This is a genomic window from Kitasatospora sp. NPDC048239 (genome assembly GCF_043202015.1).
GTDB lineage: Bacteria > Actinomycetota > Actinomycetes > Streptomycetales > Streptomycetaceae > Kitasatospora.
Window position 1 is genome coordinate 1 of record NZ_JBICZP010000025.1, and the last position, 55,048, is coordinate 55,048.

Consider the following 55,048-nt stretch of genomic DNA (forward strand, 5'->3'; position numbering starts at 1 on the left):
CTGGTCGTCCTGGACTCCGACACCCACGACCTGGTCGCCGTGATGCGCCGCGGCCGCTGGATCACCGGCCGCGACACGTTCACCGCGGTGAAGCCCGCCTGAGCCGCCCACCCGCCCAGGCCACCACCCGCCCGAGCCGCTGACGGCCGGGCCCTGGACCGCCCGGCCGGCGGCCCCGACCATCCGGTCGTCCGGGCAACGCACACGGCCGCCCGCCCCCGACAGGGGAACGGGCGGCCGCGGTGTGTGCGGAGCGGGTCAGGAGGCCTCCAGGACCACCTGGTCGATCAGGACCGTCCCGCCCGAGGGGCCCGAGATGGTGATCGTGTTCGGACCGGCCTGGAGCTGCGGAAGTATGAAGGTCGTGTACCAGGACGCGGCGGCGTCCTTGCCCGGCGAGTAGTTCTTGAAGGTCAGACCGCTCGGCCAGTCCTTGCCGTTCACCGTCGCCGCGGCCTTCACGTCGGTCGCCGGGTTGTTGAAGTGCACCGTGAGCTTGTAGGTGCCGGCCGCCGCCACCTCGCCCGCCCAGGTGACCGAGCCACCCGGCTGGAGCGTCAGGTAGCCGCCGTCCGCCGACTTGGCGCCCTTCACGGTGTTCCCGGACGGCGCGTTCTGGCCCTGCAGCTGCGTGGCGTCGTAGGTGCCCGGCCCGGCCGCGGTGGCGCTCGCCGAGGAGGAGGCGGAGGCCGAGGCCGACGGGCTGCCCGCCCCGGTGCTCGGGACGACCGGCGCGCTGCTGGAGGTGCCGCCCTTGGCCTTCTTGTCGTCCGGGTCCCCGGTGGACAGCGCTATGCCGGCGCCGATCGCGATGGCCGCGACCACCGCCACCGCGCCGATCACCGCGCCCTTGCCCCGGCCGCCGCTCGGCCGCTCCTCGCCCGGCTGCGGGCGGGAGTGCTCGGCGTAGCGGGTCTGCTGGGTGGGCATCGCACCGCCGTGCTCGGGCTGCTGCCCGTACGGCTGGCCGCCCTGCCCGCCCTGCGGGTAGGACGGCTGCTGCTGCGGCGGGTACGGCTGCTGCGGGCGCGCCTGCTGCCCGTACTGGGCGCGGCCGACCTCCATCGGGCGGTTGTACGACGTACGCGGAACACCCTGCTGGGGCTCGGCCGGCTGCGCGGAGGCGCCTTCGGCCGGACGGTAGAGGTAGCCGAAGGGATCGTCGTCCTGCGGGGCACCGCCCTCCGGGCTCTCGGGCACTCCGTTGTTGCCGGCGGTCGTCACGGTGGTCAACTCCCCCGTCGCGTTCGCGCCGCCCGGCTGCCGTGCCGCCGGCGCAAGTGGTGGTCGCTCGTACCCGGGAACCCTACCTGTCGGGCGCGACCCTCGGAAAAGACCCCTTGACAACCCGCGAGTAGCTTTGCGCGCCGAACGCGTGCGGCACGGCTGGAGCGCTCAGCCCGCCCGGCGGTGCGAGCGCTCGCCCCGGGCCCCGCGCATGGCGCCGCCGCGGGCCCGCTTCTCGTCGTACATCCGCTCGTCCGCGGTGTGCAGGACCTCCTCGGTGCTCATCCCGCAGCCCGCCCAGCCGACGCCGAGGCTGACCCCGACCCGCATCGCCCGGCCGTCGATCCGCATCGGCGGGATGATCGCGTTGCGCAGCCGGTGGGCGAGGTCCTTGGCCTCCTCCCGGCCGATGCCGTCGGCCAGCACCACGAACTCGTCGCCGCCGAGCCGGGCCACCGTGTCGCCGTCCCGGACGGCCTGGCTGAGCCGGCGGGCGACCTCGACCAGCACCGCGTCGCCCGCGTTGTGCCCGAACCGGTCGTTGATCGACTTGAAACCGTCGAGGTCGCAGAAGAGCACCGCGAGCCCCTTCTCCGCCGTGGCCGCGCCGCCCGAGCGGAACGGTCCCGCCCAGGCGTCGCCGCCCGAGCCGTGGTCGGCGGGCACCACCGCGTGCACGTGCTCGCCGTAGCCGCCCGGCCGGTCCGCCCCGGCCAGGCCGGCCCCGGGGTGCCCCTCGGGGGCGCCGTAGCCGTGCACCTGCCCCAGGCCCGGGCCGGCCCCCTCCAGTCCGTCGTACGCCGTGTGCGCGCTGTAGGAGTCGGCGGGGTAGCCCGCGTACTGCGGCGGGTACGGGCTCTCCGCGTGCGCGGCGACGGCGGTCTGCGGCTCGCCGCACAGCCGCCGCCCCAGCCGGGCCCTGAGCTCGGCGCTGTTGGGCAGGCCGGTGAGCGCGTCGTGGCTGGCCCGGTGGGCGAGCTGCAGCTCGTGGCGCTTGCGGTCCTCGATGTCCTCGACGTGGGTGAGCAGGAAGCTCGGGCCCTCGGCGGCGTCGGCGACGATCGAGTTGCGCAGGCACACCCACTGGTAGCCGCCGTCCCGCCGGGACAGGCGCAGTTCCGCCCGGCCGCTCTCGGCGCTGGTGCGCTCCAGCAGCGCGCGGTCCTCGGGGTGGACGAGGTCGGCGAAGCTCTGCTGGCGCAGCACCGCGCGAGGGCGGCCGAGCAGGCGACAGAGCGCGTCGTTGACTCTGGTCAGCTGGCCGCGCCCGGCGCCGTGCAGCTCGGTGATGGCCATCCCGCTGGGCGCGTACTCGAAGGCCTGGCGGAAGCTCTCCTCGCTGGCCCGCAGCGCCTGCTGCTCCTTCTCCAGCCGCGCCAGCGCGCGCTGCATCTCGGCGCGCAGCCGGGCGTTGCCGATCGCGATGGAGGCCTGGAGGGAGAACATCTCCAGGGCCTCGCGGGTCCAGGCGCCGGGCCGCTTGCCGCTGCGCGGGCGGTCCACCGAGAGCACGCCGAGCAGGTCGCCGCCGGCGCTGTACATCGGGGCGAGCAGGCCGTCGGCGGGGTGCCAGTCGTTGGCGTAGACGGGCAGCGATCCGTCGCCGATCCAGCGCGGGATGTCGCTCGCGACGGCCCAGCCCCGGTCGTAGGGCAGGAAGCGGAGGGTGCCCCAGTGGTCGCTGACGCCGAGCAGCCGGTCCCAGGACTCGCGGGAGCCGACCTGGCCGAGCAGGACGGAGGGGCCGCCCATGGCGCTCTCCTCCAGCTCCCAGACGGCCGCCACCACGAGGTCGCCGTCCGGCCGGACCAGGCTGACCGCGGCGGCGTCGAATCCGAGCCCGTGCACCGCGCCCTCGACCACGGCCTGCAGCGTGCCCGCCAGGCTGCGGGCAGCGTTGAGGTCCGCCACGACCCGGTGCAAGGTGCGGAGGGTCGCGAGGCGGACGTACGGCTCCGACTCGGCTTCCATGCGGGGGCTCCCCGGCTGCTTCGGATAGTTCTTGAATGGTTATCGTCCGATTGCCAGAAGAACTGAATCACAGGGAGCACAGCGTTCGGCACGCTCGGTCAGCAATAGGCAGTCACTTGTGACTTAAATCACACGACACTTATGCGCCCTTAATCAGCTCATCCGCCCCATAACAGGACATATGGCTTCATCGGAACATTTTTCGTGGTCGGCCGCATTGGCCGCACACTGAAGCCGACTGACGCCCGCCAGGCCCTCACCTTCACTCCCAGGGGTGAGCGTCGCCGCCGGCCGTAACCTTCTGCAGCCCTGGTCCTACGACCACGGCCCGATGCCGTTCCCCCCGGCCGCCGACTACCGTGCGGTACGTGTACTCGTCCCCGCAGCCCGAGGCTGCCTCCCAAGCGACGCCCGACGAGTTCCGGGCTGCGCTCTCCCAGCTCGCCTCCGGAGTGAGCCTGGTGACCGTCCACGACCCGGAGGACGGCGAGGACGTCGGCATGACCGCCACGTCCTTCCTCTCCGTCTCGCTGGAGCCGCCGCTGGTGCTGATCTCCGTCCGCGAGGACTCCCGGATGGACGAGGTGCTCTCCCGGGCCGAGACCTGGGCGGTCTCGCTGCTCGCCGAGGGGCAGAAGGCGCTCGGCTCGCGGTTCGCCATGAAGGGCCGGCTCAGCGACCGGCTGCTCTTCGCCGACACCCCGCACCACCGCGGCCCGGCCAGCGGCGCACCGCTGATCGACGGCGCGCTGGCCACCGTGGAGTGCCGCACCGAACAGCGGATACCCGCCGGCGACCACACCCTGCTGCTCGGCCGCGTCCTGGAGGCCGTGGTGCCGAACCCGGGCGGCCGCCCGCTGCTCTACTTCCACGGCGGCTACCGGCAGCTCGGCTGAGCTACTCGCCGCCCTTGGCGCGCCGGCCCTGCTTCAGCTCGGAGCGGTGGCGCTTGTTGGACAGCCGCCGCTCGATCATGCCCCGGCTCGGCTTGGTCGCCCGCCGGGCCTTCGGCGGCGGCGCGGTGGCCTCGCCCAGCAGCGATGCCAGCCGGGCCGCGGCGACCTCGCGGTTGCGCCACTGCGAGCGGTGCTCGGAGGCGCGCACCACCAGGACCCGACCGTCCACCAGCCGGCCGGCCAGCCGCTCCAGGGCGCGCTGCTTCCACACCTCGGGCAGCGCCGCGGAGGCGGCCAGGTCGTAGCGCAGCTCGACCTGGGTGTCGGAGGTGTTGACGTGCTGGCCACCGGGGCCGGAGGAACGGGAGAAGCGCCAGACGAGCTCGGCGTCAGGGACGACCACCGATCCCCGGACGCGGATGGGCTCAGGCATGGGTTCATCATCCCGCGCCCGGGGCCCGCCGGTCACCCGGTTATCCAGCACCGCCCGCAGCCCCGACAATGGCCTACGTGATCGAGCTCGGCTACTCCCTCTCCAACCGTTTCCCCGACCCCCCGCAGACCGACTACCGCAGCGCCTCGGTGCACGCCCTGCGGTACGACCTGTTCTGCGGCGACGTCTACCTCGAAGCCGACGGGGCGGAGCTGTCCACAGCCTGGGGATGGGTTCCGGTGCTCGACTTCGCCTGGGCACTGTGCGACATCGCCGAGGAGCTGGACCGCGACCCGGACGGCGGCCGCGCCGCCCGGGTGCAGAGCGCCGACCTCGACTTCACCCAGAACACCGAGCTGCTGCGCTTCGCCCGCCGCTTCAACTGGGTCGAGGTCAGCGCCACCTGGCTGCCGGACGAGCCGCCCGCCGTGCTGCGCCACGGCGACCTGCGGCGCGAGGCCCGGGACTTCCTCCAGGACACGCTCGCCGATCTCTTCGACATGCACCCCGACCTGGCCGACAATCCGAACATCTGGTCACTTCAGGGCCGCTTCCGCCGAATCTGACCGGGTATTGATCCAGCCATTGCCGCGCCCTGATTCGCCCCGAAGAATTTGCGACAGGGCGCGGAACCAAGCCCGTGGTCTCTCGCGTTATCCCGGGCAAAAGCAACGAAGGGACAGCAAACACCATGCCAGTGAGCCTCTCCAAGGGTGGCAACGTCTCGCTGACCAAGGAGGCCCCCGGCCTGACCGCGGTCACCATCGGCCTCGGCTGGGACGTCCGGACCACGACCGGCGCCGAGTTCGACCTCGACGCCAGCGCGATCGTGCTGAACGCGGACGGGAAGGTGCTGTCCAACAGCCACTTCGTGTTCTTCAACAACACCAGCACCCCGGACAGCACCGTCGTCCACACCGGTGACAACCGCACCGGCGAGGGCGCGGGCGACGACGAGGCGATCAACGTCAACCTGGCCGGCCTTCCGGCCGAGGCCGTCAAGATCACCTTCCCGGTCTCGATCTACGACGCGGTGGCCCGCTCGCAGAACTTCGGCCAGGTCCGCAACGCCTACATCCGCGTGATCAACGCGGCCGGCGGTGCCGAGATCGCCCGCTACGACCTCTCCGAGGACGCCGCCACCGAGACCGCCATGATCTTCGGCGAGCTCTACCGCAACGGCGCCGAGTGGAAGTTCCGTGCCGTCGGCCAGGGCTACGCCTCCGGCCTGGCGGGCATCGCCCAGGACTTCGGCGTCCAGATCTGACGCCCGACCGCGAAGCGCCCGGCCCCCCTCCGTCAGGGGCCGGGCGCTTCGGCGTTCCCGGCCGGTGACGGGCTGCTCGGCCGTGCCCGTGCCCGTAGCAACGACGCGGCGCAGGAGACCGGCCGGGCCGGTCTCCTGCGCCGCGTCGGGGCGGTACCACGGGTTCAGCGCGAGGCGCGCAGCTCCGGGAGCTGGAGCAGCTCGGTCTCGTCGTGCGGGGTCAGGTCGACCACCTCCGGCGCGGCCTGCTCCTCCTCGGGCTGCTCGACCCCGGCCCGGTGCACCCCGGCCTGGTCGACCGCGGGCTGCTCGACCGGCGCCGCCACCGGCTGCGCCTTGGCCGCGGCGACCGCCTCGTCGCCCACCACGTCCGCCAGGTCCGTGCGCTCGCCCAGCTCGGCGATGCTCCCCACGGCCGGAGCCGGAGCCGCCGCCCGGACGGCCGCACCCGAAGTACGGCCGAAGAAACTGAAGCCCTGCCCCCGGGCCTGCCCGGACTGCGGACGCGGCCGCTGCCGCTCCGCCGGCACCACGGGCGCGGCGGGCGTCCCGCCCAGCTGTCCGACCGTCGCCGTCAGCACCGGCCGCACCGGCGTCGCCCCGACCGCGGGCCGCTCGGCCACCCCGGCGGCGGGCGCCGGCGTCGGCACCGTGGGCGCCACCGGAGCCGGCACCGCGGCGGCGGGCACCGGAGCGGCCGCCGGGACGGCCACGGGGGCCGCCGCGGGCGCCGTACGCGCCGCCCGCAGGGCGACCTGCGCACCGGCCGCGCGCTCGCGCTGCGCCTCCTGCTGCGCCGCGCGCCGCTCCAGGTGCCGCAGCACGGCCGCGGCACGGACGAAGGCCGCCGGGCTCGCGGGGTACTTGGGCCTACTCGCGGCCAGGGCCTTCTGGGTCGCCTCGGCCTCCTTGAGGGCCTGCTCGGCGACCGCCACGGCGCGCTCGCGCAGCAGCCGGGCGATCTCGGTCTCGGCCTTCGCCAGCCGCGACTTCTCCGCGGTCAGCCGTCGGCCGAACCGGGTGGCCCGCTCCTCGGCGACCTCCGCCGCGTATTCGGCCTCGGCGAGCTGCTCCTCGAAGCGCTCCTCGGCCCGCAGCCGCTGGGCGACGGACAGCTCGGCGGCGGCCCGGGCGGCGCGGTCGCGCTGCCGCAGCAGCACCCCGATCCCGAGCGTGGCGAGCACCGCCGCGACGCCCACCGAGCGGACCAGGACGGCGTCCTGACTGAAAAGCAGCGCGGCCACCGCGGCGACGATGAGCACGCCGGCGGCGGTGGGGGGAAAGACCCGGCCGAGGACGGAGGAATGACGATGGCGTCCGCGAGACATGCCAAGAAACTAGCGTGCGAATTGGGGCCGTGTCAGCCCAGGGTGCCCTTTAACCCTTGACACTCCACGAGCTTTACCGCACGTGCCCGGGCCTTCACCCAAGATCACAGAAAAGTGCCTGCTCAGCGGTGCGAGGCCGCGGGGCCCGTCGGGTCGTCGTGATCCTCCGGCAGCTTGCAGACGTGCTGCAGCCAGAGCGCCGCCGCGATCACCGCCGCGCCGGCCAGCACCGCGAAGCCCGCCGTGATGGCCTGGTCCTGGCGCGCCGGGACGTCCAGTTCGCCGAGCAGGTAGATGCCGGCGCCCGCGTAGACGCCGGTGACCACCGCCGAGACCAGCGCGCTCGCCTGGCCCAGCACCACCGCCCGGGCCGCGCCGATCGGGTCGACCCCCTTCGCCCCGGGCTGCCGCTCCCGCGCCGCCTTCAGCCGCGACCGCAGCGAGAGCGCGGTGGCCAGCAGGATCACCGCCACCGCGGCCAGCACCACCGGCGCCGCGGCCGGGACCGCGGGCAGGGTGTCCAGGGAGGCCCACAGCTTGGAGCCGGCCCAGGACAGCGCCGTCGTAGCGGCGGTGATGCCGACCAGCAGACGGAGGCGAAGCAGCTTCACTCGGACAGGGTCCTTCCCGGGTACCGGAGACGGGCGCCGCCCCCCGGACCGGGGTGCGGCGACGTCAGGCCACCGTACCGGGCCGGGCCGGACGGGCACCCGCGCGTACGGCGGACACCTACTCGTACGGCCGGGCCGCCGCCCGAGTTCCCCGGCCCGCCCGACCGGCCCGGTGGGCGGGCCGGTCGACACCGGTCGGCTACTCCGGCAGCGTCAGCCGGATGTCCTCGCGACGGCGGACGCCCTGGGCGACCGCCCCGCCGAGCGCCTGCAGCAGCTCGGCGACCTGGCCGCGGCCGGGCACCTCGGCCTCCGGCTGGGCGTCCAGCCAGGGGGCGAGGACGAAGGCCCGCTCGTGCGAGCGCGGGTGCGGCAGCAGCAGCTGCGGGTCGTCACTGGTGACGCCCTCGTAGGCCAGGATGTCGACGTCCAGGGTGCGCGGACCCCAGCGGACGGTGCGGACCCGGCCGAAGGCGTCCTCGATCGCGTTGCCCCGCTCCAGCAGGTCGCGCGGCGGCAGGCTGGTGCGCAGCACGACCACCGCGTTGTAGTAGTTGGGCTGCTCGTCGGGGCCGCCGACGGCCTCCGTCTCGTACACGGCGGAGACGGCCTTGATCCTCAGCCCGGGAGTGTCGGCGAGCGCGTCCACCGCGCCCTGCAGCGTCTCCAGGCGGTTGCCCAGGTTGCTGCCGAGCGCGATCACGGCGCAGCGCTGGCTGTGCAGTGTGGTGTCGACCGAGTCCACCCGGCGCTCCAGGTCGAACGTGGTCGGCGAGGCCGTCGGGTCGCTGGTGCTCATCGGACTTCCCCTGCAACTGGAGTGGGCTCTGCGGCTGGCACGGTGCGCACGGAGGTCATCCGCGGCCCCGGTGGATGGTCACGGTCACGTCGTCGAACGGCACGGTGATCGGGGCGTCCGGCTTGTGCACGGTGACCTCGACCTCCTGCACCGCGTCGTGCTTGAGGCACTGGTCGGCGATCCGCTGGGCGAGGGTCTCGATCAGGTCGACGGGCTCACCGGCGATGATCGCGGTGACCTCCTCGGCCACCACGCCGTAGTGCGCCGTGCGGGTGAGGTCGTCGCCGGACGCGGCGGGGCGGGTGTCCAGGTACAGCACGAGGTCCACCACGAAGGTCTGGCCCTCGACGCGCTCGCGCTCGAAGACGCCGTGGTGGCCCCGGGCACGCAGGCCCCGCAGGGTGACGCGGTCCAGCAAACGAATCACTGCTCCCAGTCGGACGGACCCTGCACGGCAACGGTCACAGGCAGGGCGAAGGCGGGCGTCGCGCCCGCCACTCCGTTGTGAATCTACCCGCGAGCGCGGACAACGCCTGACCGTCCTACCCGGCACGAACCGTCGCCACGCCCGCCGGAATGGCGATTGACGTGAACGTTCGGTGACCGCTCGGGAATTCCCGGGCCAAATCGGGGCACGGTCGGCCGACCGGCCCGGGGCTCAGTCCTCGTCCTCGTCGTCACCGCTGGTCAGGACGGGTGAACCGTGGTGCGACCAGAGCTTCCACCCGGCCGGCGTACGACGGAAGAGATTGGTCGAAACGACCTTTCCCCCGACCAGCGGGCCGAGCTCCCCCTCCTCCTCCGCCTCACCGCCGGAGAGGATGTTCTCGGTGCACGTGACAAGGGCCACATCACCGTGCACCTCGGCCTCGACATCGGTCAGGAAGAACTGGATGTACTCCGTGTTCATCATGATCAGCATGTACGAGCGGGTCACCTGGGCCCGGCCGCGCAGCATCGGCCAGCCGGGGTGCACACACACCACGCCGCCCTTGTCGTCGGCGTCCGCGGCCCCCAGCCAGGCCTCCTCGACCGCCTCCAGATCGCCGTTCTCCAGCGCCTCGTAGAACGCCTGGTTGGCCGCCAGGACGGCCTCCCGGTCCGCCTCCCGCGCCCGCTGACCCGCGGTCTCTCCGCTCACCCTGCCGTCACCTGCCACAGAACCTCCCCTCTCAGCCGCCCTCCGTGCCCGCCGACGGGCCGGAGGCGTCCAGCCCGGCCGCGCGCTGCCAGGCGGCGACCACCCGGACCGCGTCCGCCGTTCCGGACACGTCGTGCACCCGCACCGCCCAGGCACCGGCCCGGGCCGACAGCACCGACACCGCGGCGGTCGCGTCGTCGCGCTCCCTGGCCGGGCGCAGCTCCCCGGTTTCCGGGTCGGCGAGCAGCGTACCCAGGAACCGCTTGCGCGATGCGGCCACGAGGACGGGACGGCCGAGCGCGGTGAGCGCGTCGAGCCGGCCGAGCAGGGCCCAGTTGTGCGCGGCGGTCTTGGCGAAGCCCAGGCCGGGGTCGAGGATCAGCTGCTCCTCCTTAACGCCGGCCGCCTGCAGCGCCTCCACCCGGGCGGTCAGCTCGCCGAGCACGTCGGCGACCACGTCCCGGTAGACCGCCAGGCGGTCCATGTCGGCGGACTGCCCGCGCCAGTGCATCACCACGAAGGGCACCCCGGTCTCGGCCACCACCCGGGCCATCGCCGGGTCGGCGAGGCCGCCGGAGACGTCGTTGACGATCCGGGCGCCGGCCGCCACGGCCTGCTCGGCGACCGAGGCGCGCATGGTGTCGATGGAGACCACCACCCCGGCCTCGGCCAGCTCGCGCACCACCGGGACCACCCGGCGCAGCTCCTCCTCCTCGGGCACCCGCTCCGAGCCGGGCCGGGTGGACTCGCCCCCGACGTCGACCAGGTCCGCGCCCCTGGCCCGGAGCGCCAGTCCATGGGCGATCGCGCGCGCGGGGTCGTGCCACAGCCCGCCGTCCGAGAAGGAGTCGGGGGTCACGTTGACCACGCCCATCACGGCGCAGCGGTCGAGCCGCGGCAGCCCGGCCGGCAGGGTGAACGACAGCGGAGTGCTCATACGCCCATTATCTGACGACTCACCCGCGCACCGCCGGGGCGGCCCGGCCCGGGACGGCCGCGGGGCCCCGCCGAGGATGCTCGACGGGGCCCCGCGGGACGGCGGCGGGTCAGGCCGCCTCGGTGACCTCCGGGCGCGCCGGGGCGGGCATCAGGCCCTCCCGCTGGCGCTTGCGGCCGAAGCGCGGCATGCCGAGGGTGATGAAGGCCTCGGCCTGCATCGCGGCGAAACCGATCCGGGGCAGGTCCCGGTTGTTCGGGAAGACCAGGAAACGCGGCTCCCACTCCGGCTGGAACTTCGCGTTGAACTTGTACAGCGACTCGATCTGGAACCAGCGCGAGGAGAACACCAGCAGCCCGCGCCAGGCGCGCAGCACCGGGCCCGCGCCGATCCGCTCACCGCGCGCCAGCGCCGAGCGGAACATCGCGAAGTTGAGCGACACCCGGCGGACCCCCAGCGCGGGGACGGCCTGCAGGGCCGCGACGATCAGCAGCTCGTTCAGACCCGGGTCGGCGGCCCGGTCGCGGCGCATCAGCTCCAGCGAGATGCCGTCCGGTCCCCACGGCACGAAGTGCAGCACGGCCTTCAGGTCGTCGCCGCCCTCGCCCTCCTCCGGGGCCTTGTGGGCGGTGACCACCACGCACTCGTCGTCGCCCGGGTCGCCGAAGCGGCCCAGCGCCATCGAGAAGCCCCGCTCGGTGTCGGTGCCGCGCCAGCGGGCGGCCGCCTCGGCGATCCGGTACTTCTCGTCCGGGGTGAGCTCGGAGACCCGGCGCACCTGGCAGGAGTAGCCGTTGCGCTCGATCCGCTTCACCATCTGGCGGACGTTGCGCATGGCCCGCCCGGCGAGCGAGAAGGTGGTGGCGTCGACGATCGCCTCGTCGCCCAGCTCCAGCGCGTCCAGGCCCGCCTCGCGGGTCCAGACCTCGCCGCCGACCTCGCTGCAGCCCATCACGGCCGGCACCCAGGCGTGCTCGCGGGCCTCGGCCATGAACACCTTGATCGCGCCCGGCCAGGCCTCCACGTCGCCGACCGGGTCACCGGAGGCGAGCATCACGCCGGAGACCACGCGGTAGGAGATCGCGGCCTTGCCGGTCGGCGAGAACAGCACGCTCTTGTCGCGGCGCAGCGCGAAGTAGCCCAGCGAGTCCCGCTCGCCGTGCCGGGCGAGCAGCGCGCGGACCTTCTCCTCGTCCTCGGCGGTCAGCTCCGGCTTGGGCTTCTCCGGGCGCAGCGCCAGGTAGGCGGTGGTGAAGGCGGTGATCAGGCCCATCGCACCGAGCAGGTAGCCGACCAGGTCGGCCATCCGGTCCGAGGTGTAGTGCACCGGCCCCTCGAAGCCGAACAGCCCGTACCCGACGTGCTCCAGCCGCTTCAGCAGGCCCGGGTGGCCGATCTCGTACCCGGTCCTGGTGCTGACCACCAGCAGGCCGAGCAGCACGCTGACGGCGCCGGTCACCACCAGGTTGACGGCCGCCCGCCAGCGGGTGCGCGGGTCGGCCTTGGCGTAGAACTCGCGGCGGTGCACCAGCATCACCACGAACAGCACCAGCGAGACCACCGCCGGGCCGACCTGGTGCCAGCGCAGGATGTGCAGCGCGGCGCCGACCGGCAGCAGCACGCAGACCGCCCGCCAGGCGCGCACCTTGCGGCGGCGCAGCGCGTGGGCGAGCAGCACCAGCAGCAGGCCGACCATCAGCGTGCCGGCCGCGGCCAGCGTCGTCGTCCCGCCGGGCAGCTGCCCGGCGAAGGTGTGCATCCTGGTGTGCCGGAGCTTGGGGAACACCGCGCTCGCGATGTCCACCAGCCCGATCAGCAGGCAGGCGTAACCGACCGCACCGGGGAGCCAGGCCCTCGGTACGGCGGCCGCTTGGGTACGAAGCGCCTGCAGGCCGCGACGGCGGGGCGGCTGCTCGGGGCTCGGCTCAACGGACACGGGAACGCTCATGGGGGTTCAGCGTAGAGGCTTCGGAGCGCTGTCCGGTCACTCCCGAGGAGGAGTTGTGATGGACCTTCATGCCTTTTCCTTCATCAGGCAATGCGCACACCAAGGAACCGGAAACGGAAGGCAACCGGTGCCGATCGCGCGCTGCGATTGAGCCGAGGGGTGGGAGCCGGAGCCCCGGGTGGCGTGGCGCGGCGGGGCGTCGCGCACGCGGTACGTACGGTGGACGCCGCATTCTAGGGCGCCGGTTGCGTACCACTGCCACCGGCCTCCTGGCCCGCCCCGGCGTCCGGACAGCCTAGTCGCGCTGGCCCGGGCTGACGCACCGCCAGACGATGAAGCCTGCACCGACAGCGTCCCACCGGAAGGCCGACGGCAATGGAACTGACCAGCGATGCACTGGTGAACTCACTGCTCGCACTCGGTGCGGCGGCCCTCGTCACCACCCTCTGGATCTGGCCGCGGCTGGGCCGCCAGCGCCCGCTGCCGGTCCTCGGACGGGTCGCCCTGCTGACGGTCATTCAGGTGACGGCCCTGGCCGTGCTGGCGCTGTCCGTCAACAACTCCTTCGGCTTCTACACCTCCTGGGACGACCTGCTCAACCCCGGCGGCACCAAGCTCGCCCTGACCAGCAACGAGAACCAGAAGGGCGCGACCCCCGCCGACGAGCTGCTCCAGCCGACCAACGAGGGCGGCCTGGAGACCATCACCGACCTGCCCAAAGGGGCACCCGAGGAGGTCGGCCGGGTCGAGGCGGTGAAGATCACCGGCACCGAGAGCGGACTGTCCGACCAGCTGTTCGTCTACCTGCCGCCCGAATACTTCAACCCGAAGTACGCAAAGGTTCGCTTTCCCGTCCTGCTCACCCTCTCCGGCTTCCCCGGCACCACCCTGCACCTGCTGAAGGAGCTGCCCGTCCCGCAGACCGCCTGGGAGCTCCAGCGCACCGGCCGGATGGCGCCCACCATCATCGTGATGGCCCGCCCGACCGTCGCCCCGCCGCGCAACACCGAGTGCGTGGACGTGCCCGGCGGCCCGCGCACCGAGACCTGGTTCGCCAAGGACGTCCCCGAGGCGCTGCGCTCCGCCTACCGGGTCAGCCGCTCGGCCGCCTCCTGGGGCGTGCTCGGCTACTCCACCGGCGGCAGCTGCGCCCTGCGGCTGGCCATGCGCTACCCCGACGTCTACCGCAGCGCGACCGGGATGCACGCCGACTTCAAGGTCGCCGAGGACGCCGGCACCGGCGGCAACCTGTTCGGCGGCGACCAGACGCTGACCAACCACAGCGACCTCTCCTGGCGGCTGCACAACCTGCCCGCGCCGGAGCTCTCGCTGCTGGTGGTCTCCACCCGCAAGGAGACCGACTACCCCGAGACGCTGAAGTTCGTCGACCTGGCCCAGCAGGTCGCGGCCGGCAATCCGCAGTTCACCATCGAGTCGATGTACCTGGACGACGGCGGCCACAACTTCGACAGCTGGAGCCGCGAGCTGCCCGCCGCCCTGGAGTGGATGAGCGCCCGCCTCGCCTGGACGTAGGGCGGCCCTGCAAAGTCCCGCAGGGTCCGAAGCGACTCCGCCAACACGCCCAGGCGCCCGTCCGGCCGCCGTCCCAGGTCCGCAGCCGGGTGATTTCCGGCCGGTCGGGCGCGGCGCACCCCGCCGCGGGGGAACGTATCGCGACCGCGCCGGCCGAACGGCCGGCGCCGCCCCGGATCAGGGCAGGAGGCCCCATGCTCAGCACCCGATCACTCTTCAACGAGATCTACCAGAACGACGAGGCGTACCAGCTGTTCTGCAGCATCGCCGCGGGCGGGGAGGACCAGGGCGGCTGGGAGAACGAGCGGATCACCGCGCTCACCCGCGATCCGGTGCTCGCCCCCAAGATCGCCCGGCACGGCGCCGACGAGCGCAAGCACGGCCGGATCTTCACCCAGCTGCTGAACAAGCGCGGCCTGCCCAAGATCGACGTCCCCGCCGAGGCCGACTACTGCATGCTGCTGGAGCGCCGGGGAGTCGGCCTCTCGCACGAGCGGCTGAACGGCGAGGCGCCGCTGGCCGAGCGCGAGATCATCACCTACCTCGTGCACAGCCGGGTCACCGAGCAGCGCGCGGCCGAGCAGATGCGCCAGCTGGTCAGGGTCTACGGGGACAATCCGGACCTCGGCCGGGCGATGCGGATGATCTCGGCCGACGAGGACAACCACCTCGCGTACTGCCACGAGGAGCTGCTGCGGCTCTCCGCCGAGGGCCACAGCCCGTTCATCCGGCACACCCTGGAGCACAGCGCGCGCGGCGAGATCCGCACCCACCGGGACGTCGGGCTCGCGGTGACCGCCCGGATGGCGCGCATCCTGGGGTGGCCGCGCTGGCAGCGGGCGGTGGTCACCGCCGGGGTGCACGCGCTGTACCTCTACGACCTGGCGTACGGCTGGCGGCGGATGGTGCGGCTGCGGATGCCCGAGCGCCGCAACGCCCTGGGCATCCCGGCCCCTCCGCACGCCGCGTACGACGCGGTCTGACCGGCGCCGCCGGCCGCTCGGACCGGGCCTAGCGCCCGATGATGAGGCTCATCGCCTCGGCCCGGGTGGCCGGGTCGCGCAGCTGGCCCCGGACGCAGGAGGTGATGGTCTTGGCGCCGGGCTTGCGGATGCCGCGCATCGACATGCACATGTGCTCGCACTCGACCACGACGATGGCTCCGCGCGGTTCGAGGATCCGCATCAGCGCGTCGGCGACCTGGCTGGTGAGCCGCTCCTGTACCTGCGGACGGCGGGCGTAGACGTCGACCAGCCGGGCCAGCTTGGACAGGCCGGTGATCTTGCCGCTGGTGGACGGGATGTACCCGACGTGGGCGACGCCCCGGAACGGCACCAGGTGGTGCTCGCAGACGGAGGTCAGCTCGATGTCCTTGACCAGCACCATCTCGTCGTGGCCGAGGTCGAAGGTGGTGGTGAGGACGTCCTCCGGCTCCTGCCAGAGACCGGCGAATATCTCCTTGTAGGCGCGGGCGACCCGGGCCGGGGTCTCCAGCAGGCCCTCGCGGTCCGGATCCTCCCCCACGGCGAGCAGCAGCTCGCGGATGGCGTTCTCGGCCCGCTTCTGGTCGAAGGTCCCGACGGTGGACGGACCGTCGAGCGTCACCGGGTCGATCATGCGAGCCTCGCTAACTAGTGAAACGAACTTGGGCTGAACAGCACGGATGCCGCGCCTCCAGGGTACAAACCCTGGTGACGCGGCATCCATTCCGTACGGTGCCCTGCGGGCCGGTCAGCCCTCGGTGGGCGGCTCGACCGGCAGCGGCGGGAGCTTCACCACGTCGACCGGGGCGGCCTCCGCGGCGATGGCGGCGGCGCCGTTGGTCAGCGCCAGCTCCTTCGGGGACTGCACCGGAGGCCTGGTGGACGGCGTCCGACGGGACGAGCCCGTCCAGGCCGGCCGGGCCGGGCGCTTGACGATGGTCGCGAAGATCTCGGCGATCTGCTCCTTGTTGAGGGTCTCCTTCTCCAGGAGCTCCAGGACCAGGTTGTCGAGCACGTCGCGGTTCTCGACCAGGATCTCCCAGGCCTCGTTGTGCGCGTTCTCGATGAGCTTCTTGACCTCTTCGTCGACCAGCCCGGCGACCTCTTCCGAGTAGTCGCGCTGGTGACCCATCTCACGACCGAGGAACGGCTCCGAGTTGTCCGAGCCGAACTTGATCGCGCCGAGGCGCTCGGTCATCCCGTACTGGGTGACCATGGCCCGCGCGGTGGCGGTGGCCTTCTCGATGTCGTTCGACGCACCGGTGGTCGGGTCGTGGAAGACGAGCTCCTCCGCCGCGCGCCCGCCCAGCATGTAGGCCAGCTGGTCGAGCATCTCGTTGCGGGTGGTGGAGTACTTGTCCTCGTCCGGCAGCACCATGGTGTAGCCGAGGGCCCGACCGCGGGAGAGGATGGTGATCTTGTGCACCGGGTCGCTGTTGGGGCACGCCGCCGCCACCAGGGCGTGGCCGCCCTCGTGGTACGCGGTGATCTTCTTCTCCTTCTCGGACATGATCCGGGTCCGCTTCTGCGGTCCGGCCACGACGCGGTCGATCGCCTCGTCCAGCGTGACGTTGTCGACCAGCTTCTTGTCCGAGCGGGCGGTCAGCAGAGCGGCCTCGTTGAGGACGTTCGCCAGGTCCGCACCGGTGAAGCCGGGGGTGCGCTTGGCGACGGCCGAGAGGTCGACGTCCGGCGCGACCGGCTTGCCCTTCTGGTGCACCTTGAGGATGTCCAGTCGGCCCTGGAGGTCGGGGCGCTCGACCGCGATCTGGCGGTCGAAGCGGCCCGGGCGCAGCAGCGCCGGGTCCAGGATGTCGGGGCGGTTGGTCGCCGCGATCAGGATCACGCCGCCCTTGACGTCGAAGCCGTCCATCTCGACCAGCAGCTGGTTGAGGGTCTGCTCGCGCTCGTCGTGGCCGCCGCCGAGACCCGCACCGCGGTGCCGGCCGACGGCGTCGATCTCGTCGACGAAGACGATCGCCGGGGCGTTCGCCTTGGCCTGCTCGAAGAGGTCGCGGACCCGGCTGGCGCCGACACCGACGAACATCTCCACGAAGTCCGAACCGGAGATCGAGTAGAACGGCACGCCGGCCTCGCCCGCGACGGCGCGTGCCAGCAGGGTCTTGCCCGTTCCGGGCGGGCCGTACAGCAGCACGCCCTTGGGGATCTTGGCGCCGACCGCCTGGAACTTGGCCGGCTCCTGCAGGAACTCCTTGATCTCGTGGAGTTCCTCGACCGCCTCGTCCGCGCCTGCGACGTCGGAGAAGGTGGTCTTCGGGGTGTCCTTGGTGAGCAGCTTGGCCTTGGACTTGCCGAACTGCATGACGCGCGAGCCGCCGCCCTGCATCTGGTTCATCAGGAACAGGAAGACCAGGACGATGATCACGATGGGGAGCATCGACAGCAGCAGGCTGACGAAGGTGCTCTGCTTCTCCGGGCTGATGGTGTAGCCCTCGGAGAGCGTGTTCTGGTCGTTGTCGTTGATCTGGGCCTGGAGCTTGTCGGCGATCGCAACACCCTGGTCGCCGATGTACGAGGCCTGGAACTTACTGCCGGACGGGGTCTTGCCCGTACCGGCGTTGGACAGCGTGGCGCCGTCCTTCAGCTGGATCTTGATCGTGTTCGAGTCACCGGTGGTGATCTGCGCCGACTTGACCTGCTTGGCATCGATCGCTGCGACGACCTGCCCGGTGTCCACCGTCTTGTAGCCGTTGGAGTCGGAAACGACCTGCATCAGCACGATGACGGCGAGGACGGCCAGCACGATCCACATGATCGGCGCACGGAAGTATCGCTTGACGTCCATCCATGCGGGGCGTTGCCGCCCCGTCCCTCCTGCCACTCAACGGCGCCGCGGGGCCGTGGCCGCCGGCGCATCCGGTCTGTGCTCATGTGAAGAGCGGTTTTATTGGACCGTACCGCAGTCCGACCCGCCCGTGGCGGGAGCACAGCGACACGACGTATTACTTTGTCCCCCGCTCCAACGGGCGGGAACGGCGTACTGTTCCCGCCCGTAACCCGAACGAGGTCCCGGGCCGCCCTCAGCCGCCGTAGACGTGCGGCGCGAGGGTGCCGATGAAGGGGAGGTTGCGAAGCTTCTCCGCGTAGTCCAGGCCGTAGCCGACCACGAACTCGTTGGGGATGTCGAAGCCGACGTACTTGACGTCGATCTCGACCTTGGCCGCGTCGGGCTTGCGCAGCAGGGTGCAGACCTCGAGGGAGGCCGGGCCGCGCGAGCCCAGGTTGCCCAGCAGCCAGGACAGCGTCAGACCGGAGTCGATGATGTCCTCGACGATCAGGACGTCCCGGCCGGCGATGTCGGTGTCGAGGTCCTTGAGGATCCGCACCACGCCGGAGGACTTGGTGCCCATGCCGTACGACGAGACCGCCATCCAGTCCATGGTCACCTGCGAGTGCAGGGCGCGGGCGAGGTCCGCCATGACCATCACGGCCCCCTTGAGGACGCCGACGATCAGCAGGTCCTTGCCTGCGTAGTCCCGGTCGATGCGCTCGGCCAGCTCCAGGAGCTTGGCGTCGATCTCGTCCTTGCTGATGAGCACCTTCGCGAGGTCAGCGCCCATGTCGTTCTGGTCCACCGGGGATACGTCCTCAAACGTTCGGGGTCTGTGTGGCCGACGGCCCGGCGCCCCCGGGGCATGCCTGCCCGTCAGTCGCCCTGCCGCCGAAAGACCAGCGTGCCACACCTGCGGGTGGCCTCGACGCCCCCGGGTAGGTGCAGCGGCCCCTGACCGCGCCACCCGGTGACCAGCAGATCGATCGTTTCGAGGTGCCGCGCGAAGAGGTCCCCGGCCGGACAGCCCGCCCGCAGCGCGGCTCTGCGCAGCACCCGGCGGCGGACCGCCGGAGGCAGTTCGGCCAGTTTCACGGCGTCCAGGGTGCCTTCGCCCGTCCGGAGGTCGCGCTCGGCCAGCACGGCCCACTGGTCCAGCGCGTCGGCGTCGTCGCGGAACAGCCGCGCGGTGCGGGCCAGCGCCTCGACCACGCCGCCGCCCAGGTGCTTCTCCAGCACCGGCAGCACCTCGTGGCGGACCCTGGAGCGGGTGTAGGCGGGGTCGCAGTTGTGCGGGTCGTCCCAGACCGGGATCGCCTGGGCGGAGCAGGCCTGCCGGGTGGCGGCGCGGTCCAGCTCCAGCAGCGGGCGCCGGTAGCGGCCCTTCTGGGCCGGCATGCCGGCCAGCGAGCGGGAGCCGGAGCCCCGGGCCAGACCCAGCAGCACCGTCTCGGCCTGGTCGTCGCGGGTGTGGCCGAGCAGGACGGCGACCGCGCCGTGGCGTTCGGCGGCGGCGTCCAGCGCGGCGTAGCGGGCGTCCCGGGCGGCGGCCTCGGGGCCGCCCTCCCGGCCCACCCGGACGGGGACGGCCTCGACCGGGTCCAGCCCGAGCGAGCGCAGCCGTTCGGCCACCTGGGCGGCGCGGTCGGCGGAGCCGGTCTGGAGGCCGTGGTCGACGGTGACGGCGCCGACCCGCAGGCCCAGCTTGGGCGCCTCGAAGGCGGCGGCGATGGCCAGCGCCATGGAGTCCGCACCGCCGCTGACGGCGACCAGGACCAGCGGGGAGCCGGGTGCGGCCGGGGTGCGGGGCAGCCCCGAGGGGTGGCGGTGGGCGTTGCCGATCAGGGTGGTCCCGACGGCGGCGACGGCCAGCGGCGCCCCGGTCGGGCGGTCACGGGGGTCGCGCACGGGCGCGGTGAAGGTGGTGCCGGCCTCGCTGGCGAGGTCGGTGAGCGTGCGGCGTACGGCCAGGCGTATCGCTGCGACGGCGGGGTGTGGGCCCACGGCGGACGACTCCTTGGCGGAGGGGAACAGGACGGCGGGGGCGCGGCGGGGCGGCACACATGGTGAGCACCGTGTTACCGGGCGCTCACAGATGGTGGCAGAAAGGAGGCACCCGCTACGCCACCCGCGCCACCGGTACGACCACCGTCCCACGTACGGGTGAATGAAGAAACGTATCTTCACCCGCCATCTGCACGATTGGACCACTCGTACGAACGGGTTTGACCGCTGCCGACCGCCCTTCGGACCAACGCCCTGCGCGCCCGGGCCGAAGCGCCGCGCGCCGGCACCGCGAAGGGGCGGGCGGGCCGGGGCGCGGCAGGGCGACGGTGGGGCGGGGCGACGGCGAGGCGGCGGGCCGCCGAGTGTCAGCGGGCCACCCGGGCCACCCAGGCGGCCGGGTCGTGGATCTCGTCCTTGGTCGGCAGGGTGTTCGGCGACGTCCAGACCCGGTTGAAGCCCTCCATGCCGACCCGGTCCACCACGCCGCGGACGAAGACCGCGCCGTCCTGGTACTGGCGCAGCTTGGCGTCCATGCCGAGCAGCCGGCGGAGCACCAGGTCCAGCCGGTTGGCACCGCGGTCGCGGCGCTGCTGGAACTTCTCCCGGATCTCCGCCACGCTCGGCACCACGGCCGGGCCGACCCCGTCCATCACCACGTCGGCGTGGCCCTCCAGCAGCGACATCACCGCCGTCAGCCGGCCCAGGATCTCGCGCTGCGCGGGCGACTGGACGACCTCCAGCAGCGTGCCGGGCGCGGAGCCGTCGCCGCGGCCGCCGAGGCCGGGCAGGCTGCCGCCGAGCGCGCCGGCCGCGTCCCGCAGCCGGTCCAGCAGGGCGCCCGGGTCCACGTCCGTCTCGGACAGGAAGGACTGCACCTCGGACTGGATGTGGTCGCGCAGCCACGGCACCGCGGTGAACTGGGTGCGGTGGGTCTCCTCGTGCAGGCAGACCCAGAGCCGGAAGTCGGCCGGGTCGACGTCCAGCTCCCGCTCGACGTGCACGATGTTCGGCGCCACCAGCAGCAGGCGGCCCGGGCCGGGGCCGTCCGGACCGAGCCGGGGCTTGTCGAACAGCGCGGCCGGGCTGTCCGGCGCCTCCAGCGAGGACTCCGCCGGGGCGAAGGTCTCGTACTGGCCGAGCACCTTGGTGGACAGGAAGGCCAGCAGGGCGCCCACCTCGATGCCGGTGGCCTTCTCCCCCACCGTGCCGAAGACGCCGGCCGCGGCGCCGTTCGTCCGGCGCGCCTGGAGCTTCTCCACCAGCGGCTGGACGATGGTGCGAAAGCCCGCCACGTTGGCGCGCACCCAGCCGGGGCGGTCCACGATCAGCACCGGGGTGGCGGTGGCCTCGGTGAGGCTGCTGGAGCGCATCCCGGTGAACTCCCGGACGTGCTCCTCGGCCTCCAGGGCGTGGCGGCGCAGCTCGGCCACCACGGCGGCCGCCTCGGCGCGGCTCACCTCCGGCCCGGGCCGCACCAGCCTGGTCGCGGTTGCGACCGCGAGATTCCAGTCGACCATGTCAGCACCGCCGCTCGCGCTCGTCATGCCCTCACCGTACGTGCTCCCGCCCATCGGGGGGAGCCACCGGTGCCCACGTCCTGCGGAGCGCACCGTTCGGCGGCGGGCGGCCGGGCGCGTGGGCGAACCCGCCTGCGGCGTACGGGCGGAGCCCTCCGGTCAGTGGCAGCCGCAGGCGGCGAGCCGGGCGACGATGCGGTCCATGGCGGCGCGAGCGGTGTCGACGGGCGCGGTGGTCCTGGTCATCACCGCGAAGGAGAGCTGCCGGCCCTCGGCGTCCACCACCAACCCGGCCAGCGTGTTGACCCCGCTCAGGCTGCCGGTCTTGGCGCGCACCAGGCCGGCCGCGTCGGCCGCGCCCGAGCCGGAGCCGAAGCGCTTGCCGAGGGTGCCGGTGAAGCCGGCGATCGGCAGACCGGTCAGCACCGGGCGCAGTTGCGGGTGCTGCTCCGAGGCGGCCAGCGCGAGCAGCCGGACCAGCACGGCCGGCGGGATCGCGTTGCCGGGGTGCAGGCCGCTGCCGTCGTTGAGCACCACGCCCGTCATCGGGACGCCGAGCCGGGCGAGTTCCTGGGTGACGGCGGTGGCGGCGCCCTCGAAGCCGGCCGGCTGGTGGGCGGCCAGCGCCGCCTGACGGGCGATCGCCTCGGCGAGCGTGTTGTCGGAGGTGGTCAGCATCCGCTCGATCAGCCGGGTGACGGTCGGCGAGTCCACCCGGCCGAGGACGGGGGCGGTGGCGGCCGACGGCGCCGCCGACGCCTTGGGCACGCCCTCGACCGTGACGCCCTGGGCCTTCAGCAGGGCGGCGAAGGCCTCGGCGGCCCGCCCGGCCGGGTCGGCGACCCGGGCCGGCGCGTCCTCCCGGCTCTTCGGGTCGACCCGGCCCTCGTCGATCATCAGCGGAACGACCAGGGCGATGTTGGCCGCGTCGTGGTTCTTGTGCTGCGGGCTGCCGGAGTAGAGGGAGAGGTCGTAGTCCAGCTTGACGGTGGTGGTGCCGGCGGCCTTGAGGGCCGCGACGGTCTGCCGGGCCAGCGCGTCCAGCGAGGCCGGGGCGGTGTCGGCGTCGGCGGGCACGCCGCCGATCTGCACCTGGTCGGCGGACAGCGCGGTGAGGGTCGGGTCGCCGCCACCCACGAGGGTGATCTCGCCGGGGTTCGCGCCCTTGACGACCCGGGTGCCCAGCCGGGTGTCGCCGGGGATCAGCGAGAGCGCCGCGATCGCGGTGGCGAGCTTGGTGGTGGACGCGGGGGTGGCCGGGGTGTTCTCGCCCGAGCCGTACAGCAGTTGGCCGCCGGCCGGGTCCGCGACGGCGAAGGTCACGGTGCCGAGGCTCTTGTCGGTGAGCACGGTGGCGAGGGCCTGCTGGAGGCCCTGCGCGGTCGGCACCCCGGCGGCCGGCCCGGCCTCGGCGGAGGCCAGTACGGCCCCGGCGGCGGGCGCCGGCAGGGCGGCACCGGGCTGGGTGGCCGACTGGGCGGGCGACGGCGCGGCCGAGCCGCCCGGGGCGGTCGTACCGGTGGCCGTCCCGCCCGGCGGCGGGGACGGCTGCGCATACGCACCACCCGAGGTCAGCACCGTACCCGCGACCAGCACCGCCGCTCCGAACAGCCGCGGGGCCGTCCCCCTGCGCCGCCGCCCCACCCCGACCCCAGCTCCCACCGACAGGCCCCTTTCCTGAGCACTCACTCCCGTAGGAGACACTTGGATTCTGTCAGTCCCTACCTTGGAGGAACCGTTGGAGTTCGACGTCCTGATCGAGATCCCGAAGGGCTCCCGCAACAAGTACGAGGTCGACCATGAGACCGGTCGCCTTCGCCTGGACCGGATGCTCTTCACCTCGACCCGCTACCCGGCCGACTACGGCTACGTCGAGGGCACCCTCGCGGACGACGGCGACCCGCTGGACGCGCTGGTCATCCTCGAGGAGCCGACCTTCCCCGGCTGCCTGATCAAGTGCCGCGTCATCGGCATGTTCAAGATGACGGACGAGGCCGGCGGCGACGACAAGCTGCTCTGCGTCCCGGCGACGGACCCGCGCTGGGAGCACCTGCAGGACATCCACCACGTGTCGGAGTTCGACCGTCTGGAGATCCAGCACTTCTTCGAGGTCTACAAGGACCTGGAGCCGGGCAAGTCCGTCGAGGGCGCCAACTGGGTCGGCCGCGCCGAGGCCGAGGCCGAGGTCACCGCGTCGATCAAGCGCCTGGCGGAGTCGGGCGGCCACTGAGCCGTGGTACCGATCTCGTCCGCCCAGGGCAGTTCGAGGTAGGTCGAGGCAGTCGGAGGCCGGGGTGCCGCGGAGTCTTCCGCGGACCCCGGCCTTCGCCGTGTCCGGGCCCGGTTTTACCGACAGCGTGTCGGCATGACGTAGACTTAGGCTAGCCTAACCATAACAATCGGGAGTGATCCCGATCTCTGGAGGCCGCATGTCCACGCCCGAGCAGCCCGTCCCGTTCTCCACCGTGCTCCGCACCGCGAGCAGCGAGGAGCACGAGGCGGCGGAGCAGTCCTCGTTCATGAGCCACCTGCTCGGCGGACGGCTCGGGGTCGACGCCTACGCGGACCTCACCGGCCAGCTCTGGTACGTCTACCGCGCCCTGGAGGGCCGGGCCGGGGAGCTGGCGGAGCACCCGCTGGCCGGGCCGTTCATCGACCGGGCGCTGCTGCGCACCGCCGCCATCGAGCGGGACCTCGCCCACCTGCGCGGTCCGCACTGGCGCACGGGGCTCGCCCCGCTGCCCGCCACCGCCGCCTACGTCGCCCGGGTGGAGGAGCTGGCCGCCGAATGGCCGGCCGGGTACATCGCGCACCACTACACCCGCTACCTCGGGGACCTCTCGGGCGGTCAGATCATCCGCGGCATAGCCGAGAAGACCTGGGGCTTCGAGCGCAAGGGCGACGGCGTGCGGTTCTACGTCTTCGAGGAGGTCGACAACCCGGCCGCGTTCAAGCGCGACTACCGGGCCCGGCTGGACGCCGCCGGGCTGGCGCTGGACGCCATCGAGCGCCGCCGGGTGGTCGAGGAGTGCAAGCGGGCCTTCGTGCTCAACGGGGCGATCTTCCGCGACCTGGACTCGCGCTACCCGCTGAGCGCCTGAGCCCTGTCCTGAACGCTTCCCCGCCGGCAGCGGGACGGCCCCGGCGAGCAGGTGCTCGCCGGGGCCGCGTGCGTGTGCGGGACCGTCAGGCCTGGGCCTGCACTTCGGACCGGGTGCCGCGGCGGCGGACCAGGACGGTGGCGCTGCCGCCCAGCAGCAGCAGGCCGGCGGCGGTGGCCAGCAGCGGCACCACGGGGGTGTCCGAGCCGGTGGAGGCCAGCGAGGCGCCGCCGGTGGTGCTCAGCGAGGCTGGGGGCGCCGCTGCTCAGCGAGGTGTACGGCCACCCCGTCGAGGTGCTGCCGCACCCGCGCACGGGCGTCCCGCTGGTGCTGCCGGAGCGCCCGTGGGGCTGCGGCCGGTGGAGCTCCGGGCCGGTCAGCCCTCGTCGTCCAGCCGGAACCCGATCTTGAGGCCGACCTGGTAGTGCTCGATCCGGCCGTCCGCGAGGTGGCCCCGGACCTGCGTCACCTCGAACCAGTCGAGGTTGCGCAGGGTCCGGGAGGCCCGCTCGACCCCGTTGCGGATCGCGGCGTCGATGCTCTCGGTGGAGGACCCGACGATCTCGGTGACCCGGTACACGTGCTCGCTCATGGCGGACTCCTCAGCTGTGCGACGGCCCCCGGTCCACCGTGCACCGCGTGCGGGCCGCCCGCACCCCGGCCGCCGCCGACCGGGCCGGGCCGGGCCGGGCCGGGCCGGGTCGGGTCGGGTCGGGTCGGGCGGGCTCACCCGGTCAGAGCGGGCCGCCCGCGAGCAGGTCGTCGACCCGCGCCTCCCCGTCGCGGTACCGACGGGTGATCTCGGCGCTGCAGCCGTCCGCGGTCCGCTGCAGCCGCTGCCGGCGCCCGGAGACCTCGCGCTCGTGCGCGCGCAGCCGCTCCAGCGCGGCCAACAGCTCCTCGGCGGGGTGCGCGCCGAGGTCGGCCAGCTGGACGTCGCCCATCAGGGTGTCCGCCTCCACCTGGGACTGCTGGCCGCGCGGCGGCCCGAGCGTGACGTGCCGGGCGGAGAGCCGGACGGAGGACGGCGCGTCGGCGAGGATGGCCGGCAGCCGGTCCAGCAGCGCGGCGCCCGGCCCCTCCGCCCCGGCCGCCGCCAGGACCGGGCCACCGTCGGGGCGCCGGTCCAACTCGGCCCGCAGGATGTCCATCCGGCCGTGCAGCAGTCGCCGGAGATAGGACAGGTCGGCCTCCTGCTCCAGGGTGTCCCGGCGCAGGGTCCGCAGCTGGTCCAGACCCAGCCGCCGCAGATCCGGCTCCCCGCCGCCCGCCGTCGCACAGGAGGGGGCCCCCGCCGGCTCCGGGCTCCCGGGCGCCCGCCCGGACCGGTCCTGCGCCGCGCTGCTCGCGTCCATCAACCAACCACCTGCCGTTGTCCCGAATCCCGCCCGATCCCGCCCGCTCGCGGCACCCCGTCGTCTGCCGCGTTGTCCGGTCCGTCTCCGGCCTGCCGTTGCGCGTACCGCCCTGTGCACGCCCGGGCACCCCCTGAGGGTTCCCGCCCCGCACCGATGCCACCCGCCGGGGCGACACCGCCAGAACGCCTGACCTACCGGCTCGACCGCCCGGCCGACCCGGCCCCGGCGCAGCGTCGAGCGGGTGCCCGGCCCCAGCGTGCCACCCCGCCCGGCGCCCGTGCACCGCCCGTGCACCCGAACGGCCCCCTGGCGAACCGGGGTGGCTGATATGACCAGGGCTTTCCGCAGGAAGATCGGCGCCAGCGGGAGCGCAGGCGCACGCCACCCAGCGCTCGCCAAGCCTGCACGCGCCCCCTGGGGAGGCTCCCGCCGCTGCGGGTGGTCAGCCGCGCACGTGCAGCCCGAAACCCGTGCGGCCCGCGGGCTCCAGCCCCTCCCTCAGGTTCAGCGAGGGGATCTCGTAGTCACCGAAGTTCTGCCGCCGGAAGGGGATCGGCTCGGTCGACTCCAGGGTGAGCAGGCGCTCCTCCCAGGCCTTGGCGACGTCCGGGAAGGCCTCGTCGGTCATCCGGTCGGTGCCGTGCAGAACGAACGGCGGCAGCACCTCGATGCCCGGGTAGTAGAGGATGCCGTGGTGGATCGGGAACAGCAGGTCCTCGATGGGGCCGTTGATCCCGCGGGCGGCGTAGTGCGACTCCGGGCCGCCGACGGTCACCGACAACAGGGCCCGCCGGCCCGCGAGGGTGCCCTCGCCGAAGCGCTCGCCGTACTTGGTGTCGCTGTGCTCGCCGACGCCGTACGCGAAGCGGTAGGTGAACACCCGGTCCACCCAGCCCTTGAGGATCGCCGGCATCGAGTACCACCACAGCGGGAACTGGAAGACGATCGTGTCGGCCCACAGCAGCTTCTCCTGCTCGGCGCGGACGTCCGCGCCGAGCTCCCCCGCCTCGAAGGCCCGGCCCGAGTCCCGGGCGACCCTCAACGGGCTCGACGCGTGCGGGCCGTAGTCCGCGGCGTCCACGACCGCCTTCCAGTTCATCGCGTACAGGTCGCTCACCCGCACCTCGTGCCCGGCGGCCTCCAGGGTGGACACCGCGAGGTCCTTCAGCGAGCCGTTGAGCGACTGCGGCTCGGGGTGGGCGTAGACGATCAGCGTCTTCACGGGAACTCCTTCGGATCGGATGCCTCCGATACTGGGCACCGCGGCGCCCGGTGTTCAGGGGCGCCGCTTCCGTCGGACCGGACTTCCTGGTATCGACAGGGCCACCCTCACGGGCGGCGCCGCGGCCATACTGAAGGGCATGGACGATCTTGCGGGCTTCCTGCGGACCAGGCGCTCCCGGGTCGACCCGGCAACCGTCGGCATCCCCGTCGACAGCCGCCGCCGGGTCGAGGGGCTGCGCCGCGAGGAGGTCGCCCACCTGTCCGGCGTCAGCGTCGACTACTACGTACGCCTGGAGCAGGGCCGCGCGACCCAGCCCTCCGAGCAGGTCCTCGACGTGCTCGCCCGCGTCCTCGGCCTCGACGAGACCGAACGCGGGCACCTCTACCGGCTCGCCCGGCAGCGCCGCCGCCCCGCCAAGGCGCCGAGTGGGCGGATCCGGCCGGAGCTGCTGCGCGTCCTCGGCCTGGTCGCCGACGCACCCGCGCTGATCATGGACCACCGGATGGACGTGCTCGCCGGCAACCGCCTCGCCGGACTCCTCTACGGCCGGCCGATACCGGGCCTGAACACCGCCCGGCACATCTTCCTGGAGGAGACCGAGCGCGGCCTCTACGCGGACTGGGAGACGTGCACCCTCGACGTGGTCGGGCACCTGCGCCTGGCCGCCGGAAAGCACCCCGAGGACCCCCGGCTGGCCTCGCTCATCGGCGAGCTGGCGATGGGCAGCGAGCGCTTCCGCCGTCTCTGGGCCCGCGCGGACGTCCGGGCCCGCTCCCACGGGCGCAAGGCGTACCGGCACCCGCTGGTCGGCCTGCTAGAGCTGCACCACGAGAACTTCGCGCTGCCGGACGAATCCGGCATGGAGCTGCTGGTGCTGTCCGCGGCCCCCGGCAGCCCCGCCGAGGACGGGCTGCGCCTGCTCGCGGGCCTGGGCGCGGACAGCGGTGAGGCGCACCCCCCGGTGAACGCCAAGGTCCGCGAGTAACCCGACGAGGCCCCGCCCCCGCGGGTTCGACGGTGCCTCCGAAGGCGGTACCCGGCTCCGGCACAATGGCCGCATGCGAGCAGTGGTGCAGCGAGTGACCGAGGCCAGGGTGACGGTGGCCGGCGAGACCGTCGGCGCGATCGAGGGGCCCGGGCTCTGCGTCCTGGTCGGCGTGACCCACGAGGACACCCCCGCCAAGGCGGCCCAGCTGGCCCGCAAGCTCTGGACGCTGCGGCTGCTGGAGGCCGACGGGAACGGGGTCGAGCAGTCCTGCTCCGACCTGGCCGCGCCGCTGCTGGTGATCAGCCAGTTCACCCTCTACGGGGACGCCCGCAAGGGCCGGCGCCCGACCTGGAACGCGGCCGCGCCCGGCCCGGTCGCCGAGCCGCTGGTGGACGAGGTGGTCGCCCGGCTGCGGGAGCTCGGCGCCAAGGTGGAGACCGGCCGGTTCGGCGCGGACATGCAGGTGGCACTGGTGAACGACGGCCCGTTCACCGTCCTCGTCGAGGTCTGAGCCCCGACGAGGTCTGAGCCGCCCCCGACGAGGTCCGGGCGGCACCGACCGCGGCGGCGCTACTGCGGGACGATCACGTCCTGCGTCCCCGGGACCCTCCCGGCCAGCAGCACGGCGTCCACCGGGACGTTGCGCTTGACGATCGCCAGCGCGATCGGCCCCAGCTCGTGGTGGCGCGCCGAGGAGGTCACGAAGCCCAGCGCCCGCCCGTCCGGGTCCGAGGCGAGCCGCACCTCCGTCCCGTGCGGGGGCAGCATCTCCTCCGTGCCGTCCAGGTGCAGGAAGACCAGGCGGCGCGGCGGCCGGCCCAGGTTGTGCACCCGGGCGACCGTCTCCTGCCCCCGGTAGCAGCCCTTCTGCAGGTGCACGGCGGTACCCAGCCAGTCCACCTCGTGCGGGATGGTCCGGTGGTCGGTCTCGAAGCCCAGCCGCGGCCGGTGGCCCTCGATCCGCAGCGCCTCGTACGCCCAGACGCCGGCCGCCGGGCCGTACCCCTTGCTGAGCGCCTCCAGCTCGGGGCGCGGCAGGAAGAGGTCCCGCCCGTACGACAGCTCGCGCACCGCCGCCGCGCCCTCCGCCGAGGCGGTGGAGCCGGCCGGCAGGTGGACCAGCGCGTAGTCGGCGGTCGCGTCCGCGACCTCCACCCGGTAGAAGAACTTCATCCGCTCCAGGTAGCCGACCAGCTCCGGTGCGGTACCCGGCTCGACGTGCGCCCAGGTGGTGGTGCCGTCGTCGACCAGGTACAGGGCGTGCTCGACGTGCCCGTTCGCGGAAAGCACCAGTGCCTCGGTGGCCCGCTGCGCCGGAAGCTCGCTGACGTGCTGGGTGAGCAGGAGGTGCAGCCAGGTCAGCCGGTCCTCGCCGGTGACGGTGACCACTCCCCGGTGCGAGAGGTCCACGAAGCCGGCGCCCTGCGAGAGGCTCCGCTGCTCGCGGAAGATGTCGCCGTAGTGGGCGGCCACGCCCTCGTCGGTTCCCTCGGCGGGGACGGCACCGGGCAGGGCAAGCAGCGGGCTCTTCATACCGGCCAGCTTACGACCGCTCCGCGGCGTGCTTGGCGGCGCAGTCGGCGCAGCGGCCGAAGATGGCGAAATGCTTGAGGTCGGTGTCGAAGCCGTGCTTCTCGCGGAGGCTGTCGATCAGCGGCTGGGCGATCTCGGTGCTGGTCTCGGTGACCTTCTCGCAGTCCCGGCAGACCAGGTGCAGGTGGTGGTGGCGACCGGCCAGGTGGTACGTCGGGGCGCCGTGCCCCAGGTGCGCGTGCGAGACCAGGCCGAGCTCCTCCAGCAGCTCCAGCGTCCGGTAGACGGTGGAGATGTTGACGCCGCTGGCGGTCTGCCGGACGTGGCAGAGGATGTCGTCCGGGGTGGCGTGGTCGAGCACGTCGACGGCCTCCAGGACGAGCTGCCGCTGGGGCGTGAGGCGGTACCCGCGCTCGCGCAGGTCGGCCTTCCAGTCGCCGGAGAGCTGCCAGTCGGTGGTGCCGGTGTCCGCCACGGTGCTGTCCCTGCCAAGGTCGGGGGTCCTGAGGCAAGTGTAGGGACCGACCCGCGGCCGGTCCCTACCTCATGCGCGATGAGCCGTGCTCAGCCGGAGGCCGTGCTCAACGAAAGGCCGTGCTCAGCGGAAGAAGGCGATGCCGTCGTCCGGCAGGTCGTTGATGTCCTTGATCAGCTGGGCGGGGCTGAGCACCTTCTTGAGCTGCGCGGACATGTACGGGCGCAGCGGCACGTTCGGCGCGGACTTCTCGCCGACCCAGAGCAGCTCCTCGTTGACGAAGCCGAAGAGGCGCTTGCCGCCCGAGTACTCCGGCGAACCCTCGATCCGGGCCACCGCGTCGGTGGAGACGTCGATCTGCGGCTTGCCGTCGGCCAGTTCGCCGTACCAGATCTCCACGGTGCCGTCGTCACGGACGGAGGAGATCTCGATCCCGCGCGCACCGCTGGTGCCGTGCGGGTTGCTGGTGATGCGCCAGAAGGCGTGCTCGTTCTCCAGCGGGCGGACCTTCTCGCCCTCGTTGTCCAGCACCCAGGTACGGGAGCGGAACTCCAGGAAGGGCCGGCCGTCGTGCCGGATGACGATCTCCTGGCCGAAGTTGCACTTCTCCGTACCGGGGAAGTCGTAGACGCCCGCGCCCTCCCAGGTACCGAGGAGGAAGGCGAGCGGGACGACGTCCTTGTGGAGGTCAGAAGGGATCTCGATCATGTTCCTGGTTGCTGTCGTCGGTGTGGGGCTGCTTCAACCGTACGGCAGCTGCTCAGCGCTGGCCCTGGTACAGCTTCATCACCGAGAAGATGGCGAACCAGGTGATCAGCACGGCCATGAGGGCCAGCAGACCGTCGAAGAAGATTTCCAGACCGGACACGGGGGGCTCCCAGGGCGGCGACAGTGTGGTGGATTTTGCTGTCGCTCACTCTATCCGCCGGGCGTCGGCGGGTCTCGGTGAGCCCCACCACGTCGGGATTTTCCCGGGATCTAGGGTGGCGCCATGTCGAAGAAACTGGTCATCAAGGTCACTGCCGGAGCCGACGCGCCGGAGCGGTGCTCGCAGGCGTTCACGGTGGCGGCGGTCGCCGTCGCCAGCGGGGTCGAGGTCTCGCTCTGGCTGACCGGGGAGTCCTCCTGGTTCGCGCTGCCCGGGCGCGCCGCGGAGTTCGAGCTGCCGCACGCGGCGCCGCTGCCGGATCTGCTGGAGTCGATCCTGGCGGCCGGGACGGTCACCCTCTGCACCCAGTGCGCGGCGCGGCGCGGGATCGAGCAGCAGGACACCGTCAAGGGTGTCCGGATCGCGGGCGCCCAGGTCTTCGTCAGCGAGATCATGGCGGACGGCGTGCAGGCGCTCGTCTACTAGGGCCTGTCGGGGTGGTCCCGGTCGTGGCCGGGCTCGTCCCACTTCGGGTCCTCCCAGCGCGGGTCGTTCCACCAGTCGTCCTCCGGGTCCCGCTTGTTGGCGAAGACCGCGGCGGCCGGGGGGATGACCATCGCGAAGAGGCAGAGCCCGATGGCCGCCGGGACGGACCAGAACCGCACCACGCCCCAGGCGAGCACGAACAGGCCGATGCAGACGCCCATCATGGCGAAGTAGTAGCGATGCCTCCGGCGTGCCTGCACCTCTCCACGGTATGCCTGAGGGCCCCTGCGCGGCAGGGGCCCTCAGGTGTGTCCAGCGCGTGGATCAGACGGCGATCGCGACCTCGGTCAGGTTGCCCTGGGAGGCGACGACCTGACGGTCCACGGTCTGGCCCGGGACGAGCGCGCGCAGCGTCCACTTGCCCGGGCGGGCGAAGAACCGGAACTGTCCGGTCGCCGAGGTGGGCACCTCGGCCGTGAACTCGCCGCCCTCGTCGAGCAGACGGACGTAGCCGTTGACCGGCTCTCCGTCGCGGGTCACGGAACCCTGGATGATCGTCTCGTTCGCCACGTCAACTCCTGCCAGGTCCGGGCCGCCGGCCTTCGCACCGCACATAGTGTGTCTTCCCTTCTGACTTACGGATTGAGCCGGCGGCTCAGTTGCCGAGCTCGATCGGCACGCCCACCAGGCTGCCGTACTCGGTCCACGAACCGTCGTAGTTCTTCACGTTCTCCTGGCCGAGCAGCTCGTGCAGCACGAACCAGGTGAGCGCGGAGCGCTCGCCGATGCGGCAGTAGGCGATGGTGTCCTTCGCCAGGTCGATGCCCTCGGCCTCGTACAGGGCCTTGAGCTCGTCGTCGCTCTTGAAGGTGCCGTCGTCGTTGGCGTTCTTGGCCCACGGGATGTTGCGGGCGCTCGGCACGTGGCCGGGGCGCTGCGACTGCTCCTGCGGGAGGTGGGCCGGGGCGAGCAGCTTGCCGGAGAACTCGTCGGGCGAGCGCACGTCGACCAGGTTCAGGTTGCCGATGGCGGCGACCACGTCGTCGCGGAAGGCGCGGATCGAGGAGTCGACGGCCTGCGCCTTGTACTCGGTCGCGGTGCGGACCGGCACCTCGGCGACCAGGTCGCGGGAGTCCAGCTCCCACTTCTTGCGGCCGCCGTCCAGCAGGCGGACGTCGCCGTGGCCGTACAGCTTGAAGTACCAGTAGGCGTACGAGGCGAACCAGTTGTTGTTGCCGCCGTAGAGCACCACGATCTGGTCGTTGGCGATCCCCTTGGCGCTGAGCAGCGCCTCGAAGCCGGCCTGGTCGATGAAGTCGCGGCGGACCGGGTCCTGGAGGTCGCTCTTCCAGTCGATCCGGACGGCGTTGCGGATGTGGTTCTTCTCGTAGGCGGAGGTGTCCTCGTCGACCTCGACGATGACGACCTTCGGGTCGTCCAGGTGGGCCTGGACCCAGTCGGCGTCGACCAGGACGTCGCTGCGGCTCATGGTGATGTTCTCCATCCGGGGGCGGTTTGCGGAAGGTGCTGCTGCTGGCTGCTCGGGGTGACCGGTCCGAATCTCTGTCCGAATACTGGGACGAACAGGAGGAGCGCATGGTACCGAGCGGTGGTCTGCGGTGTGCGATGGCGGAGACCGGCGTCAACTGCCGGGCCAGGTCACCGGGAGAATCGGCGGCGGGAGTGAACTGCCCCGCAAAAACGCCGAGTTAGCGCATTCGACACAGACAGGCGGACACGCGGCACAGGTCTACCGCCCGCCGCTTCGTGAGGTCCGTCTGTCGCTTCATGCCGACGATGCTAGGGACCCGGGGCACCTGCTGTCATTAGCGTATCGAATGTTGAGACCAGATGGCTCGAATACCGAGATTTGGGCTTTTTGCGGCCGACTGGAATCGACCGGCGGCCGAACGGGGGCCCGCACGGCGCCGCCCCGGGCCGGAAACGACACCGCTCCGCGGACGGCGCTGGACAGCGCGTCTCGCGGAGCGGAACGGGGTGGAACGGGGTGGAACGGGGTGGAACGGAGACGGATCGGGGGTACGGCGTGGGCCCGGGCGGCCCGATCAGCCGATCAGGGTGAAGCCGTCGCCCTGGAAGGTCAGCTGGAGGCCGTCCTCCTGCGGTGTCACGCCGGACAGCTGGAGCCCGGCCGGGAGCCGGTCCAGGGTGAAGCTCACCGGTTCGATCTTCTGGTTGGCCAGACCGGCCACCATCGAGGCCACCCCGCTGAGCTGGAAGCCGTCCGCCGTGACGGTGTTGCCCTGGCTGTGCACCGACCCCTCGCCGACCGCGAGCGGGCCCAGCGACGCCTTGATCCTGCCCGGACCGCCGTACGACAGGCTCAGCCGGGTGTTGGCGCCCACCGGCAGCCGGCCCGCGCCGGGCATCATCTGGGACGCCGGCGGCAGCAGCTGGGCGAGGTCCGCGTACGAGATCAGGCCGCTGCCGCTGCCCTTGGCCACCTTGGCGCTCCTCAGGCTGTCGCTCGCCGCGACCCCGGACAGCTTCGCCTTGAAGGAGTGCAGCGCCACCTGGCGGTTGCCGTCGCCGACGGTCAGCCCGTCGGCGGAGATTCTCAGGTCGTCCACCTTCATCGAGACCAGGTCGGTGAGGAACGGGAAGTCGCCGATCGACACGTCCGGGCGCTGGCTCATCCGGCCGCTCTTCACCAGCTGGTCGGCGACCTCGTCCTCGGCCAGGCCCACGGCGATCCGGTCGGCCCCCACCAGGAGGCCGGCGAGCACCGTCAACCCGATCGTCGCCTTCACCCAACCGCGCATCGCTCTCCCCCGTCGTCGCCCGTCGCCGCCGTGGGCGCCCCGGCTCTCGTCCGGCCCGCCCGCGTACGGCCGCTCCCGCACGACCGTACGACGTCCCGCCCCGGAGCATGGTTCCGGGGCGGGACGCCGGTGCCGCGCAGGCCCTGTCCGGGCGGTGTCAGCCCGCCAGCAGGCGGGTGGCGATCCAGATCAGCGGCGAGGCCACCGCCAGCGGCAGCGCAACGCCCGCCGTCATGTGCACGAACCGGGACGGGAAGTCGTACCCGGCCACCCGGCGGCCGACCAGCGCACCGAGGCCCGCCAGCACGCCCAGCGCCGGCGGCGCGCCCACGGCCAGGCCGAACACCACGGCCGCGACCAGGCCGAGCACCGGGCCCAGCTGCTTCGGCCCCGGCAGCGGCGCCGCGGCCAGCACGGTGGCCAGCGCGACCGCGCCGACCGCCGCCGGCACCCAGTCGGCCAGCAGCAGCGCGGTGCAGAGCACCGTCACCACCGAGGCGGAGCCGAGCACGGTGAGCGCGTAGAACCGCTCCTTCGGGTCCGAGGGGCGGAACGTCTGCAGCACCAGGACCAGCAGGAAGAACCCGCCGAGGGTGCCGACCACGGCCGCCGCACCGCCGTCGGAGCCGGCCAGCAGCACCGCCGCGTCCGCGGTCAGACCGGCCAGCGCGGCGAGGGCGATGCCCTGCCGGGCCGGCCACATGCCGTTCAGCCGGAACCAGCCGGCCGCGGTGAGCCCCTGGAGCAGTACGACCACCAGGGCCAGGGCCACCTGCCCGAGCGCCGCGCCGCCGGCCAGCAGCGCCGCCGCGCCCGCCGTGATCAGGGCGGGCTGCAGGCCCGGCTCGATGATCGGCGAGCCGGTCCGGGCGCGGGGCGCCGCCGGGGCCGGCTGCACGGGACCGGGCTGGGCCGGAACGGGCGGTGTCGGACCGGACCGGGCCGGACCGGCGGCGCGGCGGCGGCCGGAGCCGGGCGGCACGGCGGGGGCACCCGGCGGGGTCGGGAGCGGCGGACGCTTGAGCGTCATGGTCGGCGGGTCGAAGGCGGGCACGGGGGCCGGGGCCGGGCCGGGGCCCACGGCCGACACCGGGGGGATCAACGCGGTCGGCGCGTCCTCGGCTGCGGGCACCGGAGGGATCAGCGCCGTCGGCGCGTCCGCTGCGGGCGGCCGCCCGTACGGCTCGTAGCCCTGGTGGCCGTGGGAGGTCCCGGCGGCCGCCGGCCGGCCCTGCCCGGGGGCGTGGGGCTGCGCGCCGTACCCCTGCTGCGGGTACGACTGCTGCGGGTACGACTGCTCCGGCGCGTGGGCCGGCGGCGGGGCGTACGGGTGCTGCGGCTGCGCCGGTCCCTGCTGCGGGTGCTGCGGCGGCCGGGCGTGCTGCCCGGGGTACTGTGCGGGGTTCGGCCAGCCGCCCTGGCCCGCGCCCTGCGGGTCGGCCGGGGCGGGCCGGTGTCCGCCGAAGCCGTCGTTCGCGTCGCTCATGTCGGTCACGGCGCTCACCCTCCCGCGAACGGCGGGAGCACCTCGACCGTGCCGCCCTGGCTGAGGGCGACGGTCGTGTGGTCGCGGCCGCCGACGGGGGAGCCGTCCACCAGGTACGAGCAGTGCCCGAGCAACCGGACGAGCTTCGGCCGGTCGGCGTGCCGCTGCCTGGCCGCCGCCAGCGCCTCCGCCAGGGTCGCGGCCTCGTACGGCTCCTCGGCCAGTCCGGCCTCGGACTTCGCCGCCGCCCAGTAGCGGATCGTCCCGCTCACCCGCGCGGCGTCCGCCGGCTCGGTGGTCGCACCCATGGCAACCCCTTCTCCTCGTCGTCGCCCGGTCCGGTACCCGGTCCGGGTCCACATCGGAACCGCCACACAATCACTCGAAAGGTGTATGCGCACGGTGGCGCCGATGTGCGTCCCATGATGGCGGGTCCGCCGCCACGACCGGCAACCGCCCTGGCCGGAGCGGTGCCGACGGGCGGCCGAAGCTGTGGCCAGGCTCACCCGGGCGGCGCCCGGTTTGGCCGAAGCGCCGCATTCGAGCCCTCCCGGTGCGGGACCTGGTCGGCTATCCTCGACGCCTAAGGGATCCGGGCAGAGTCGCCCCCGGGTCCTTTTGTGCTTTCAGGACGCCAGTACGGACGTCCTTGCGATTCGTCGGCCCACCCCCGGCGCGGAGCAGGGACCGCCCCGCCATCTCTCGGCACAACGAAGTGCCCGGACCAGGCGGGGTGTCGGAACCCGGCGCCGGGCCGCCGCCCGGCACGGGACAGACCGGAGGGTTCACGGGATGAGCAGGGCAGAAACGGTGCAGGGGTTGCGGGACCTCCGGCACGCTCCCGGTTCCGCCGTGCACGCCGGTGAATCCCCCGGTCCGGGCCTGGCGCCCGCCGTCTTTCCCCCACCCTCGCCGCCCGCCGCCGCCCCTCCCGGGGCGCGCCGCGCGCGACACCTCCTCGAACGTGCGCCAGCCGGCTGTGGCGGCAGCCGTACAGCGACCGCGACGACCCGGAAAGGGGACTACCGGGTATGAGTTCTCTGCTCCTCCTCACCAACGCACTGCAGCCCTCCGCTGAGGTGCTGCCGGCCCTCGGCCTGCTGCTGCACTCCGTGCGGGTGGCACCGGCCGAGGGATCGGCCCTGGTCGACACCCCCAGCGCGGACGTCATCCTGGTCGACGGCCGGCGCGACCTGCCGCAGATCCGCAGCCTCTGCCAGCTGCTGCGCTCCACCGGCATCGGCAGCCCGCTGATCCTGGTGGTCACCGAGGGCGGCCTGGCCGCCGTCACCGCCGACTGGGGCGTCGACGACGTCCTGCTGGACACCGCCGGCCCGGCCGAGGTCGAGGCCCGGCTGCGGCTGGCCCTGGGCCGGCTCCAGGTGGTCACCGACGACAGCCCGATGGAGATCCGCAACGGCGACCTCTCGGTCGACGAGGCCACCTACTCCGCCAAGATCAAGGGCCGGGTGCTCGACCTCACCTTCAAGGAGTTCGAGCTGCTCAAGTACCTCGCGCAGCACCCCGGCCGGGTCTTCACCCGGGCGCAGCTGCTCCAGGAGGTCTGGGGCTACGACTACTTCGGCGGCACCCGGACGGTGGACGTCCACGTCCGGCGGCTGCGGGCCAAGCTCGGCGTCGAGCACGAGCAGCTGATCGGCACCGTGCGCAACGTCGGCTACCGCTTCGTCGTCCCGGACAAGTCGGACAAGGGCGAGCGGTCCGACCTCGGCCAGCGCTCCGCCGCACCGACCGCCGGCGAGAGGTGACCGGAGGCCGGGCGGGCGACCCCCGCCCGGCTTGTCCACATTCGCCTGGCCGCCCCCCGCGCGCTACCGCACGGTAGCCACGTCCCGTCTGCCCGGCCGCACGCCACACGCGTAGACTCCCCCCGTGGCCAAAGTGACGCGCGACGATGTAGCCCGGCTGGCTGGTACCTCGACCGCGGTCGTCAGCTACGTCATCAACAACGGACCCCGCCCGGTCGCGCCCGCGACCAAGGAGAAGGTCCTCGCGGCGATCGAGCAGCTCGGCTACCGGCCGAACAGCGTCGCCCAGGCGATGGCCTCCCGCCGCACCAACCTGATCGGCATGGTCGTCCCCGACGCCCGCCAGCCGTTCTTCGCCGAGATGGCGCACGCCGTGGAACGGGCCGCCTCCGAGCGCGGCAAGCTCGTGCTGATCGGCAACTCCGACTACGTGGACGACCGCGAGGTGCACTACGTCCGCGCCTTCCTCGGCATGCGGGTCTCCGGGCTGATCCTGGTCAGCCAGGGCCCCTCGCAGCGGGCCGCCGAGGAGTTCGCCGCGATGGAGGGCGCCAAGGTGGTGCTGCTGCACCGCCGACCCGAGGCGATCGACGACGTCGCGGTGGTCACCGACGACGTGGGCGGCGCCGAGGCGGTGGTGCGCCACCTGCTGGAGGTGCACGGGCACCCGTACGTGGCCTGCTTCGGCGGCCCGGTCGAGTCCCCCGCCCCCGGCGACCCGGTGATCGACCACGTCGAGGGCTGGCAGCGCGCCATGGACGCCCACGGCCTGCCCGCCGAGCCGCACCTGATCGACGCCCCGTTCCACCGCTACGGCGCCTACGAGGTCGCCCTCGGCGTGCTCGGCTCGGCGGACCGCCCGCCGGCGATCTTCTGCTCCACCGACGACCAGGCGATCGGCGTGCTGCGGGCCGCCCGCGAGCTCGGCCTGCGGGTACCGGACGACCTCGCGGTGGCCGGCTTCGACGACGTGCCCGAGGCCGCGCTCGCCGACCCGCCGCTGACCACCGTCGCCTCCGACCGCGACGCGATGGCCCGGGCCGCCGTGGACCTGGTCCTGGACGACTCGCTGATGGTGCCGGGCTCGGACACCGAGCGGGTCCGGAAGTTCCCGTCCCGCCTGGTCATCCGCCGTTCCTGCGGCTGCTCAGGACCGCAGCCCGAGGCCGGCACCGAAGCGGAATAGCCCGCTCCGGTCCCGGGCCGCCGACAGGCCGCCTGACCAGGCTTTATGAGAAGTCAACGGGCTTCTCTCCCCCTTCTGAGCCCGCTCTCATCGGATCCTCATCCGCCGGGCGGACGTTGGTCGGCATGAGCGATCAGCAGCGCGGCGACCAGTACGACCGGCACCACCAGGACGGCCTCCCCGGCGGCTACCCGCCCCCGGGCGCCCACCCGCACCGGGACCGGGTGATCGAGGGCACCGTCGTCGAGAGCGGCCCCGCGTACCGTGAGGACCACTCCGGCGGCTTCGACGGCCCGCCCGCTCCGCCGACCGCGGCTCCCCCGATGCCCCCCGCACCGCCGACGCCTCCCGCCCCGCCGGTACTGCCCGAGGCCGGCGGACCGGCCCCGCACGGCGGCCACCGCGGCCGCGGCCGACGCGGGCTGCTGCGCGGCCGGCTCGTCCTGGTCACCGCCGTCGCGGCGGTCGCCGCCGTCCTCGGCGGGGTGACCGGCGGGGTCGTCGCCGCCGAACAGCACGGCTCCGGCAGCCGGACCGCCACCGTCGCCAGCCCGATCTCGGCCCGCTCCGACGGCAGCGCCGACGTGGCCGCCATCGCCTCCGCGGTCTCGCCGAGCGTCGTCCAGATCACCGTGAAGAGCGCGAACGGCACCGCCACCGGCACCGGCGTGGTGCTCACCAAGAGCGGCCAGATCCTCACCAACTACCACGTGGTCTCCGGCGCGGTCGACGGCGGCCAGCTCTCCGTCACCTTCCAGGACGGCTCCACCGCCAAGGCCACCGTCACCGGCACCGACAAGGCCCTGGACGCCGCCGTGATCACCGCGAGCGGCGGCGGCAGCCTCACCCCGGCCACCCTCGGCGACTCCGCCGCCGTCTCGGTCGGCGACCCGGTCGTCGCCATCGGCAACCCCGAAGGCCTCACCGGCACCGTCACCTCGGGCATCATCAGCGCCGAGAACCGCGAGGTCACCGTCCAGGTCGACGAGGGCAGCACCAGCGGCAACGGCGGCTTCGGCTTCCCCAAGCTGCCCGGCCTGCGCGGCAGCACCCCGCAGAACAGCGGCGACACCACCACCTACAAGGCCTTCCAGACCGACGCCGCGCTCAACCCGGGCAACTCCGGCGGCCCGCTGATCAACGCGAGCGGCCAGGTCATCGGCATCAACTCGGCGATGTACTCGGCGACCGGCTCCAGCTCCACGGCCGACAGCAGCAGCGCCGGCAGCGTCGGCCTCGGCTTCGCCATCCCGATCAACGACATCAAGCAGGTGCTGCCCAAGCTGCAGGCCGGCCAGAACATCTAGACGGACAATTACTCCGAGCAGGTGCCCCTCCCACAGGCGCTCCTCCGCAGGCCCCCACGCAAGCCCCCGACGCAGGCCCTCCGACGAATGAGAAAGGGCAACCGCCCATGATCCCGTCCGCCGACGACCGCACCTCCGCCGAGCCAGGGCAGGCCACCGCCCGGCTCCTCGTGGTCGACGACGAACCCGCCCTCCGGGACGCCCTGGAGAGCAGCCTCGCCTTCGAGGGCTACGAGGTCGCCACCGCCACCGACGGCTACGAGGCACTGGAGTCCGTCGAACGCGACAAGCCCGACCTCGTCCTGCTCGACATCATGATGCCCCGGATGGACGGCCTCACCGCCGTCCGCCGGATGCGCTCGCGCGGCGACACCGTCCCGGTCCTGATGCTCACCGCCCGCGACGCGGTCGGCGACCGGGTCACCGGCCTGGACGTCGGCGCGGACGACTACCTCGCCAAGCCCTTCGAGCTGGACGAACTGCTCGCCCGGGTGCGCGCCCTGCTCCGCCGCAACGCCCTCGCCACCGAGGCCGCCGCCCGGGCCGCCGCCGTCGAGGACGACAGCGAGGTGCTGGCCTTCGCCGACCTGCGGATGAACACCGCCACCCGCGAGGTCACCCGGGCCGGCACGCCGGTCGAACTGACCCGCACCGAGTTCATGCTGCTGGAGATGTTCCTCTCGCACCCCCGCCAGGTCCTCACCCGCGAGCAGATCCTCAAGGCGGTCTGGGGCTTCGACTTCGAGCCCTCCTCCAACTCCCTGGACGTGTACGTGATGTACCTGCGCCGCAAGACCGAGCAGGGCGGCATGCCGCGGATCATCCAGACCGTCCGCGGCGTCGGCTACGCGCTGCGCCCGGCCGCCGGCGCCCCCGCGTGAGCGACACCGCCACCCCGCCGCCCCCGCTGGTCCCGCCGCGCGGCCGCGGGCGCCGGATCGTCCGCTGGTACCGCGCCCGGTCGCTGCGCAGCCGGCTCGCCTTCCTGACCGCGGCCGCGGTCGCGGTGGCCATCGTGCTGTCGGCGCTGGCCTGCTGGTTCATCGTCGAGCGGCAGCTGTACGGCCAGGTGCGCAACGACCTGCGCAGCGTGCAGCTGCCGAGGCTGCGCATCCCGGCGTACTGCCCGACCACCCCGGAGGAGGCGCTGAAGCAGGCCACGCTGCCCTTCCCCCGCGACGGCGCCGCCCAGGACCCGGGGTTCGCCTTCCGGGACACCCAGATCGTCAAGACCGATCCGCCCGGGGTGTGCCTGCCCCCCGGCGCCACCAAGGCCATCGCCCTCCAGACGGACGACGCCCAGGTCTTCCGGCTGCCGCCGTTCCAGTCGGTCATCCGCAGCGGCCACTACACCAACGGCGCGCCCGCGATGGTCCGGGTGTTCTGGGCCTCCACCACACCCAACGGCATCCCGGTGCTGGTCATGGTGGCCGCGCCCACGCAGCCGGTCGAGGACGCGCTGCAGAAGCTCGCCCTGATCCTCGGCGGCGTGGCCCTCGGCGGCATCATCCTCGCCGGTGTCGCCGGCCGGCTGGTCGCCCGCTCGGCCCTCAAGCCCGTCGACCAGCTCACCGACGTGGTCGAGCACATCGCCCGCACCGAGGAGGTCGGCAGCACCATCCCCGTCCACGGCAGCGACGAGATCGCCCGGCTGTCGACGTCCTTCAACTCCATGAGCACCGCGCTCGCCAACTCCCGGGACCGCCAGACCCGGCTGATCGCCGACGCCGGGCACGAGCTGCGCACCCCGCTCACCTCGCTGCGCACCAACGTCGACCTGCTGATCCGCAGCGACGACACCGGCCGCCCGTTGCCCCCGGCGACCAAGACCAAGCTGCTCGGCAACATGAAGGCGCAGATGCAGGAGCTGACCGTGCTGATCGGCGACCTGCTCCAGCTCTCCCGCCCCGACACCCCCCGACCGGAGCGGATCCTCGCCGTGGTCGCCCTGCACGAGCTCGCCGACCGGGCGGTGGCCCGGGCGAAACTGCGCGGCCCGGGGCTGGTCTTCGAGACCGCCGTCGAGCCCTGGTTCGTCCACGGCGACGCCGCCGCCCTCGAACGCGCCGTGATCAACCTGCTGGACAACGCCGTCAAGTACAGCCCGCCCGGCGGGGCCATCGACGTCGGCCTGCGGCAGGGCGTGCTGACCGTCCGCGACCACGGTCCGGGCATCCCCTCGGACGAACTGCCCTACGTCTTCGACCGGTTCTGGCGCTCCCCGTCCTCCCGTCAGCTCCCCGGCTCCGGGCTCGGCCTGTCGATCGTGGCGCAGAGCGTCCGGGAGGCCGGCGGCGAGGTCGCGCTCGGCCCGGCCCGGGACGGCGGACCGGGCACCCAGGCCACCGTGCGGCTGCCGGGCGGACCGTCCCCGGCGTAGCGGGGAAACGGAACGGGCGGGGCGCCCCGACAGCGCCCCGCCCGTTCCCTTACCGTCGGCTCTCGGTCAGTCGAGGTCGCTGCCCGGGCCGAGGACCTTGATGCGATCCTGCGCGGGGGCCTTCAGCGGCGCGGCGGCCGTGCTGTGGGCACCCAGGTAGGCGGCGAAGACGTCCAGGTCGGAGGCGCCGACCAGCTTGTCGGTGCCGGCCGCGAAGGCCGGGAAGCCGTCGCCGCCGCCGGCCAGGAACTCGTTGGCCGCGACGCGGTACTTGGCGGCCGGGTCGACCGGCGCGCCGTTCAGCCGGATCGAGTCCACGAGCACCCGGTCCGCACCGGCCTTGCGCATGTCCAGGGTGTAGGTCAGGCCCTTGGAGGACTGCAGGACCTTCGGCGAGGCCTCGTTGGAGCCGCTGACCTGCTGCTGGAGCAGCTGGACCAGCTGGGCGCCGGTCAGCGTCTTGACCTGCATCATGTTGGTGAACGGCTGGACGGTGAACGCCTCGCCGTAGGTCACCACGCCGTCGCCCTCGGCGCCGGTGGCCTTGTAGACCAGGTCCGAGCGGATGCCGCCGGGGTTCATGAAGGCGACCTGCGCGCCGCCCTTGTCGGCGGGCGCCAGGCCCTCCAGCTGGGCGTCGGCGATCACGTCACCGAGCGGCTTCTCCGGGTCGCTGTTGCCGCGGCCGTTGATGTCCGAGGCGATGAAGCCGAGCGGACGGTTGGCGATCGGGGCGGCCAGCTTGGAGTAGCGCTCGATCAGCGCCGTCATGTCCGGGGCCTTCTCGACCGTGCGGCGCACGACGTGGTTCTCGGCCTTGACCGAGGGGCGCACGATGCTGCCCGTGGTCTTGTCGAGCTTCAGGTCGATCTCGGTGTAGAGCCGGCCGAAGGAGGCGGCGCTGGTCACCGAACGCGGCACGCCCTGCGGGTCGGGGATGCTGCAGGCGTACGCGTTGTGGGTGTGGCCGGTGACGATGGCGCCGATCGCCGGGTCCAGGTTCTTGGCGATGTCGACGATCGGGCCGGAGATGCCCTGGCCGGCGGCGCCGCAGTCGTAGTTGTAGGTGCTGCTGGCCGGCAGCCCGCCCTCGTGGATCAGGGCGACGATCGAGTTCACGCCCTGCTTCTTCAGCTCGGCCGCGTACTTGTTGATCGTGGTGACCTCGTTGCCGAACTTCAGGCCCTTGACGCCCTCGGCGGTCACGATGTTCGGGGTGCCCTCCAGGGTCACACCGATGAAGCCGACCTTCACGCCCTGCGACCTGGTCACCCAGTACGGGGCCAGGATCGGCTTGCCGGTCTTCTCGTTGGTGACGTTGGCGGCGAGGTAGTTGAAGTTGGCGCCCTTGAACTTGCGCCCCGCCTCGTAGCAGCCGTCCACCGGGTGGCAGCCGCCCTCCTGAAGGCGGGTGAGCTCCTTGGCGCCCTCGTCGAACTCGTGGTTGCCGACGGCGGTGACGTCCAGGCCGAGCTTGTCCATCGCCTCGATGGTCGGCTCGTCGTGGAAGAGCGCGGAGGTCAGCGGGCTGGCGCCGACGATGTCGCCGGCCGCGACGGTGATCGAGTCGTCGGCCGGGATCCGGGCCTGGCGCAGCGCGGTGGCCAGGTACTCGATACCGCCGGCCGGGGTGGAGACCACCTGGCCGGTCGCCGGGTCGATCTCCCGGATGGTGCCGGACGAACCGGCCGGGGGCTCCAGGTTGCCGTGGAAGTCGTTGATCGCCAGCAGCTGGAGGTTGACGGTCTTGTGGCGGTCGGCATCCGCGGCCTGGGCCGCGGTCGGCACGGCCACGGAGCCGAGCAGCCCGGCGGCGGCGACCGCGGCCAGGCCCGCACGTCGGGATCTGACGGTGAACATTCTGAGGGTCCCCTACCCCTAGAGCGCCCGGGCTGTGGTCGACCGGCGGGCGCTGGCAGCTGTCATGAGTGACCCGTGCAGCCTAGGGTCAACGCGCGTAGCTGTCAGGGCCCCGCACGTAACAAGAGGGTTTCCGGCAGCTGACGATCCGTCCATCTCTCGACAATGCGGCAAGTTGAACGCGTTCAAAACATCTGCAAGGATGAAACCACCGGGAGGCCCACCCGTTCGGGGCACCTCGGGGAACCATGAAGACCGCACCACGCCGCACCAGGACCAGGCCCAGGACCACCGCGATCGCCGCTACACCCCGGGCTCGGCCGCCAGGTACCGCTCGGCGCGCACCCGTTCGGCGACCGCGTCCTCCGTCATCGCCCGGTCGGTGTACACCAGCGGCCGCTCGGCCTCCGTGATGATGTGCTTCACCACCTGGACGTTGCCGTTCACGTCCCAGACCGCGATGCCCGGCGACAGGGTGGGGATGATCTCCACCGCCCAGCGCGGCAGGCCCAGCACCCGGCCGGTGGCCCTCGCCTCCTCGGCCTTCTGCATGTAGATCGTCCGGGTGGAGGCCATCTTCAGGATCGCCGACGCCTCCTTGGCCGCCGCGCCGTCCACCACGTCGGACAGGTGGTGGACCACCGCGACGAAGGAGAGGCCGAGCCGGCGCCCGAACTTCAGCAGCCGCTGGAACAGCTGCGCCACGAACGGGCTGTTGATGATGTGCCAGGCCTCCTCGACCAGGAAGATGCGCTTCTTCCGGTCCGGCCTGATCCAGGTGTGCTCCAGCCAGACGCCGACGATCGCCATCAGGATCGGCATCGCGATCGAGTTGCGGTCGATGTGCGACAGGTCGAAGACGATCAGCGGCGCGTCCAGGTCGATGCCGTCCGTGGTCGGCCCGTCGAACATGCCGCGCAGGTCACCGTCGACCAGCCGGTCCAGCACCAGCGCCACGTCCAGGCCCCAGGACTGCACCTCGTCCACCGCCACGCCCAGCGACTCCAGCGAGGACAGCTCGGGGCTGCGCAGGGTGTCGATGATGTCGTCCAGCACCGGCTGGCGGTCGGTCACCGTCGCCACCACGTGGGCGTGCGCGGCCTTCAGCGCGAAGCCGGCCCGCTCCTCCAGCCCGCGCCCCATCGCCACCTCGATGATGGTGCGCAGCAGCGACAGCTGACCGGTCTGGGTGATCGCCGGATCCAGCGGGTTGAGCTTCACCCCGCCGTCCCGGGCGGCCATCGGGTCGAGCCGGATCGACTTTATGCCCAGCGCGTTGGCGATCAGGTTCCACTCGCCGACGCCGTCCTCGCCCTGCGCGTCCAGCACCACGACCTGGCGGTCGCGGAACCTCAGCTGGCGCAGCACGTACGTCTTCTCCAGCGCCGACTTGCCGTTGCCGGACTCCCCGAGCACCAGCCAGTGCGGGGCCGGCAGCTGCTGGCCGTACAGCTGGAACGGGTCGTAGACGTACCCCTTGCCGCTGTACACCTCTCGGCCGATGATCACACCCGAGTCGCCCAGCCCCGGCGCGGCGGTGGGCAGATAGACCGCCTGTGCCTGGCCGGTGGAGGTGCGCACCGGCAGGCGGGTGGTCTCCACCTTGCCGAACATCAGGCTGGTGAACGCGTCGGTGAGGTTGCCGAGCGCCATGAGCGGCCTCCTGGTGTGTCAGCGGTGCGGTGGATCAGCGGGTGGGCCGGCGGGGTGGACCGGCGGCCGGACGGCTCAGCGGCGGATGCCGGTGGCGAACGGCAGGGTGTTGACGAACGCCCGGTGGTGCTCGCGGTCGCACCACTCCAGCTTGAGGTAGCTCTTGCCGGCCGAGGCGCGGATGGTCCGCTTGTCCCGGGCCAGCGCCTCCGGGCTGCGCGAGGAGACCGTGATGTAGCCGACCAGGTTGACCCCGGCCGCGCCGGACGCCAGGTCGTCACCGCGCTGGTCCACCCGGCCGGTGTGGGCCAGGTCGCGCGGGTCGACCGTGCGGTTCATCTTGGCCGCGCGGCTGGCCTCCGCCTCGTCGTTGGTCTTCTCGGTCAGCATCCGCTCGATCGCGACGTCGGTCGGCTCCAGGTCCATCGTCACGGCCACCGTCCGGATCACGTCCGGGGTGTGCACCAGCAGCGGCGCCAGGAAGTTGACGCCCACCGGGGTCAGCGGCCACTCCTTGACCCACGCGGTGGCGTGGCACCACGGCTCGCGGGTCACCGACTCCCGGGTCTTCGCCTCCAGGTACTGCGGGTGGGTCGCGTCCAGCTCGGCCGGCCAGGCGTTGCGCCGGGACATCGCCTGGATGTGGTCGATCGGGTGGTCCGGGTCGTACATCGAGTGCAGCAGCGAGGAGAGCCGGGCCTGACCGAGCGGCTGGCGCACCCGGATGTCCGCCTCGGCGAGGCGCGCGCAGATGTCGGTCAGCTCGCGGGCCATCACCGCGGCCAGCCCCTCGTCGTCCCGGGCCCGCCGCCCGGTCGCCGTCCGGCCCATCGCGTGCGCCTCGGCGGCCAGGTCACGGGTGTAGTGCATACACGCGACCAGGTACGCCCGGTGCTGCTCCGAGGACGTCGACACCATCGACTGCAGCTGGTCGTACGAGTCCTGCAGCCAGCGCGGCGCGTCGTGGTCGCCGCGCCGCTCCACGTCCTTGGCGTGCGCGTCCGGGTCGGCCGGCAGCGTCCGGGCCAGGATCTGCAGCCGGGTCACGAAGCCGTCCCCGTTGGCGACGTGCTTCAGCAGCGTGCCGAACCGGTCGACCAGGGCCTCCTGGTCCTCGGAGTCCCGCAGGCCGACGCCCGGACCCTCGATCTCGATCGCGGCCGTCACCGTGCGCCGCTCCAGGTGCATCAGCACCCCGACCTCGTCCGGCCCGAACGGCGCCGCCAGCCAGCGCAGCCGCCCCACCCCGGGCGGCGGGCCGACCTCCACCTCGCGGCCGTCCAGCCGGGTGCCGGCGTCCACCACGTCCGACTTCCACACCGCCCGGCCGCTGCGGACCGTCCGGCGGTAGGTGCGGTTGATCTCCGCCCACTTGTAGAACGTCCGGCGCCGGTAGGGCACGTAGACCGCCGCGATGGCCAGCGCGGGCAGACCGACCAGGCCGGCGATGCGCAGCGGCAGGATCGGCATCATCAGGCCCCAGACCATGCCGAGGAACGCCCCGAAGATGATCAGGACGATCTCGCCGGACTCCCGGTTGCGGCCGATCGGCGCGTTCGGGCGGGCCTTGCCGATCAGGTAGGTGCGGCGCTGGTGCACGTACGGCTGGGCGTACTGGGCGCCGTACTGGCCGAGTGGTTCGCTGCTCACTTACCCGTCACCCTCCCTTCGCTGGATTGCTGTCGCGGATCGGAACCGACGCCGGGGGCGCGGCCTGCTTCGGTGGGGCGGGGGTCCGCGCGGCGTGCGCGGCGATGCCGGGCGCGACCGAGCCGCCGCCCGCACCCGGGCTGCCCCCGCCGCCCTGCGGGCCGCGGTCGCCGTGGGTGCTGATGCCCTGCTTCATCAGGTTCGCGGTGCCGTTGATCATCGCCGAGCCGGCCGAGACCGCGCTGGCCCGGGCATGGCGCATGTTCATGATCTCGTCGCCGAAGCCCGGCACGAAGCGGTAGACGGCCGCGCTCGCGAAGATCGACAGGAAGAGGATCGCCAGGCCCGAGAGCACCCGGGCGAAGTCGTCGGTGGCCCCGGCGCCGGTCGCCACCGCGCCGGCCAGCCCGAGGATGATCACGATGATCGGCTTCGCCAGGTCCACCGCCACCATCACCCCCGCCCAGCGGCGCACGTGCTTCCACAGCTGCTTGTCCACCAGTCCCGCGTACACGGCGGTGCCCAGCAGGGCGCCCACGTAGAGCATCGCGGCCCGGATCAGCAGCTCGATCCAGAGCACCGCCGCGGCCAGCACGGCCACCAGCGACACGATGATCAGGATGAGCGGCCCGCCGCCCATGTCGCCCTTCTCCAGGGTGTCCGCGAACCCGCCCAGGTACGTGCCGGTGTCCGACTTCGTCCCCACCGCGATCGCCTTGGTCAGCCCGTCCGTCGCGCTCACCACGGTGTACAGGATCAGCGGGGTGAACGCGGACGCCACCACGGTCAGCCACAGGAAGCCGATCGCCTCCGAGATCGCCGTCGTCAACGGCGCCCCGCGCACCGCCCGCTTCGTCACCGCCAGCAGCCAGAGCACCAGCGTGATGATCGTCGAACCGGCGAACACCACCGCGTACTGCTGCAGGAACGAGGCATTGGTGAAGTCCACCTGCGTCGTCCCGTCGATGGCACCCGACAGCTTCCGCACCACCCACGCCGCCGCCTGCGCACACCCCTTGGCCAGCGAACCCAGCGGATCGGTGACGCTGCCGACGGCGCCGCTCCCGGGCAGCGAGGCGCCGCCTCCCGGCTTGTCGACGCAGAGAATGCCGTTACCGGAGATCGGGAGGTCAGGACAGTTGGCGCTTGGCGTCGCGGACGGGGTGGCCGTCGGAGACGGCTCGGCGAACACCCGCTGCGCCGTCAGCAGCGCGGCCAGCTGGGCGGCCGCCATGGCGCCCGCCAGCGTCCCTGCCCTGCGGACGGTGTGGCCGGTACGGCGCGATGAGTGGTCAACGGGCATAGCGGAACCCCCCGAACTGCTGAACGGCGCCGGTGATCTCCTCGGCGGTGGCGGCCTGCTGGTCAGCGGGCATCGGGGCTGGGCCCTGCCGGCTTGCGAAGTCGGTGAGCTTCCAGTCGCTCCCCGTCCAGTGGAGGGTCAGCGTGATGGTGTACCAGTTCTCCACCACCGGCTGGACGGAGCGCTCGCCCGCCAGGCCGGTGAGGCCGGTGCACCAGACCTCGACCTTGGCGTCGCTGTCGCTGTAGCCGACCGACTTGGTCCCCACCGGGACGGTGCGGCTGACGAAGGTGAGCCCCTTGGGCGCCCGCCCCTGGGCGTCGAGGCCGTAGCGGGCCGCCGTGTCGCCGCCGAACCCCTGGTCCAGCCTGCTCTGCAGGCCCGCCACCGCGCCCGGGTCGGCGACCGTGGCGACGATGGTGTGGCGGCTGTCGGTGCGGAACATCTCGGCCGAGCCGATGGCGACGGCGTAGTTGGCCGCCGCCGACTGGGCCCCCTGGTCGGTGTGCGGGAAGCCGCCGGCCACGCCGTTGGTGGTGGTGCCCACCGGCTGGTCGCCGCTGGGCGCGGGGCCTGCCCCGGAGGTGGCGGTCGCGGTGGCGCCCGCACCGTCGGCGGAGCGGGGGGCGCCGCCCGGGTCGGCCTTGCCCCGGTTGGCGATGGAGATCGCCACGACCAGCAGGGTGACGACCACCAGGACCGTCAGCAGCGTCCGCATCGGCCGCGCCTGACGCGTACTCATCTGGGACGAGGGCTGTTCGCCGACCGGCAACCGCGTACGGGTGTGCGGCTGGTCGTCGGACAACGGCACGGCGGCCCTCCTGGTGCAGGGAGCCGGTTGGCGGCTCCAGGGGCCCCTCCGCCCGTGGGCGGGCGCGGAGGGAGGGGTTGTGGGTGGACTCCTGGCGGGACTCCGGCCGGTCCCGGCGGCCGGACCGCAGGCGGACGTCCCGCCTGCTGTCCGATCGTCAGATGGCCATGCCGTAGACAATGGTGAACAGAGTGCCAAGTGATCCAATGATGAACACGCCGGTCAGCCCGGCGATGATCAGCCCCTTGCCCTGTTCGGCGCCGAAGCTGTCACGCATCGCGGTGGCGCCGATCCGCTGCTTGGCCGCGCCCCAGACCGCGATGCCGAGGCACCCCAGGATGGCCACGGCCATGACGACCTCCACCATCACCCGGGCCTCCGACCCGAGGCTGGCGAAGGGACCCCAGTCCGGGGCGATCCCGCCGATGATGGTGTCGATATTCGGTTTCTTTGGAGGGTCTTCGGCCAGGTGGCCGATCGCGATGCTGTCCACGCTGCTCAGGTTCATTTCCATCTCACCGCCCGATCAGGCAAATTCAAGAGCCCGGACCCCGCCCGCGCGAAGGGCCGGTACCTATTCTTGGCCAGATCTGATGTCGACTTGGCTGCTTCTCGCGGATTGGTCGTGAGGCATCGGACACGTAGGCCAGGATGTCCACCGTACGAAGGATAGCGCTCACTCTTTGTATCTCTGATGATTGCGGTGAGCAACGCCTTCCGGGACACTTCGACTGACGACTCGTCGGGATGGTGCTGATGGTACTCCGGAAGGCCGGTACGGCCGCCTCCGCTGCGGGAGTTGTCGCGATCGGGTTCCTCGGTCTGGTGACCGTCGGGACGTATGCGGCGAGCGGTACGCCGCAGCAGTCCGCCAATCGCGCCGAGCTCTCCCCGGGCACGGTCCCGGCCGCCTACCAGGAGCCGATCCGGCAATGGGGCGCGCTCTGCCCGGACATCTCGCCGCCGATGCTCGCGGCCCAGCTCTACCAGGAAAGCGGTTTCGACCCGGGCGCCCGATCCCCCGTCGGAGCACAGGGAATGGCGCAGTTCATGCCGGGCACCTGGGCAACGTTCGGTACGGACGGCAACAATGACGGCAAGAAGGACATCTGGGACCCGGTCGACGCGATCGCCTCGGCGGCGACCTACGACTGCGCACTCGCCCGCGACGTCTCCAAGGTGCCGGGCGACCGCCAGGCCAACGTGCTGGCCGCCTACAACGCGGGCCCGTACGCGGTGGAGAAGTACGACGGGGTGCCGCCGTACAAGGAGACCCAGGGCTATGTGAAGAACATCAAGGCGCTGACCACGAGCTTCGCCGCGCCGACCGCGCCGGTGGAGGTCTCCCAGCAGTCGGCGGCCGCGATCTACTTCGCCCAGACCAAGCTCGGCTCCCCGTACCTGTGGGGCGGCGAGGGCCTGCCCTCGCAGGGCGGGCGGTTCGACTGCTCGGGGCTCACCCAGGCCGCGTACGCCAGCGTGGGCATCGTCCTCCCCCGGGTCGCCAACGACCAGTGGTACGCCGGCCCGCACCCCTCGCGCGACCAGCTGCACCCGGGCGACCTGGTGTTCTTCGCGACGGACCTGAGCGACCCGCGCAGCATCCACCACGTCGGCATCTACGTCGGCGGCGGATACATGATCAACGCGCCGCACACCGGTGCCGTGATCCGCTACGACAAGATCGACACCAAGGAGTACATCGGCGCCACCCGGGTCACCTCGGACGGCGCGGCGGCGCTGCCGGTGCGCAACGCGGACGGCACCATCACCGGCAAGGGCGGCCCGACCGCGCCGGACGCCCCGGCCTCGCCCACCGCGGCCCCGGCCGCCGCGGCGGCCGCGCCCCCGGCGCCGACCGCTCCCGCCCTGGCCCGGGCCACTCCGACAGGTCCAGGTCAAACGCCCGCAAAGAGTTGAGCCTCCCCGGGGCGCCGGGTGTGAGCGCGCTGTGGACGCTCAGTCAAGTTTCGATAACCGCGCGTTTCCGTGGAACGCTGCACCCCTGTTATGACGTTGTGTCCGATGGCCCCGCGTCAGCTTTCCGAGCCGGGCGGACCCCGGCCGGAACGACCAGGTGCAACGGACCAGAAGGAGGTACGGCGTGTCGACGCCGCTTGCCGACACGACCAACCCCGACCTCGGACTGCTCTACGCGGTCAACGGCCTGGCCAGGCACGCCCCGGAGTGGCTGGACCACCTGGTCTCCTGGATCGGCGAGTACGGCATCCTGATCGGCCTGGCCCTGCTGGGCCTGGTCGGCTGGCTGCAGGCCAGACGCCGCCCGGACGCCCCGGTGGCGGTCGCCGGACTGCTCTGGGCGCCGCTCTCGGTCGCGATCGCCGAGCTGGCCAACCTGCCGATCGCCGCCATAGTGGACCGCCCGCGCCCCTTCGTCGACCACACCGGCCTGGACGTGCTGGTGGAGGGCAAGGAGGGCACGCACTCCTTCGTCAGCGACCACTCGACGATGTCGATGGGCATCGCGGTGGCGCTGTTCCTGGTGAACCGCCGGCTGGGCTGGATCGCGGGCGGCCTCGCCCTGCTACAGGGTTTCTGCCGGATGTACATGGGCGTCCACTACCCCACCGACGTGGTCGGCGGCTTCGCGCTCGCCACGGCGGTCGTGCTGCTGCTGGCGCCGATCGCGATGGCCGTCCTGGTGCCGCTCTGCCACGCGCTGAGCCGCACCGTCGCCGCGCCGCTGATCCGGGCCCCCGGCGGCCCGCGCCCGCGCCGTCGCCGGCGCGGCGGCGAAGGCGGCACCGTCCGCGCCGACGACCAGCCGCCGGAGTCGGACCTCGCGGCATAGGCCCACCCGGCCCGGGAGGCGCCCAGGGTGCCGCTGTCGGGGCTACCTCGTCGCCGGCCCGCTCTCGGCGAGGTGGTCGGCCGCCTCGCGTCGCGTCAGGTCCCGGGAGCGCCGGGCCGGGGAGAACCAGCCGCAGCTGCAGATCGCGTAGCAGAAGGAACCGCGCTCGCTGATCGCCACGCGGTGCTCGGGCATCGGGGCGGTGCCGGGGGCAGCCGGCAGCTCACTGTGCACGTGCTTCACCGTAACGCGCCTGGCACCCGGCGCGCGACGCCCTGCGCGCGCCGGTTCCGCGTAACCCTTCACGGCTCAACTCGTTTGCCCGGAAAGAGCTCTGCCCACCGGGGTGGTGGTGGCGGGGCAGTCGGGCCCGAGGGGGTTGTCGCGAGGATGAAGATGACCGACCAGCAGCGCGACGGGCGGCGATCGCGCCGCCCGCTGCCGCACCTGCGCTCGGCGGCCGGGGCCGCCCTGCTCGCCGCCGCACTGGCCGCCCTGGCCGGCTGCTCGGGCGCGGCCACCGGCGGCGGCTCCGCCGACCGGCAGGCGGCCGTCCCCGACCAGCTGTCCGCCGACCCGGTCACGGCCGTCCGCAACGCCCCCGACATCACCGGTCGGACGGGCTCCGCGCACTCCGCCACCGAGCTGGTCACCGAGTCCGCCGAGAAGAAGGCCGTCTTCAGCGGCACCGGCGGCTACGACTACGTGAAGCGGATCGGCCGCCTGGAGGTGCAGGTGCCGCCCGGCGCGGCCACCACCGGGAAGATCGTCGAGGTGGTCCTTCCCGGCACCGTCTACCTGCAGAACAGCGGCGCCAAGGTACCCGAGGGCAAGTGGGTCAAGCTGGACGTGCGCCAGCTGCCCGACGGCAACCTGGTCAGCAGCGGCGCCACCGACCCGGCCTCCGCCGCGGGCGCGCTGCGGGGGGCGCAGAAGGCGGACCTGGTCGGCACCGAGACGGTCAACGGGGTGGCGCTCAAGCACTACCGGGGCACCCTGGACCTCGCCAAGGCGGCCGATGCCACCGGCGGCCGGGGCGGCGACGGCCTGCGGATGGCCGGCCAGACCTTCACCGTCCGGGACGTCCCGTACGACGCCTGGCTGGACGAGCAGGGGCGGCTGCACAAGGTGGTCGAGGTGTTCACCTTCGCCGGGGTCGCCGGGTCCAAGGAGGCGAAGGACCAGGTGAAGGTGACGTCGACCACCTCGCTGACGGACTTCGGCAAGCCGGTCGAGGCGGCCGAGCCGCCCGCCTCGGACATCTACGCGATGAAGCCCACGGAGAGCCCGAAGTAGACCGGCAGCAGACCGGAGCGGGCCCGGGAGCGGCCGGGAGCAGGTCCGACGAGGGGCGCCGCCGGTCCGGGTGGGACGTCCGACGGTCGCGGCCCACCCGTTTCGGCGGCGCCGAGATGACCCGTCCGTGCCATGTGGGCGGGCTCCGGAGTGCCTAGGCTGGACGTCGGGTGGCTGCCGCCCGGGCTGGCAGGGCGCTGAAGGGGTGGTGCAGGTGGTGTCGTCCACGGATGGCCGCAGCGGCGGCCACGACGACGCGGCCCTCGACGAGATCGACCTGGCCGGCGAGCTGATGATCGCCGCGACGGCCAGCGCCGGCGAGCGGCTGCCGACCGAACGGATCGACGAGGTGCTGCTGGACCGGCCCGACGGCGGCTCGGCCGCCGGGCCGCCACTCGGGCAGGCCCGGAGCGAGGCCTCGGGGCGGGCCCGGCAGGATCGGCCGGACAGGGCCTGAAGGCCCCCCGCGGCGGCAGGCGGTCAGCTGCGCAGCAACCGGCCGATCGCGGCGGTGGCCTCCGCCACCTTGGCGTCCAGCTCCGCCCCGCCCTGCTCGGCGGCCGCCGCGACGCAGTGCCGCAGGTGCTCCTCCAGCAGCGAGAGCGCGAAGGACTGCAGCGCCTTGGTGCCGGCCGAGACCTGGGTGAGCACGTCGATGCAGTAGACGTCCTCGTCGACCATCCGCTGCAGACCCCGGATCTGGCCCTCGATCCGGCGCAGCCGCTTGAGGTGGGCGTCCTTCTGCGCGCTGTACCCGTGCGGCCCGTGACCGCCGTGCTGGGCGTCCGCCCCGGCGGCATCCCCGGCAGCGGCCTCGGCGGCGGGGTCGGCGTGCGGCTCGTTCCCGGGCGCGTGGTCCGGCTCGGTGCGCGCTTGCGTCGTGGTCATCGGCCCGCCTTCGTCTGAGTGCCTTGGTGGCTGCGTCGGCCTCCAGTGTCCAACACAAGGGCCCCCTGTGGTGTTCCCCCGTACGGGCGGCCACCCGGTCTTCGGCGCTCCGGACGGGCGCAATCCGGCGAGGTTCCGTCAGACTGGGGGCTCATGTCCGCACATGGGTGTGCGGGCCGGGCCCGCTGGTGCGTCGACCAAACGGAAGGGGAGCCTCCGGCTCCTCCGCCACCACCCCGTTTGCACAATTGCGCTTGGTTGCACCTAGCATCGTTCAGTCCCTACCCCGCACATCGGAGATTTCCGTGCGTTTTAGCCTGACCCCGAAGGAGACGAGCTTCTACGACATGTTCTCCGCAGCCGCGGAGAACCTCGTCGTCGGATCGAAGCTCCTGCTGGAACTGCTGGGATCAGACGTGTCGGCCCGCGCGGAGATCGTCG

At 72.8% G+C, this 55,048-nt stretch carries 58 protein-coding genes (1 of these 58 cut by a window edge); 20 read left to right on the forward strand and 38 right to left on the reverse strand.

The genetic code is table 11. The annotated features are described in order from the left end of the window. Positions 1 to 258 precede the first annotated feature (258 nt). Positions 259 to 1,224, reverse strand: coding sequence for a carbohydrate-binding protein (locus ACGFZP_RS37120; protein ID WP_392941304.1), 966 nt, complete (start codon positions 1,222 to 1,224; stop codon positions 259 to 261). A 171-nt stretch (positions 1,225 to 1,395) separates the two neighbouring features. Beyond that, positions 1,396 to 3,198 (reverse strand): diguanylate cyclase domain-containing protein, encoded by a 1,803-nt coding sequence (locus ACGFZP_RS37125; RefSeq protein ID WP_392941305.1) that lies wholly within the window; start codon positions 3,196 to 3,198, stop codon positions 1,396 to 1,398. Between the two features lie 368 nt (positions 3,199 to 3,566). Here ACGFZP_RS37125 and ACGFZP_RS37130 point away from each other — a divergent pair, with 368 nt between their 5' ends. Further along, complete coding sequence (locus ACGFZP_RS37130; protein ID WP_392941307.1) at positions 3,567 to 4,094, forward strand: flavin reductase family protein; 528 nt, start codon at positions 3,567 to 3,569, stop codon at positions 4,092 to 4,094. A gap of 1 nt (position 4,095) precedes the next feature. On the opposite strand, the gene arfB is transcribed toward ACGFZP_RS37130, so the two are convergent. Beyond that, on the reverse strand, positions 4,096 to 4,527 hold the full coding sequence (arfB, locus tag ACGFZP_RS37135) for an alternative ribosome rescue aminoacyl-tRNA hydrolase ArfB (RefSeq protein ID WP_392941309.1): 432 nt from the start codon (positions 4,525 to 4,527) through the stop codon (positions 4,096 to 4,098). A gap of 68 nt (positions 4,528 to 4,595) precedes the next feature. On the opposite strand from arfB, the gene ACGFZP_RS37140 reads away from it, so the two are divergent. Both ACGFZP_RS37140 and ACGFZP_RS37145 read left to right on the forward strand, forming a co-directional pair. After that, entirely contained in the window at positions 4,596 to 5,093 is a 498-nt protein-coding gene (locus ACGFZP_RS37140) for a hypothetical protein (protein ID WP_392941311.1), read from the forward strand. Positions 5,094 to 5,218: 125 nt separating this feature from the next. Further along, the gene (locus ACGFZP_RS37145; RefSeq protein ID WP_387942388.1) at positions 5,219 to 5,794 is read left to right on the forward strand and encodes a TerD family protein; all 576 of its coding nucleotides are present in this window, start codon (positions 5,219 to 5,221) and stop codon (positions 5,792 to 5,794) included. 164 nt (positions 5,795 to 5,958) lie between these two features. On the opposite strand, the gene ACGFZP_RS37150 is transcribed toward ACGFZP_RS37145, so the two are convergent. The 7 genes from ACGFZP_RS37150 to ACGFZP_RS37180 all read right to left on the reverse strand — a co-directional run bounded on the left by ACGFZP_RS37150 (position 5,959) and on the right by ACGFZP_RS37180 (position 12,558). After that, positions 5,959 to 7,122, reverse strand: coding sequence for a hypothetical protein (locus ACGFZP_RS37150; protein ID WP_392941313.1), 1,164 nt, complete (start codon positions 7,120 to 7,122; stop codon positions 5,959 to 5,961). Between the two features lie 122 nt (positions 7,123 to 7,244). Next, the gene (locus ACGFZP_RS37155; RefSeq protein ID WP_392941314.1) at positions 7,245 to 7,733 is read right to left on the reverse strand and encodes a DUF3180 domain-containing protein; all 489 of its coding nucleotides are present in this window, start codon (positions 7,731 to 7,733) and stop codon (positions 7,245 to 7,247) included. A gap of 199 nt (positions 7,734 to 7,932) precedes the next feature. After that, positions 7,933 to 8,532 (reverse strand): 2-amino-4-hydroxy-6-hydroxymethyldihydropteridine diphosphokinase, encoded by a 600-nt coding sequence (folK, locus tag ACGFZP_RS37160; RefSeq protein WP_392941315.1) that lies wholly within the window; start codon positions 8,530 to 8,532, stop codon positions 7,933 to 7,935. Between the two features lie 55 nt (positions 8,533 to 8,587). Beyond that, on the reverse strand, positions 8,588 to 8,947 hold the full coding sequence (gene folB / locus ACGFZP_RS37165; protein WP_392941393.1) for a dihydroneopterin aldolase: 360 nt from the start codon (positions 8,945 to 8,947) through the stop codon (positions 8,588 to 8,590). A gap of 243 nt (positions 8,948 to 9,190) precedes the next feature. Beyond that, positions 9,191 to 9,673: a nuclear transport factor 2 family protein gene (locus ACGFZP_RS37170; protein ID WP_392941317.1), complete on the reverse strand. Its 483-nt coding sequence runs from the start codon at positions 9,671 to 9,673 to the stop codon at positions 9,191 to 9,193. 31 nt (positions 9,674 to 9,704) lie between these two features. Continuing rightward, positions 9,705 to 10,610: a dihydropteroate synthase gene (gene folP, locus ACGFZP_RS37175; protein ID WP_392941319.1), complete on the reverse strand. Its 906-nt coding sequence runs from the start codon at positions 10,608 to 10,610 to the stop codon at positions 9,705 to 9,707. Between the two features lie 109 nt (positions 10,611 to 10,719). After that, a complete protein-coding gene (locus tag ACGFZP_RS37180; protein WP_392941320.1) occupies positions 10,720 to 12,558 on the reverse strand; it encodes a phosphatidylglycerol lysyltransferase domain-containing protein in 1,839 nt (612 codons plus the stop codon). Positions 12,559 to 12,933: 375 nt separating this feature from the next. Between ACGFZP_RS37180 and ACGFZP_RS37185 the strand changes: the two genes are divergently transcribed. After that, positions 12,934 to 14,091 carry an alpha/beta hydrolase gene (locus ACGFZP_RS37185; RefSeq protein WP_392941321.1) on the forward strand — a complete coding sequence of 386 codons (1,158 nt, stop codon included), beginning with the start codon at positions 12,934 to 12,936 and terminating at the stop codon, positions 14,089 to 14,091. Positions 14,092 to 14,285: 194 nt separating this feature from the next. Beyond that, a complete protein-coding gene (locus tag ACGFZP_RS37190; RefSeq protein ID WP_392941323.1) occupies positions 14,286 to 15,074 on the forward strand; it encodes a ferritin-like domain-containing protein in 789 nt (262 codons plus the stop codon). Positions 15,075 to 15,102: 28 nt separating this feature from the next. On the opposite strand, the gene folE is transcribed toward ACGFZP_RS37190, so the two are convergent. From folE to dacB, 6 genes are all read right to left on the reverse strand, one after another. Further along, positions 15,103 to 15,708 carry a GTP cyclohydrolase I FolE gene (gene folE, locus ACGFZP_RS37195; RefSeq protein ID WP_380647818.1) on the reverse strand — a complete coding sequence of 202 codons (606 nt, stop codon included), beginning with the start codon at positions 15,706 to 15,708 and terminating at the stop codon, positions 15,103 to 15,105. A gap of 114 nt (positions 15,709 to 15,822) precedes the next feature. After that, complete coding sequence (ftsH, locus tag ACGFZP_RS37200) at positions 15,823 to 17,880, reverse strand: ATP-dependent zinc metalloprotease FtsH (RefSeq protein WP_392941325.1); 2,058 nt, start codon at positions 17,878 to 17,880, stop codon at positions 15,823 to 15,825. Between the two features lie 235 nt (positions 17,881 to 18,115). Next, positions 18,116 to 18,670 (reverse strand): hypoxanthine phosphoribosyltransferase, encoded by a 555-nt coding sequence (gene hpt / locus ACGFZP_RS37205; RefSeq protein ID WP_030059589.1) that lies wholly within the window; start codon positions 18,668 to 18,670, stop codon positions 18,116 to 18,118. 71 nt (positions 18,671 to 18,741) lie between these two features. Next, on the reverse strand, positions 18,742 to 19,869 hold the full coding sequence (gene tilS / locus ACGFZP_RS37210) for a tRNA lysidine(34) synthetase TilS (RefSeq protein WP_392941327.1): 1,128 nt from the start codon (positions 19,867 to 19,869) through the stop codon (positions 18,742 to 18,744). A 368-nt stretch (positions 19,870 to 20,237) separates the two neighbouring features. Continuing rightward, positions 20,238 to 21,416 carry a zinc-dependent metalloprotease gene (locus ACGFZP_RS37215; protein ID WP_392941328.1) on the reverse strand — a complete coding sequence of 393 codons (1,179 nt, stop codon included), beginning with the start codon at positions 21,414 to 21,416 and terminating at the stop codon, positions 20,238 to 20,240. Between the two features lie 132 nt (positions 21,417 to 21,548). Continuing rightward, entirely contained in the window at positions 21,549 to 23,051 is a 1,503-nt protein-coding gene (dacB, locus tag ACGFZP_RS37220) for a D-alanyl-D-alanine carboxypeptidase/D-alanyl-D-alanine-endopeptidase (RefSeq protein WP_392941330.1), read from the reverse strand. 76 nt (positions 23,052 to 23,127) lie between these two features. Here dacB and ACGFZP_RS37225 point away from each other — a divergent pair, with 76 nt between their 5' ends. Continuing rightward, positions 23,128 to 23,619, forward strand: a complete 492-nt coding sequence (locus ACGFZP_RS37225) for an inorganic diphosphatase (RefSeq protein WP_387942415.1) — start codon at positions 23,128 to 23,130, stop codon at positions 23,617 to 23,619. Between the two features lie 199 nt (positions 23,620 to 23,818). Beyond that, complete coding sequence (locus ACGFZP_RS37230; protein ID WP_392941331.1) at positions 23,819 to 24,490, forward strand: heme oxygenase (biliverdin-producing); 672 nt, start codon at positions 23,819 to 23,821, stop codon at positions 24,488 to 24,490. 85 nt (positions 24,491 to 24,575) lie between these two features. Here ACGFZP_RS37230 and ACGFZP_RS37235 read toward each other — a convergent pair whose 3' ends face one another. The 4 genes from ACGFZP_RS37235 to ACGFZP_RS37250 all read right to left on the reverse strand — a co-directional run bounded on the left by ACGFZP_RS37235 (position 24,576) and on the right by ACGFZP_RS37250 (position 27,070). Then, a complete protein-coding gene (locus ACGFZP_RS37235) occupies positions 24,576 to 24,683 on the reverse strand; it encodes an LPXTG cell wall anchor domain-containing protein (protein WP_392941397.1) in 108 nt (35 codons plus the stop codon). A 183-nt stretch (positions 24,684 to 24,866) separates the two neighbouring features. After that, entirely contained in the window at positions 24,867 to 25,082 is a 216-nt protein-coding gene (locus ACGFZP_RS37240; protein WP_387942427.1) for a dodecin, read from the reverse strand. A gap of 142 nt (positions 25,083 to 25,224) precedes the next feature. Continuing rightward, positions 25,225 to 25,845 carry an ABC transporter substrate-binding protein gene (locus tag ACGFZP_RS37245; protein ID WP_392941332.1) on the reverse strand — a complete coding sequence of 207 codons (621 nt, stop codon included), beginning with the start codon at positions 25,843 to 25,845 and terminating at the stop codon, positions 25,225 to 25,227. Positions 25,846 to 26,290: 445 nt separating this feature from the next. Further along, entirely contained in the window at positions 26,291 to 27,070 is a 780-nt protein-coding gene (locus ACGFZP_RS37250; protein WP_392941333.1) for an NAD(P)H-dependent oxidoreductase, read from the reverse strand. A gap of 139 nt (positions 27,071 to 27,209) precedes the next feature. On the opposite strand from ACGFZP_RS37250, the gene ACGFZP_RS37255 reads away from it, so the two are divergent. Next, on the forward strand, positions 27,210 to 28,058 hold the full coding sequence (locus tag ACGFZP_RS37255; protein WP_392941334.1) for a helix-turn-helix transcriptional regulator: 849 nt from the start codon (positions 27,210 to 27,212) through the stop codon (positions 28,056 to 28,058). A 73-nt stretch (positions 28,059 to 28,131) separates the two neighbouring features. Then, complete coding sequence (dtd, locus tag ACGFZP_RS37260; protein WP_392941335.1) at positions 28,132 to 28,572, forward strand: D-aminoacyl-tRNA deacylase; 441 nt, start codon at positions 28,132 to 28,134, stop codon at positions 28,570 to 28,572. A 59-nt stretch (positions 28,573 to 28,631) separates the two neighbouring features. Here dtd and ACGFZP_RS37265 read toward each other — a convergent pair whose 3' ends face one another. The 3 genes from ACGFZP_RS37265 to ACGFZP_RS37275 form a co-directional block, all read right to left on the reverse strand. After that, a complete protein-coding gene (locus ACGFZP_RS37265) occupies positions 28,632 to 29,594 on the reverse strand; it encodes a YgfZ/GcvT domain-containing protein (protein ID WP_392941337.1) in 963 nt (320 codons plus the stop codon). A 10-nt stretch (positions 29,595 to 29,604) separates the two neighbouring features. Further along, positions 29,605 to 30,069, reverse strand: coding sequence for a Fur family transcriptional regulator (locus ACGFZP_RS37270; protein ID WP_392941339.1), 465 nt, complete (start codon positions 30,067 to 30,069; stop codon positions 29,605 to 29,607). A gap of 123 nt (positions 30,070 to 30,192) precedes the next feature. Beyond that, positions 30,193 to 30,777, reverse strand: a complete 585-nt coding sequence (locus ACGFZP_RS37275; RefSeq protein ID WP_392941341.1) for an FABP family protein — start codon at positions 30,775 to 30,777, stop codon at positions 30,193 to 30,195. 283 nt (positions 30,778 to 31,060) lie between these two features. Between ACGFZP_RS37275 and ACGFZP_RS37280 the strand changes: the two genes are divergently transcribed. Continuing rightward, positions 31,061 to 31,423 carry a DsrE family protein gene (locus ACGFZP_RS37280; RefSeq protein WP_392941343.1) on the forward strand — a complete coding sequence of 121 codons (363 nt, stop codon included), beginning with the start codon at positions 31,061 to 31,063 and terminating at the stop codon, positions 31,421 to 31,423. Here ACGFZP_RS37280 and ACGFZP_RS37285 read toward each other — a convergent pair. The 7 genes from ACGFZP_RS37285 to ACGFZP_RS37315 form a co-directional block, all read right to left on the reverse strand. Continuing rightward, the gene (locus ACGFZP_RS37285; protein ID WP_392941344.1) at positions 31,420 to 31,683 is read right to left on the reverse strand and encodes a DUF3099 domain-containing protein; all 264 of its coding nucleotides are present in this window, start codon (positions 31,681 to 31,683) and stop codon (positions 31,420 to 31,422) included. The two genes, ACGFZP_RS37280 and ACGFZP_RS37285, sit on opposite strands and share 4 nt — an antisense overlap. A gap of 64 nt (positions 31,684 to 31,747) precedes the next feature. Continuing rightward, the gene (locus tag ACGFZP_RS37290; RefSeq protein WP_093861460.1) at positions 31,748 to 32,038 is read right to left on the reverse strand and encodes a DUF1416 domain-containing protein; all 291 of its coding nucleotides are present in this window, start codon (positions 32,036 to 32,038) and stop codon (positions 31,748 to 31,750) included. 40 nt (positions 32,039 to 32,078) lie between these two features. Then, on the reverse strand, positions 32,079 to 32,912 hold the full coding sequence (locus ACGFZP_RS37295) for a sulfurtransferase (protein WP_392941347.1): 834 nt from the start codon (positions 32,910 to 32,912) through the stop codon (positions 32,079 to 32,081). A gap of 220 nt (positions 32,913 to 33,132) precedes the next feature. Beyond that, positions 33,133 to 33,213: an Ms5788A family Cys-rich leader peptide gene (locus ACGFZP_RS37300; protein WP_353652343.1), complete on the reverse strand. Its 81-nt coding sequence runs from the start codon at positions 33,211 to 33,213 to the stop codon at positions 33,133 to 33,135. Between the two features lie 276 nt (positions 33,214 to 33,489). After that, on the reverse strand, positions 33,490 to 34,206 hold the full coding sequence (locus tag ACGFZP_RS37305) for a DUF2993 domain-containing protein (protein ID WP_392941349.1): 717 nt from the start codon (positions 34,204 to 34,206) through the stop codon (positions 33,490 to 33,492). Positions 34,207 to 34,363: 157 nt separating this feature from the next. After that, entirely contained in the window at positions 34,364 to 35,701 is a 1,338-nt protein-coding gene (locus ACGFZP_RS37310) for a hypothetical protein (protein ID WP_392941350.1), read from the reverse strand. A gap of 5 nt (positions 35,702 to 35,706) precedes the next feature. Beyond that, positions 35,707 to 36,000, reverse strand: coding sequence for a MoaD/ThiS family protein (locus ACGFZP_RS37315; protein ID WP_387942453.1), 294 nt, complete (start codon positions 35,998 to 36,000; stop codon positions 35,707 to 35,709). A 723-nt stretch (positions 36,001 to 36,723) separates the two neighbouring features. Here ACGFZP_RS37315 and ACGFZP_RS37320 point away from each other — a divergent pair. From ACGFZP_RS37320 to ACGFZP_RS37340, 5 genes are all read left to right on the forward strand, one after another. Further along, a complete protein-coding gene (locus ACGFZP_RS37320; RefSeq protein ID WP_392941352.1) occupies positions 36,724 to 37,461 on the forward strand; it encodes a response regulator transcription factor in 738 nt (245 codons plus the stop codon). A gap of 124 nt (positions 37,462 to 37,585) precedes the next feature. Further along, a complete protein-coding gene (locus tag ACGFZP_RS37325; RefSeq protein WP_392941354.1) occupies positions 37,586 to 38,647 on the forward strand; it encodes a LacI family DNA-binding transcriptional regulator in 1,062 nt (353 codons plus the stop codon). A 125-nt stretch (positions 38,648 to 38,772) separates the two neighbouring features. Beyond that, complete coding sequence (locus tag ACGFZP_RS37330) at positions 38,773 to 39,954, forward strand: S1C family serine protease (protein WP_392941355.1); 1,182 nt, start codon at positions 38,773 to 38,775, stop codon at positions 39,952 to 39,954. 107 nt (positions 39,955 to 40,061) lie between these two features. Beyond that, complete coding sequence (locus tag ACGFZP_RS37335) at positions 40,062 to 40,835, forward strand: response regulator transcription factor (protein WP_392941356.1); 774 nt, start codon at positions 40,062 to 40,064, stop codon at positions 40,833 to 40,835. Continuing rightward, positions 40,832 to 42,334: a sensor histidine kinase gene (locus ACGFZP_RS37340; RefSeq protein ID WP_392941358.1), complete on the forward strand. Its 1,503-nt coding sequence runs from the start codon at positions 40,832 to 40,834 to the stop codon at positions 42,332 to 42,334. Before ACGFZP_RS37335 ends, ACGFZP_RS37340 begins: the two co-directional genes overlap by 4 nt. A gap of 66 nt (positions 42,335 to 42,400) precedes the next feature. Here ACGFZP_RS37340 and ACGFZP_RS37345 read toward each other — a convergent pair whose 3' ends face one another. From ACGFZP_RS37345 to ACGFZP_RS37370, 6 genes are all read right to left on the reverse strand, one after another. Further along, positions 42,401 to 44,194 carry a bifunctional metallophosphatase/5'-nucleotidase gene (locus ACGFZP_RS37345; protein ID WP_392941360.1) on the reverse strand — a complete coding sequence of 598 codons (1,794 nt, stop codon included), beginning with the start codon at positions 44,192 to 44,194 and terminating at the stop codon, positions 42,401 to 42,403. Positions 44,195 to 44,497: 303 nt separating this feature from the next. Continuing rightward, positions 44,498 to 45,847 (reverse strand): ATP-binding protein, encoded by a 1,350-nt coding sequence (locus ACGFZP_RS37350; RefSeq protein WP_387942467.1) that lies wholly within the window; start codon positions 45,845 to 45,847, stop codon positions 44,498 to 44,500. Positions 45,848 to 45,922: 75 nt separating this feature from the next. Beyond that, the gene (locus tag ACGFZP_RS37355; RefSeq protein WP_392941362.1) at positions 45,923 to 47,497 is read right to left on the reverse strand and encodes an SCO6880 family protein; all 1,575 of its coding nucleotides are present in this window, start codon (positions 47,495 to 47,497) and stop codon (positions 45,923 to 45,925) included. 7 nt (positions 47,498 to 47,504) lie between these two features. Further along, positions 47,505 to 48,800, reverse strand: a complete 1,296-nt coding sequence (locus tag ACGFZP_RS37360) for a hypothetical protein (protein WP_392941364.1) — start codon at positions 48,798 to 48,800, stop codon at positions 47,505 to 47,507. Beyond that, positions 48,790 to 49,611 (reverse strand): hypothetical protein, encoded by an 822-nt coding sequence (locus ACGFZP_RS37365; RefSeq protein ID WP_392941366.1) that lies wholly within the window; start codon positions 49,609 to 49,611, stop codon positions 48,790 to 48,792. The genes ACGFZP_RS37360 and ACGFZP_RS37365 overlap by 11 nt, the downstream gene beginning before the upstream one ends. Before the next feature lie 157 nt (positions 49,612 to 49,768). Continuing rightward, on the reverse strand, positions 49,769 to 50,119 hold the full coding sequence (locus ACGFZP_RS37370) for a hypothetical protein (protein ID WP_387942475.1): 351 nt from the start codon (positions 50,117 to 50,119) through the stop codon (positions 49,769 to 49,771). Between the two features lie 248 nt (positions 50,120 to 50,367). Here ACGFZP_RS37370 and ACGFZP_RS37375 point away from each other — a divergent pair, with 248 nt between their 5' ends. Both ACGFZP_RS37375 and ACGFZP_RS37380 read left to right on the forward strand, forming a co-directional pair. Next, positions 50,368 to 51,531, forward strand: a complete 1,164-nt coding sequence (locus ACGFZP_RS37375) for an NlpC/P60 family protein (protein WP_392941368.1) — start codon at positions 50,368 to 50,370, stop codon at positions 51,529 to 51,531. Between the two features lie 184 nt (positions 51,532 to 51,715). Beyond that, on the forward strand, positions 51,716 to 52,423 hold the full coding sequence (locus ACGFZP_RS37380) for a phosphatase PAP2 family protein (RefSeq protein ID WP_392941370.1): 708 nt from the start codon (positions 51,716 to 51,718) through the stop codon (positions 52,421 to 52,423). A gap of 42 nt (positions 52,424 to 52,465) precedes the next feature. On the opposite strand, the gene ACGFZP_RS37385 is transcribed toward ACGFZP_RS37380, so the two are convergent. Then, the gene (locus ACGFZP_RS37385; protein WP_392941371.1) at positions 52,466 to 52,657 is read right to left on the reverse strand and encodes a hypothetical protein; all 192 of its coding nucleotides are present in this window, start codon (positions 52,655 to 52,657) and stop codon (positions 52,466 to 52,468) included. Between the two features lie 162 nt (positions 52,658 to 52,819). Here ACGFZP_RS37385 and ACGFZP_RS37390 point away from each other — a divergent pair, with 162 nt between their 5' ends. Continuing rightward, positions 52,820 to 53,719: a hypothetical protein gene (locus tag ACGFZP_RS37390; protein ID WP_392941373.1), complete on the forward strand. Its 900-nt coding sequence runs from the start codon at positions 52,820 to 52,822 to the stop codon at positions 53,717 to 53,719. 217 nt (positions 53,720 to 53,936) lie between these two features. Continuing rightward, positions 53,937 to 54,176 (forward strand): hypothetical protein, encoded by a 240-nt coding sequence (locus ACGFZP_RS37395; RefSeq protein ID WP_392941375.1) that lies wholly within the window; start codon positions 53,937 to 53,939, stop codon positions 54,174 to 54,176. A 23-nt stretch (positions 54,177 to 54,199) separates the two neighbouring features. Here ACGFZP_RS37395 and ACGFZP_RS37400 read toward each other — a convergent pair whose 3' ends face one another. After that, complete coding sequence (locus tag ACGFZP_RS37400; RefSeq protein ID WP_392941377.1) at positions 54,200 to 54,607, reverse strand: metal-sensitive transcriptional regulator; 408 nt, start codon at positions 54,605 to 54,607, stop codon at positions 54,200 to 54,202. 305 nt (positions 54,608 to 54,912) lie between these two features. On the opposite strand from ACGFZP_RS37400, the gene ACGFZP_RS37405 reads away from it, so the two are divergent. Beyond that, positions 54,913 to 55,048, forward strand: partial view of a DUF47 domain-containing protein gene (locus tag ACGFZP_RS37405; protein ID WP_387942489.1) — the start only. It continues 485 nt past the right edge of the window; only the first 136 of its 621 coding nucleotides appear in the window; the start codon lies at positions 54,913 to 54,915; its stop codon lies off the right edge, out of view.

Bases quoted from the DNA above. Each gene is read 5' to 3' on its own strand.
- ACGFZP_RS37280 (WP_392941343.1), top strand. From the start codon at position 31,061: ATGTCGAAGAAACTGGTCATCAAGGTCACTGCCGGAGCCGACGCGCCG.
- ACGFZP_RS37180 (WP_392941320.1), bottom strand. From the start codon at position 12,558: ATGAGCGTTCCCGTGTCCGTTGAGCCGAGCCCCGAGCAGCCGCCCCGC.
- ACGFZP_RS37215 (WP_392941328.1), bottom strand. From the start codon at position 21,416: ATGACGAGCGCGAGCGGCGGTGCTGACATGGTCGACTGGAATCTCGCG.
- ACGFZP_RS37240 (WP_387942427.1), bottom strand. From the start codon at position 25,082: ATGAGCGAGCACGTGTACCGGGTCACCGAGATCGTCGGGTCCTCCACC.
- ACGFZP_RS37185 (WP_392941321.1), top strand. From the start codon at position 12,934: ATGGAACTGACCAGCGATGCACTGGTGAACTCACTGCTCGCACTCGGT.
- ACGFZP_RS37350 (WP_387942467.1), bottom strand. From the start codon at position 45,847: ATGGCGCTCGGCAACCTCACCGACGCGTTCACCAGCCTGATGTTCGGC.
- ACGFZP_RS37255 (WP_392941334.1), top strand. From the start codon at position 27,210: ATGGACGATCTTGCGGGCTTCCTGCGGACCAGGCGCTCCCGGGTCGAC.
- ACGFZP_RS37290 (WP_093861460.1), bottom strand. From the start codon at position 32,038: ATGTGCGGTGCGAAGGCCGGCGGCCCGGACCTGGCAGGAGTTGACGTG.
- folE (WP_380647818.1), bottom strand. From the start codon at position 15,708: ATGATCGACCCGGTGACGCTCGACGGTCCGTCCACCGTCGGGACCTTC.
- ACGFZP_RS37360 (WP_392941364.1), bottom strand. From the start codon at position 48,800: ATGCCCGTTGACCACTCATCGCGCCGTACCGGCCACACCGTCCGCAGG.
- ACGFZP_RS37230 (WP_392941331.1), top strand. From the start codon at position 23,819: ATGTCCACGCCCGAGCAGCCCGTCCCGTTCTCCACCGTGCTCCGCACC.
- ACGFZP_RS37300 (WP_353652343.1), bottom strand. From the start codon at position 33,213: ATGAAGCGACAGACGGACCTCACGAAGCGGCGGGCGGTAGACCTGTGC.
- ACGFZP_RS37140 (WP_392941311.1), top strand. From the start codon at position 4,596: ATGGCCTACGTGATCGAGCTCGGCTACTCCCTCTCCAACCGTTTCCCC.
- ACGFZP_RS37390 (WP_392941373.1), top strand. From the start codon at position 52,820: ATGACCGACCAGCAGCGCGACGGGCGGCGATCGCGCCGCCCGCTGCCG.
- ACGFZP_RS37305 (WP_392941349.1), bottom strand. From the start codon at position 34,206: ATGCGCGGTTGGGTGAAGGCGACGATCGGGTTGACGGTGCTCGCCGGC.
- ACGFZP_RS37335 (WP_392941356.1), top strand. From the start codon at position 40,062: ATGATCCCGTCCGCCGACGACCGCACCTCCGCCGAGCCAGGGCAGGCC.
- ACGFZP_RS37265 (WP_392941337.1), bottom strand. From the start codon at position 29,594: ATGAAGAGCCCGCTGCTTGCCCTGCCCGGTGCCGTCCCCGCCGAGGGA.
- ACGFZP_RS37315 (WP_387942453.1), bottom strand. From the start codon at position 36,000: ATGGGTGCGACCACCGAGCCGGCGGACGCCGCGCGGGTGAGCGGGACG.
- ACGFZP_RS37345 (WP_392941360.1), bottom strand. From the start codon at position 44,194: ATGTTCACCGTCAGATCCCGACGTGCGGGCCTGGCCGCGGTCGCCGCC.
- dtd (WP_392941335.1), top strand. From the start codon at position 28,132: ATGCGAGCAGTGGTGCAGCGAGTGACCGAGGCCAGGGTGACGGTGGCC.
- ACGFZP_RS37400 (WP_392941377.1), bottom strand. From the start codon at position 54,607: ATGACCACGACGCAAGCGCGCACCGAGCCGGACCACGCGCCCGGGAAC.
- ACGFZP_RS37375 (WP_392941368.1), top strand. From the start codon at position 50,368: ATGGTACTCCGGAAGGCCGGTACGGCCGCCTCCGCTGCGGGAGTTGTC.
- ACGFZP_RS37145 (WP_387942388.1), top strand. From the start codon at position 5,219: ATGCCAGTGAGCCTCTCCAAGGGTGGCAACGTCTCGCTGACCAAGGAG.
- ftsH (WP_392941325.1), bottom strand. From the start codon at position 17,880: ATGGACGTCAAGCGATACTTCCGTGCGCCGATCATGTGGATCGTGCTG.
- ACGFZP_RS37330 (WP_392941355.1), top strand. From the start codon at position 38,773: ATGAGCGATCAGCAGCGCGGCGACCAGTACGACCGGCACCACCAGGAC.
- ACGFZP_RS37190 (WP_392941323.1), top strand. From the start codon at position 14,286: ATGCTCAGCACCCGATCACTCTTCAACGAGATCTACCAGAACGACGAG.
- arfB (WP_392941309.1), bottom strand. From the start codon at position 4,527: ATGCCTGAGCCCATCCGCGTCCGGGGATCGGTGGTCGTCCCTGACGCC.
- ACGFZP_RS37125 (WP_392941305.1), bottom strand. From the start codon at position 3,198: ATGGAAGCCGAGTCGGAGCCGTACGTCCGCCTCGCGACCCTCCGCACC.
- folP (WP_392941319.1), bottom strand. From the start codon at position 10,610: ATGAGCACTCCGCTGTCGTTCACCCTGCCGGCCGGGCTGCCGCGGCTC.
- ACGFZP_RS37275 (WP_392941341.1), bottom strand. From the start codon at position 30,777: ATGATCGAGATCCCTTCTGACCTCCACAAGGACGTCGTCCCGCTCGCC.
- ACGFZP_RS37245 (WP_392941332.1), bottom strand. From the start codon at position 25,845: ATGGACGCGAGCAGCGCGGCGCAGGACCGGTCCGGGCGGGCGCCCGGG.
- ACGFZP_RS37295 (WP_392941347.1), bottom strand. From the start codon at position 32,912: ATGAGCCGCAGCGACGTCCTGGTCGACGCCGACTGGGTCCAGGCCCAC.
- folK (WP_392941315.1), bottom strand. From the start codon at position 8,532: ATGAGCACCAGCGACCCGACGGCCTCGCCGACCACGTTCGACCTGGAG.
- ACGFZP_RS37370 (WP_387942475.1), bottom strand. From the start codon at position 50,119: ATGAACCTGAGCAGCGTGGACAGCATCGCGATCGGCCACCTGGCCGAA.
- ACGFZP_RS37320 (WP_392941352.1), top strand. From the start codon at position 36,724: ATGAGTTCTCTGCTCCTCCTCACCAACGCACTGCAGCCCTCCGCTGAG.
- ACGFZP_RS37150 (WP_392941313.1), bottom strand. From the start codon at position 7,122: ATGTCTCGCGGACGCCATCGTCATTCCTCCGTCCTCGGCCGGGTCTTT.